Source organism: Streptomyces sp. NPDC005181, assembly GCF_040608395.1.
Classification (GTDB): domain Bacteria; phylum Actinomycetota; class Actinomycetes; order Streptomycetales; family Streptomycetaceae; genus Streptomyces.
In genome coordinates this window covers 1-57671 of sequence record NZ_JBEXID010000027.1, presented here as the reverse complement: position 1 = coordinate 57671, position 57671 = coordinate 1, and the positions used below count along the sequence as shown (strand labels likewise).

The following is a 57671-nucleotide window of genomic DNA, read 5'->3' as shown; positions in this document are numbered from 1 at the left end:
GCCGTGATCTGGGCGAGCCTGAAGTCACCGATCGCCGCTCAGGAACAGATCGCTCTCCAGCTCGGTCTGCCGCCCACCGCCGTCACGGTCCATGTCACGGAGGGCGGCGGCTCGTTCGGTCGCAAACTCTTCCATGACGGCGCCCGTGAGGCCGCCGAGATCTCCCGGGCCATGGGCAAGCCGGTGAGGCTGATGTGGCACCGGACCGATGACTTCCGCCAAGGCCGCACGCATCCGATGTCCACCTCGCGGGTGCGGGCCACGTACGCGCTCGGCGAGGTCCTGACGTACGAGCAGCGGCACACGTCCGTGGCCACCGACTTCGGCCATGGCCTGGGCGAGATCATCACCTCCGAGGCGGCCCAACTGCCGGTCGGTGACCTGACGTTCTCCGAGACCATCTTCGCGCTGACGCAGCAGAGTCCGTACCACTTCGGGGTCACCACCCAGCTTCTCGCCGAGACCGACAAGCGCTTCAACACCGGCTCCATGCGCAACATCTACTCGCCCAACGTCCGCTGCGCGCAGGAGCTCGTCGTGGATGAACTGGCGAAGCGGATGGGCAAGGACGCCCACGCGTTCCGGCGTCAGTGCCTCAAGGACGAGCGGGCCAGGGCCGTCCTCGACAAGGTCGCAGAGGTGGGCCGGTGGGGCCGTTCCATGCCTGCCGGCACGGCGCAGGGGATCGCGGTGCACCCTGAATACCACGGTGTCGTCGCTGTCCTCGCCGAGATCGACTGCCGGCCGGAGACGACCGGGCGGAAGGTTCGCGACGCCTGCACCGGCCCTCGTGTCACCAAGGTCGTCTGCGCTGTCGACGTCGGCCTCGCCGTCAATCCGCGTGGCCTGGAGGCCCAGATGATGGGCGGCATCATCGACGGCATCGCCATCACTCTCACCGCGGGCCTCCACCTCCAGAACGGGCATTTCCTGGAGGGGAGTTGGGACAACTACTTCTACACCCGGCAGTGGAACACCCCGCCCGAGCTGGAGATCGTCGTCATGCCACCGACCACCGGCAAGCCGGGTGGTGCGGGGGAGCTCGCGGTCGCCGGCGCGATGGCGGCCGTGGCCTGCGCCTACGGCCGGGCCACGGGCACCATGCCCACGACCTTTCCCATCAACCACGGCGAGCCCCTCGGCTTCGAGCCGCTGCCCACGATCCCGCCGATCCCCGCCTCGCCGACCGACGGCCTCGACCGCACCTTCTAGACGACCAGGAGCTCCCGTGCCGCAACACACCTTCATCCTCAACGGCAAACCGGTGACCGTCGACATCGAGGACGACGTCCGGCTGCTCTGGGTGCTCCGCGACGTCCTGGGCGTCACCGGACCGAAGTACGGCTGTGGGCTCGGCGTCTGCCAGGCGTGCACCAGCCACATCAACGGCAAGGCGTTCAACCCCTGCAGCGTCCCGGTCAAGGATCTGGGCCCCGCCGACGAGGTGACCACCATCGAGGGCCTGCCCGCCACGGTCGACCGGGACCTGCACCCGATGCAGGAGGCATGGCTGGAGTACGACGTGGCGCAGTGCGGCTACTGCCAGCCCGGCCAGATCATGACCGCCGTGGCCAAGGTCCGGCGTGCCCGGGAGGAGAGACGCGAGATCGACGAAGCCGACCTCGACGAGATACGCAACATCTGCCGCTGCGGCACCTACAACCGCATCCGCGAGGCCATCACGGCAGGCGCGCAGAAGTTCTGAACCGGCTGCGGGACAGGAAGGGACACGAGAGACGGAGCGAGCGCAACGCGTGTCGCAAGGAGAGGCGACGGCGGGGGGCCGTTGCCCGGATCGTGAAGCCGGGCTCGCAGGGATACGCGCTGTCCCTCGGTGGCTACTCCCCGGTGCGCCCGTCCACCGACTCCCGGAGGAGGTCGGCATGCCCGTTGTGGCGCGCGTACTCCTCGATCAGATGGACCAGGATCCATCGCAGGCTGGGCGCGCGACCGTCGGGCCAGGTACGCCGGGCCAGTCGCTCCAGGCCGCCGTCGGCCAGGGCCTGCGTGACCAGCGTGCGGGAGCGGGCCACGGTGTCCTGCCAGAGCGTATGAAGCTGCTCGGGAGTGTCCTCGGCGGCTGAGTGCCAGTCCCAGTCGGGGTCGGCCTTCCAGTCCACCGTGTCCCACGGCGGCTCCGGGTCCCGCCCGTGCAGCCAACGGGAGCACCAGTAGTCCTCGACGAAAGCCAGGTGCTTGAGCATCCCGCCAAGGGTCAGCGATGACGCGCCGACGGTCGACCTGAGGCCGGCCGTGTCCAGTCCGGCGCACTTCCACGTCAGGGTCGCGCGGTGGAACTCCAGGAAACCCAGGAGGGTACCGGTCTCGTCGGCCGCAAGGGGAGGTTCCGGGCGACCCTGTTCGTCCATGTCGGGCATGGGCGGTGAGCCTACTGGCAGCGCCTGTGGCGGGCCAGGGACTTGGGTGCAGTCGGCCGGATCTGCAGCCACGGCCCGGGGCCGCCGCGGGAGAGGATACATAAGCAATTTAATTAAATTGGCGATACGTTTTCCTCATGATGCCGAGGAGCTCTGAGGACGACAGTCTCGACGTCGACGACTTCGCCACCGTCGTGGAGAAGTTCGCAGGGATCTTCATCCGACTTCCGTCGGTCGAGAAGCTGAGTTTCACGACGCTGTCGGTGCTGCACACGCTGGCGAACCGACGCCGATCCACGTCAGCGACGCCGTGCTCGACGACCTCACGTCGCGACTGCGTCTCATACGAGCTGCGGCAGCGGCGGCCGCATCCGCAACTGCGTGCGCCGGGAGGGCGGTCCCACACGGCGTGAGGTATTCCGGAATTATGCACTCGCAGCGGCTCCTGCACTCGCTCCACGTGACCCGGCGGCACTCGAAGGCCCTCGTGACGATGCCTTTCGCCCTGATCGCCGCCGTCACCGTGGTGGACGTCAGCGCACCGCCGGACGTTCACCTGGGTCCGTTTCTCGTGGCAGCGCCCGCTGTGACGTCGTCATTCGCGGGCCCCCGCATGACCGCCTTCGTGGGCGCGGTTGCCGTGCTGGCTCAGTCCGTGGTGGCCATCGCCCGCACCAGCATCAACGACCTCAATCACACCTACCAGATCATTGCCCTCTGTCTGATCTCTGCCTTTGTCACGTTGTTTGCCCATCTGAGGGAACGGCACGAGCAGGAGATGACGCAGCTCCGCTCGGTGGCGGAGACGGCACAGCACGTGCTGATGCAGCCCTTGCCCGGTCGCGTCGGTCCCCTGCGCATCGCCTCGGTCTACCTGGCCGCAGAGGCGGAGGCGCAGCTGGGCGGTGATCTTTACGCGCTCGCCCGCACCGCAGACGGCACCCGCGTGATCGTCGGCGATGCGCGCGGCAAGGGACTCGACGCGATCGGTGAAGCCGCCGGTGTACTGGGCGCATTCCGGGCTCTGGCACACAAGGAAGCACGGCTGCCCGACCTGGTGGGGCACCTGGAGGACGGGGTGACCGTGGACCGCAACTGCACGATCAAGGGGGCGGACGATTACAGTGCGGAAGCCTTTGTCACTGCGGCCGTGCTCGACATCCCCGATGCCGGTTGTGAACTTCGCCTTGTCAGCTGCGGTCACCCACCGCCGTTGCTGCTCCGTGCGGGCGAGGTGCTTTCCCTCGAAGTACGTGAGCCCGCTCCGCCTCTCGGGCTTGCGCAGTTGCTCGCCCCCGCATTCACCGCGGAGACGTTCGCCTTCGGCACCGGCGATGTCCTGCTCCTGTACACCGATGGCGTCATCGAGTCCCGTGACCGGTCAGGACGCTTCTACCCGCTGGTCGAGCGGGTTGCGTCCCGACGCGGGGACGGTGCGGAATCCCTGCTGGAGTACGTGCGTGCCGACCTCCTCCGGCACGCAGGCGGGTGCCTGGGTGACGATGCGGCCATGGTCGCAATCGAACGACTCCCGGATGCCGCATAGCGTCCCGGCGGTGGTCACGTCGACAGGGAACGCCCGAAGAGAAGGTCGAAACCCACCGGTAGCTGCAGCAGGACGCTGCGGGTGAGCACGGCGCCGACGTCCCACTTCGCGGTCTTCTCGGTGGCTCCCTCGATCCAGGCCGCGGTGGCGCGCACGAACCGTTCGGGGGAGAGGGGCTCGGCGGCCTGCAGCGGACTGAGGAGGATGAGGGCATAGGTCTCCGGGAAACGGGCGGCGAGCTCGGCCCGCTCCTCGCCCACCAGGTGCGCGCCCAGGAGCGCCGGCACGACGCGGGCTGCCCGTTCCGCTTCCTGCTGGGTTTCGTAGTTGCCGCGTTCCTGGACGCGGTCAAGGAACGCTTCCGTTCGCAGGGTCACCGCAGCTGTCCCCTTTTCGAAACGCGGAGGACGGGGCCGAGGGGGAGGGGGAGATCCGCTCCGTCCTCCGCTGCCTGTGCGGGCGGAATCCGGCTCAGCCGCTGATCTCCTTGCGCGCTGTCTCTCCACCAATCGTGATCTTGCGGGGCTCGGCGCGTCCGGCGATCGGCACGCGCAGGGTCGGAACTCCCGCGTCGTATTCGGTGAAACCTGTCAATGCGCTTCACCTGATTCCCGTTGTCACACGTCATCCAAACGATGACAAGCAAAATGTCGTCAAAAGGATGACAATGCCGCGACCGGGAGTCCTCAGTCGCGCAGCGTGACCGTGAAGCTGCGGCCGTACGCGTGGCGGGTGTGGACGTCGACGCGGGTTCCTCCGCGGACCGGGCTCACGCGTACCCCGTCGTCCGACGACACCTTCCGCAGCGACCTGCCCCGGAGCAGGACACTGACTGTGTCCCGGCCCATCGTCGGGTCGGACACGGCGACGGTGGTCGGGCCCCGGTACCCGCGGCTCTGCACGATCAGTGAGGCCGGTCCTTCGATGCGCAGGCCCGCGACCTCGTGCCGGCCGGGCGTGAACGTATGGGCCGCCCTCAGACCGAGACCGGTGTGGGATATGGCCTGCAGGTGCGGGGTGTTGGCCAGGACCTTCAGCGGACCGTTCGGGTACGACGCCAACTGCTTCCCGCCCGCGTTCGGCACCAACGCGTAGGCCATGCAAACGGGTTCCGCTCCGGGAGCCTGGTCGACCGTGATGCCGAGGACGGCGCGCGTGACGGCGATGTCCGGGTTCGAGGTGCGGACGACCCGGCGGCTGCGGGTGACCTCGTCCAGGGAGACCCGGACCTGCGGGGTGTCGAGGAAGACGTAGCCGACCGCAGTGCGTTGCGTGGTGTTGACGTAGCGCAGCCAGTGCAGGTCACCGGTGCCCGCGCCGGTCCACGGACGGCCGTCGCGGAGCATTCCGGTGAGAGAGACCTGGTCGCCCGGTGAGGCGGTGCGGGCATCGACGGTCGTGGTCACGGCCCGCCCGGCAGGATCGCCGACCCCCGCGGCAAGCACCACGATCTCCTCGTCGAGCAGGAACCACGATTTCGTCGCTGCCGCATTGCGGTAGACCACGAAATCCTCCGGCAGAAGGTGCTTGTCGCGGTCGGCGACATCGCTGGACTGCACCATGGCGGCCGCGGCGTACGCCCCCAGAACGGCGCCGCCGGAGAGCTGATCGGTGCCACGGGGGAAGTAGACGTACGTGTTCTGCGACTCGGACGACGAGGTGAAGTTCAGCGGGTGGCCGGGGTTGTCGTAGTACGGCTTCCCGTACAGGTCGGGGACGGTCCGCCGTTGCTCCACCGGCGCGGTGACGCCGGCGAGACCGTACGGCGAGACCGTGGCGAAGTAGTCGACGCCGTACGCCTGCGACTGGTCCTGCCCGGAGAGGTAGAGGTAGTACGCCCCGTCGCCCTGGAACCACGGCATGAGGTTCTCGCCGTTCATGTACTCGTACTTGCTGATCCGGTCCGAGCTGCGGGCGAGCGCGAAGGCGTAACCGGGCCTGCGGTGCACATTCCTGTCCATGGCGTTGAAGGCGACGCTGCGCGAGGCGGCATTGAGGTCCTCGGCCGGTACGGAGGCGTCGCCGATGATGTCGGCGTAACGCACGACGCTGACCGGGGAGACGAAGCGCCCCGGGTCGAGCGTGCCGCGCGAGGCCGACCGGATGTGCTTGACATAGCTCTTGAGAGCGGCGGCATCGGCGCCGCTCGCGAGCGAGGAGAGGTCGACCACGGCCTCGACGACCACGGCGACATCGGTGTAGCCGCTGTCCGTCCGTGACACCGCCCGCCCCTTGACGATCTCCATCATCCAGCCCTCGAAGATCAGCGGCGCGAAGCCGTTCTGCACCCAGCTCCGCACCGTCGGTACGAGTACCTCGCCGTGCGCGAAACCCGTACCGTCGAGGATCTTGAGGGTCTGTACGACGCGGGTCAGCAGGCCCTTTCCGTACGAGCCGGTGTAGGCGACGGAGGCGTGCTGGATGAAGGATCCGTCGGCGTAATCCCCGTCCGTGACACCGTGGTTGAGGTGGTACGGGTCGATGGTGGCGAATACCGTCAACTGGTCGGTGAGGGCCTTGCGGATGCGGGTCTCGTCGCCGAGGAGCGCGCCCTGAAGGATGCGGTTGGTCGTGATGTCGGCGAGGTTGGCGCCGGTGTGGAAGCGCGAATCGAGATTCACGTCGCCGCCGATGCCGTTGCGGAGGTAGGCGTCCATCGAGGCGACGTAGGTCTGTACGAGGTCGGGGCGGTAGGCCCGCACTTCGTCTGCCAGGAGCACGAGGGTCTTGCTGATGTACTGCGCGAGACCGATTTCCCAGTAGAACCAGTTGCCGTAGTACCCCTTGGACTGGTCGCCGTAGTAGTGGTCGTGCAGCCAGCCGAGGCCGTCGAGCACGCGGCGCTGCGCGAGGGTGTCGCCGTACAGGTCCGACGGAGTGCCGCCCGGGGGTGTGCAGGTGGCAAGAGCGATCTCGTACAGGTGCTGGAAGGCGGTGTTGAGGCCGGCCTCGTTACTGCCGAGGACCAGACCGGCGAACAGCTCGCCCGGGCCCGCCGCGTCCATCGCCTTGAGATTCGCCCGCGCCGCCTTCTCCACGGCGGCGAGCTTGGCAGCCGTCTCGGGGCGGGAGTTGGACTCGGTGGTCCCGGCGAAGACCGCGACCGTGTTGGCCAGCAGGCGGGTGCTGCCCGCGGCGACGTCGTCGGCGGCCGCCGGCCGGATGGGGATCACCGTCAGGAGACCGGCGGCCGACAGCGCGGCCAGAAGACGTCTGCGGGTGATCTCCATGTGGCGTCCTCCGCCCGTGGGTTGGCGATCCGGCGGGCGGAGTCAACCAGAAGGCCTGATCGGCGACAAGGGGACACGACCGTCTGCCGGCAACCGCTGTCCACGAGCGCCGGGCCGAAGGGAATGACCGGGCAGCGGCCGTACCCTTCGGTGCGGTGCTCCCGCCGATACGCTGCACCCGGAGTTCAAGAACCGGAGGAGTGCCGTTGAGTACCGAGACCGACGTCCTCGTGCTGGGGGGTGCCGGCGTGGACACCATCGTGTACGTCCCCCAGCTGCCTCTTCCGTACGCCGACAGCTACATGGTGCCTGCCATCGAAACGCGGGCGGGACAGACCGGCGACTTCGTGGCGCTCGGGGTACACGCTCTGGGGTTGCGCACGCATCACATCGACATGATCGGCGATGACGACGCGGGCAACCTGATCCGCGCGCTGCACCGCGACCGGGGCATCGCGCTCACCGAGGTCCCCCTGCCCGCAGGCACCAAGCGCGCGGTGAATCTCGTCGGCCCCGACGGGCGGCGGCTCTCGTTGTACGACAACAGCCGCTCCCAGGAGTCGGACCGGCTGCCCCCGGAAACGGTGGGCGCCCTCGCGGCGGTCAGCCGCCACGCCCATGTCTCCATCACCTATCCCTGCGCGTTCGCCCTGCCCACGCTGCGTGAGGCAGGTGTGACCGTCTCGACCGACCTGCACAACTGGGACGGCGCCGAGGCGTACCACGAAGCATTCGCCTATGAGGCCGACCTGGTCTTCCTGTCCACTGCCGCCCTGGTGGACCCGGAGAAGACCATGCGGCAGATCGCCGAACGCGGCCGAGCCCGAGCGGTCGTCGCCACAGCGGGAGCCGAGGGGGCGTATCAACTGCTCGACGGCGAGCTGACCCACATTCCGGCGGTCACACCGCCCGCGCCGGTGGTGGACTCCAACGGCGCCGGCGACGCGTTCGTGGCGGGGTATCTGTTCGGCCGGCTGTCAGGCGAGTCGCCACAGCGGTGCGGCCTCTACGGCGCGATCGCCGGAGCCCATGCCTGCACCGTGCCGGCGACAGGGACCGATCTCATCGGCCGGGCCGCACTCCTCTCCCTCGCCGCGGCGGAAGGAAGCCCGACCGGCTGACGCCATGACGCGCCGGTGGCTATTGCAGTTGACGGCCCGACAATGTGCGCGGTCTCCTGCTGCGATGACTGATCTACGCATCGAGCAGGTGACCGGCGATGCCGTGCTTCTTGACTGGCAGTACGTCCATAACGCGATCATCCCCACGGCCGCCCTGTCTCTCGACGAGGTACGTGAGCGCGTCGAACGCAACCGGCTGGAGGTTGCGTATCTGGGCGACGTCCTTGTCGGCTGCTCGACCCTGCGCCCGCCCACGGGCGAAGCACCGGTGGCCACGGTGATCGCCAGAGTGCTCCCGGCTCATCGGCGACAGGGGTTCGGCGGAGCACTCTACGCACGAGGGCTGTCGCAGGCGCGAAAGCTCGGAGCCGACGTCATTGAGACAGTGGTGCTGGAGTCGAATCCGGACGGGCTGCGGTTCGCGCAGGCGCACGGATTTGTCGAAGTCGAGAGATACCTGCTGCCGGGTGACAGCGTGCGCTTCATCGACTTGAGACTGGCCTGAGCCCGGCGCCGACCAACACCCGGCCCTCAGGACTCCGGGCCCGACGGCACGATCGGGAGCGGGCCCGTCGCTGACCCGCAGTCAGGTCGGCTACGGGTACAGGCGGACCGGGAACGCCCCTCCGCAAGCGGTACTGGCTGCCGAGCGAGGGCCGGCCGGAATGGTTGCCTCGCGCTCAGCGCCAAGGCGATCAAGACCATCGATGGGATCGGCATCGAGGTGGCAGTGGCCCGTATCCGGGCACGCGGAGTGAAAGTCTGAAGGCCAAGGCTTCGGGAGTTGGAGCGTCAGCCGCGCACTGCCAGTGCCACCCGGATGTGCAACCGGGAGAGTGTGGACGGACGTCCGCGCGGCCACCTGCCGAAGTTCCGGCTTTCGCGCGTACGTGTGCGGGAACAGGCACACGCCGTCTTCCTCCCGGGGGTGACCAAGTCGTCCTGGTGACAGCTGACCTGTCCTGCGCCATCGGCCCGCATCCCCTGGAACGGGGCGGCCGGCGGTGCGGGGCGGGTCTACGGACCTTCGGGGGCGGGGACCACGTGCATCGCCGCTTCCTCGGCCGAGGCTGCCGCGCCGTCGATGCCGATGTCGAACGCGATCATGTCTTTCTCGTCGTCTTCGTGAGCGCCCTCGTCGGGCGCGACGAGCCGACCGGCGCGCAGACCGCCGACCTCGTCGTCACGGACCTCGCCGTCGGTGTCCAGCACATCCCCGATCTCGTCTCCGTCGGGCACGAGGAGATCCGGCTCCTCCTCGCTGAGGCGCTGGTCGAGGGTTTCCCCTTCGTGCTGCTCGGCCGCCGTGACACCGTGGTGTTCCACGGCCCACGGCCGCTCGGGAGGCGAATAGCCTGCATCGAGCGGATCCGCACCGGCTCGGTCGTCGAGAGTGTCCTCCACGTCGAGCAGGCCGGCGTCGTCCTGCACCTCCGAGCCGTCCGGCTGGTAGACCTCGTCGCCCATCGTGGTGTCGATGTCCATGTCACCTCCAATGTCAGGAGTGAACCGTCGGGGCGACGTCCCATTCGCGTCATGCCCTCGTTCTCATCATGTGCGGTGTCGGCCGTCGGGACGAGCGGAGGCGCACCGGCGCCCGGCGTGGATGCGGTGGCCAGGGCCTTCGCCGGTGGCGCGGCGTGAGCAGCGGGGTGCGGTGCGTATCGGAGTGTCGCGCGAGTCGGTTCTCGTACCCGGACCGAGCTCGACCGGGGGCGGACGCCCGGTGCGTGGCGTGGCCCGGTCGGACGAGTGATCATCACTGCCCGAAGTGCGTACAGCCTCCATGAAGATCTCGCCGAGCGGCCACCGGCGGCCCGTGATACGGAGGGCGTAGGAGGTGACACATGACCGGCCAACCGCTCCGGGACCGGCTCGCACTCGGGACTGCGCTGGTGGGGCCGCTGCTGGTCGCGCTGGCACTCGTGCCGTTCCGTACGGACCTGTCGAGGACCAATGCCGCCCTCGTCCTCGTCGTGGTCGTCGTCGCGGTGGCCGCGTTCGGCAACCGGGTCGCGGGCGCGGTGGCGGCGCTGTCCGCCGCTGTCTGGTTCGACTTCTTCCTCACCCGGCCGTATCAGCGGTTCACCATCAATGGCAGCGACGACATCCATCGAGACGGCTGTGCTGCTCCTGATCGTCGGTCTGATCGTTTCGCAGCTGGCCGCCCGGGTACGGCGGCTCGAGGTGATCGCCGTGACCGATGCGGGCCATCTCGCCCGTATCCATGACACCGCCGAGCTGGCGCAGGGCACGACCTCCGCCGACGCAGTCGTCGCCCATGTGCGGGGTGAACTCGTGGAGCTGCTGCAGTTGCGGGGCTGCCGGTTCGAGTACGGAACCCTGCTGGGGCGGCCACCGCGGCTGGAGCAGGACGGCAGGGTGTCCGTCGGCCGCAGGCGCTGGGACGTCGAGCGCTGCGGGTGGCCCGAGGGCGAGATCGAGTTGCGGGCCAGTGGGCAGGGCCACTACGTCGGCAGGTACATGCTCGACCCCATGCCGGGAAGCGTACCGACGCTGCAGGCCCGCCTGGTGGCCGTGACGCTGGCCGACCAGGCGGGCGCCGCACTCGACACGGCGGGTCGGCCGGCGGCCGGCTGAGACGGCCCGGGCCGGCCGCCGCCGAACGGGGCGGACGGCCGGCCCGGTCAGCCGACGTGGATGCCGGGCCGGCGTGCCGGGTCCGGCTCCGCCCGGCGCAGCACCTCGCGGGTGACCGGCGCGACCTCGCCCTCGCCGAACACGAGGAAGCGCAGCAGATGGCTGACCGGATGGCCCTCGGTCCAGTTGAAGTAGGCGTGCGGGACCTCGCCGGTGCGGTTGCGCAGCTCCATCAGCACAGCGGCGATGGTGTTGGGCACCACCGCGCTCTCCATGCGCAGCCGGCGTACCCCGTGCTTCTCGTCTCCGTGCACGGCCACCGCGGCGGTGAAGTCCGAGGAGTCCTGGATGAAGTCCTTCAGGAAAGGACGCCGACAGCATGAGCGCGCGGCCGTTGGCCGCGCCGCCGCTCTTGAACTCGTCCTGCGGGATCAGGATCGTGGTGGCGAGGCTGGACAGCAGCAGGAAGCAACTCATGATCACGGCGGCGGTGGTGAGCAGCTTGCGGGTGCCGCGGATCCGGCCCGCGGGCTTCGCGTAGGTGTCCGTCGCGTCCCCGCGCACCTGGGGCATCACGGCGACACCGGTCTCGAATCCGGACATGCCCAGCGCGAGTTTCGGGAAGACGAGCAGCGCGACACCGATCATGGCCAGCGGTGAGGAGTGCTCGAGGGCCATGGCGTCCGTCCAGTCGCCGATCCTGACCGGGTGGGTGAGGATCTGCCAGGCGGAGGAGGCCAGGACGACGTTGAGGAACAGGTACGTCGCGACGAGCACGTACGACGAGGAGCGAGTATCCAGCACATCGTCACGCGCCTGACGGCCGGGGGCGAGCGCGACCGGCGGTTCTGAGGCCGCCGACGCGTCAGTATCCCGTCAGTGGACCCCCGATGACCGTCAGTATCGCGTCAAGGGAGGACGGATCCCCTGGTCACTGGGCATAGCGTCGCAGTCATGCCCCGGCCCGCCTCCCCGCACCAGGGCCCCATGACTCGCCCAGGCTCATCGAGGAGGAATCCATGGCAGGGCACGCAGCACGGTCTGCGTACTCATCGGCCGGTGCCGCGACCGGCCGCCGATGACACGGGTGCTGGTGGTGGAGGACGATCCCCAGCTCGTACGGGCTCTCGTGATCAACATGCAGGCGCGCGCATATGAAGTGGACACCGCGCCCGACGGGACGACCGCCCTCGGTCTCGCCGCCGAACGCCGGCCGGACGTGATCCTGCTCGACCTGGGGCTGCCCGACATGGACGGTGTCGAGGTGATCAGAGACGTACGCCGCTGGGCCCGGTTTCCGATCATTGTGCTCTCGGCCCGGCGCGGGTCCCAGGAGATGATCGTGGCGCTCGATGCCGGCGCCGACGACTACATCACCAAGCCATTCAGCATGGACGAGCTGCTGGCCCGGCTCCGGGCCGCCGTCCGCCGGACCGGATCAGCACCGCACCTGGGCGAGCGGGAGGCCGTTACGACCGCCGACTTCACCGTCGACCTGGTTGCCAGGAAAGCCGTCCGCGGCGACCGCGACGTGCGGCTGACCCCGACCGAATGGCATCTGCTGGAGTTCCTGATCAGCAACCCGGGGCGGCTCATCACCCAGCGGCAGCTGCTCGAGGAGGTCTGGGGCCTGACCTACAGCAACAAGACCAACTATCTGCGGGTCTACATGGCCCAGTTGAGGCGAAAACTCGAATCGGACCCCTCCCATCCCCGGTACCTGATCACGGAGCCGGGCATGGGGTACCGCTTCGAGCCCTAGGAATCGGGCGGGACACATGGGACGCGGGAAGCTTCGGATCTACCTCGGCGCCGCTCCGGGCGTGGGCAAGACCTACGCGATGCTCTCGGAGGGCCATCGGCGGGTCGAGCGCGGTACGGACTGCGTCGTCGCGTTCGTCGAGCACCACAGCAGGCCGCGCACCGAAGTGATGCTGCACGGACTGGAGCAGATGCCGCGCAAGGAGGTGGACTACCGCGGCGCCGTCTTCACCGAGATGGACGTCGACGCCGTCCTCGCCCGTCGGCCTGCCGTGGCCCTCGTCGACGAGCTGGCCCACACCAACATCCCGGGCTCGCGCAACGCCAAGCGCTGGCAGGACATCGAGGAGCTCCTCCAGGCCGGCATCGACGTCGTCTCGAACGTCAACATCCAGCATCTGGAGTCGCTGGGCGACGTCGTCGAGTCGATAACGGGAGTGCGGCAGCGCGAGACCGTCCCCGACGAATTCGTCCGGCACGCCGACCAGATCGAGCTGGTCGACATGTCACCCCAGGCGCTGCGCCGCAGGATGGCGCACGGCAACATCTACAAGGCCGACAAGGTCGACGCGGCACTCTCCAACTACTTCCGCCCCGGGAACCTCACCGCCCTGCGTGAGCTGGCGTTGCTGTGGACCGCGGACCGGGTCGACGAATACCTCCAGGAGTACCGGTCCGAACACCGGGTCTCGAAGATCTGGGGCTCGCGCGAACGCATCGTCGTCGGCCTCACCGGCGGCCCGGAGGGCCGCACCCTGATCCGCCGCGCGGCCCGGCTGGCGGAGAAGGGCGCGGGTGGCGAACTGATGGCCGTGTACATCGCCCGCAGCGACGGCCTCACCTCAGCGTCGCCGAAGGAACTCACCGTCCAGCGCACCCTTGTCGAGGACCTGGGCGGCACCTTCCACCACGTCATAGGGGAGAAGGTCCCGTCCGCGCTGCTGGAGTTCGCGCGCGGCGTCAACGCGACCCAGGTGGTTCTCGGGGTGTCCCGCCGCAAGCCCTGGCAGTACGTGTTCGGGCCCGGCGTCAGCGGTACGGTCGCCCGGGACTCCGGCCCCGACCTCGACGTGCACCTGGTCACCCACGACGCCATGGGCAAGGGCCGCGGACTGCCCATGACCAGGAGCAGCCGGCTCGGCCGCTCCCGGATCATCTGGGGCTGGCTGACCGGGGTGGCCGGACCGGCCCTGCTCACCGTTCTCCTCAACAGCCTCGCTCCCGAGGTGGGCCTGGCCAACGACATGCTGCTGTATCTGTCGCTGACAGTCAGCGCCGCACTGCTCGGCGGACTCCGGCCCGCGCTCGCCTCCGCGGTCTTCGGCTCCCTCCTGCTCAACTGGTACTTCACCCCGCCCGTCCACACCCTGACCGTCGCCGATCCGCAGAACATCGTGGCCATCGCGATCTTTGTCGGCGTGGCCGTCTCCGTCGCCTCCGTCGTGGACCTCGCGGCCCGCCGTACCCATCAGGCGGCCCGGTTGCGCGCCGAGTCCGAGATCCTCTCCTTCCTGGCGGGCAGCATCCTGCGGGGCGAAACGACGCTGGACGCCCTGCTGGAACGGGTCAGGGAGACGTTCTCGATGGAGTCCGTGGCGCTGCTGGAGCGGGAGAACGAGGTCGCCCCATGGACCTGTGCGGGCAGCGTCGGCCCGAGGCCGGTCGGTCGTCCCGAACAGGCCCATGTGGACATGCCCGTGGGCGACGACATGGCGCTCGCGCTCTCCGGCCGGGTGCTGCCCGCCGAGGACCGGAGGGTGCTGGCGGCGTTCGCCGCGCAGGCAGCTGTTGTCCTCGACCGCCAACGCCTCCAGGACGAAGCCCAGCGGGCCCGCGGACTGGCCGAGGGCAACCGCATCCGTACCGCCCTGCTCGCCGCCGTCAGCCACGACCTGCGGACCCCCCTCGCGGGCATCAAGGCATCCGTCACCTCGCTGCGCTCCGACGACGTCGAATGGTCGGAGCAGGACCGGGCCGAACTCCTCGAAGGCATCGAAGCGGGTGCCGACCGCCTGGATCACCTCGTCGGCAACCTCCTCGACATGTCGCGGCTGCAGACCGGCACCGTCACCCCGCTGATCCGCGAGATCGACCTCGACGAAGTGGTGCCGATGGCCCTGGTCGGAGTAGCCGAGGGCAGCGCGGCGCTCGACATCCCGGAGGATCTGCCGATGGTCGCCGTCGACAAGGGGCTCCTGGAACGGGCGGTCGCCAACGTCGTGGAGAACGCCGTCAAGTACAGCCCCGCGGGCAGACCGGTGCTGGTGTCGGCCAGCGCCATGGCCGACCGGGTGGAACTGCGGGTCGTGGACCTCGGCCCCGGGATACCGGACGAGGCCAAGGGCCGAGTCTTCGAGCCGTTCCAGCGCTACGGTGACGCCCCGCGCGGCGCGGGGGTGGGCCTCGGCCTCGCGGTGGCCCGGGGCTTCACCGAGGCGATGGGCGGCACGCTGACCGCCGAGGACACGCCCGGGGGCGGGCTCACCATGGTGCTGACGCTGCGAACGGCGTCGGAGCGGGTGGGAGAACGGCCGGACCTTCCGGCCACCTCGACCTCGTAGCCGCGGTGTTCCCCCGCCGTCCCGCCGGGAGCTGGTCGAGCGGGCCCACGGCACCACGAAGCTGTGGGTGAGCCTGTACCCCGACCGTCGCGTCGGCAGGCACCCTGGACAACGTCGTGCCCGCCGAGGCGACCGTTGTCGTCGACGTCCGTGTCGAGACAGCCGACGAGAAGGAGCGCATCGAATCCGCGTTCGCGGCTCTCGCCCCGCACCTCGACGGGGCGGAGATCTCGGTCCAGGGAGTCATCGGCCGGCCCCCGATGCCGGAGTCGGCCTCGGCCGAGCTCTTCGCGGTGGCGAAGCTGCTGCTTCCCGACCTCGAAGGCAAGGCGGTCGGCGGCGGAAGCGACGGCAACTTCACGGCCGCTCTTGGGGTGCCGACACTCGACGGCCTGGGAGCGGTCGGCGGCGGTGCGCACGCCGACCACGAATACCTGGTGATCGACGCCATGGCCGAGCGGGCGAACCTCGTCGCCGGCCTGGTGAACGCGATCCGGAGCTCGTAGGAGAGCGAGCCTTCCCGTTTGTGGGGCCCGGCAGTCACTGCCGGGCCCCACGTCATGCGTTCACCTCACCAGGTCCTGGCCGGACCGCCCCTCAGGGGAAGGACACCACCGTCGACGGAACGGTCGAGGTGCCGGACGTCGGCGAACCGGTGCTGTTGATCACGTGCTCGTACTGTCCCTGGCCGCCCAGGGACACCACCAGCAGATCGTGGAACTTCACCCCGGGCTTCACCGGGGCCTGGAAGCCGTGGTCCTGACGGATCGTCGGGTCCACATTGAAGTAGCAGTAGCTGCCCATGCCCCAGCCCTCGTGGTTGTTGACCGAGTCAGCGACCTTGTAGGCGGCGTACCCCTTGATGGTGCCGTTCTGGACGGCGGCCTGGTTCGGTACGTCATACGCCTTCTCGTTCTGGAAGAAGATCGTCCTGCCGTTTTCGCCGGTCCACTCCACGTCGTACTTGTTGAAGTGCTCGACGAAGAGGCCCGTGGCGAGGACGTCGTCACCGTTGACCCGGAGCCCGTAGTCGGCCCGGTTGGTCTCCCAGCCGACCCCGTCGCCGTGGTCCGCGCGCCAGATCCAGGTGTGGTCGACGATGGTGTCGTCATTGTTGATGACCATGCTGGTGGTGGCCTTGCCGGCGCCCGCGCCGCCGATCCGGATGAACACGTCCTGAACGGTGGTCGGATTCGCCGAGTGGTCGGCCGAGGCGCCCTCGGGGCCCACCTGGAGCAGCACCGAGGAGTTCTGCGGACCGGCGTCGATCAGGAGACCGGCGAGCTTCACACCGTCCACGTCGCCGACCTTGATCGCTGTCACGCCGTTGTCCGGGATGATCGTCGCGAGCCCCAGTCCGAGGACGACCGTGTTGGCCCGGTCGATGTTGATGGTCTGGTCCACGTGGTACACGCCGGGCGTGAACAGCAGGTGCAGGCCCTGCTGCACCGCGGCGTTGATGGTCTGAGCGGTGGCGCCGGGCTTGACGACGTAGAACTGGCTCAGCGGGATGGACTCGCCCTGCGGCGTACCGCTCCACGAGACGCCGCGTGCGTTGGTGCGCTTGGCCGGGACGAAGACCTTGTATTCGGAGCCGTCCAGGTAGAGGAACGGCTTCTCACGGGAGACCGGGGTGCTGTCGAGCGTGGTGTACGGAGGGTCGGGGAAGCTCTGCGCGGGTGCGCCCTCGACTCCGGAGAACGTCATGTTCCAGACGCCGTTGGTCCAGCCCCCGACCGAGCTGTCGCGGGTGTACCACTGCTGCTGGGAGTACGGGCCGACCTGGCCGTCGATCTCGCTGTCGGCGATGTAGCCGCCGCTGGCCCAGCCGTAGCCGTCAGGTGCCAGATTGAGCCCGCCCTTGACGTGCATCCGCCGGAACGGCGCGGCCTGAGACACGGCCCAACGGTCCGTACCGTTCACCGGGTTGAGTGCCAGATTCTCCGCCGAACGCCAGAAGTTCTGCGTGGCGTTCCCGTTGAACCAGCCGGCGTCGACAGTTACGTCACCGTTGAAGGTCGTGTCGTCCGGCTTGAGGCCGAGCCCAGCGATGGAGGTGTAGAAGCCGAGCTGCGCGTTGATGTTGTTGTACGTGCCCGGCTTGAACAGCAGCGCATAGCGGCCGCTGCCGAACTGCGCGGACTCCTGCTGCTTGAAGATCTCGTCGACCTTGGCCTGGATGCCGGGCGTCGACGGGTCGAAGACCAGTACATGGGGTCCGAGGTCGCCGCCGCCGGGAATCTGCGGGCCGCCCTGGTCGCCGGTGGTGCCGAACACCTGGAACTCCCAGAGCGAGTAGCCGTACGGGGTGGCCCGGGCGGTGCCGGTCAGCCGGACGTAGCGAGCGGTGCCGGAAACGTTCAGGGTCTCTGTGCCGCCGGGGCCGGTGGTGGTGGAGTAGGCGGTGGTCCACGTGTTGTTGTCCGTGGAGAACTCGATCCGGTAGCCGTTGGCGTAGGCCGCCTCCCACTTCAGCACGATCTGGGAGACCGAGGCGGAGGCGCCCAGATCGACCTTGATCCACTGCGGGTCGGAGAAGGCGCTGGACCATCGGGTGCCGTCGTTGCCGTCCACGGCGGAGGTGGCGGGGGTGCCGGCGTTCTCCTCGCTGGAGGACGTCACGGTTCTGCCCTGGGAGAGCAGCGACGGCGCCGCGCTCGCGGTGGCCGCGGGGACGAACGTCAACAGCGAGATGACGAGACCGGCGACGACGGCGAGCACACCGGTACGTCGTCTGTCCGATGAAAGGGCAGGCCTGCGGAGTACGGGGGGTGCGTCCATGGGGGTTTGTCTCCTGAGTCGTGGTGCGGGTGCACGACGCGCAGCCTGAGAGCGCTCTCAGGCTGCGGAAGATACTTCTCTCTTGATTCGGACACGTCAATAGGTGTGCAACAGGCGCTGAGTCAGGGCCTGTTGAGAACAAAAGTTGAACGAACGGTGTGCGCCGATGGCCACGCCGATTCGCCCTTACCGGCGGCGGCGCAGGAGAGCCGACGGGGTGTCGGCTTCAGGGGGTGTTGCCGGACGGCCGTGGCGACAGCCGGACCGTCCGCAGCGGCTCGCGCGGCGGGCGGGCCCGCCACTCGCGCGGGTAGCCGATCGACACCTCCTCGAACCGCACCCCGTCGTAATGGGTCACCCGCGGGATGTGCAGATGCCCGTAGATCACGGCCGCGGCACGGAAGCGGCGGTGCCAGTCCCGGGTGAGCTCCGTCCCGCACCACTGCGCGAATTCCGGGTACCGCAGCACGTCCGTCGGTTCACGCACCAGCGGGTAGTGGTTCACCAGGACCGTGCGGTGGTCCTCGGGGATGCCGGCCAGCCGCAGCTCGGTCTCCCGTACCCGCGCCCGGCACCAGTCGTCGCGCGTCGGATACGGGTCGGGGTGGAGGAAGTGCTCGTCGGCGCAGACGATCCCGGCCCTGTGGGCGAGGGCCAGGGACTCGTCCCGGGTGGTCGCGCCGGGGGCGAGGAACGTGTAGTCGTACAGCAGGAAGAGGGGTGCGACGGTCACCGGCCCGTCCGCGTCCTGCCATACCGGATAGGGGTCCTCGGGGGTGAGGACGCCCAGGCTTCGGCAGAGGTCCACCAGGTGGAGGTAGCGCGCCTCGCCCCGCAGCCGCACGGGGTCGCTCGGGTGGGTCCACAGCTCGTGGTTACCGGGGACCCAGACCACCTTCGCGAAACGCTCGCTGAGCAGGGTCAGTGCCCGCTCGATATCGGCGACCTTCTCGCCGACGTCACCTGCGACGATGAGCCAGTCGGCGTCGGTGCCGGGGCGCAGGGACGAGAGGATGTCACGGTTGTCGGCGTACGCGACGTGCAGGTCGCTGACGGCCAGCAGGTGTCCGTTCAGGGCAAGAACTCCTCGCTCCGTGGGCATCGCCCGGCACATCACTTTACCGGCATGCCGTGCGAGGCGGCCAATGGCCTTTCGGCGAACCGGTGTTCGGCCGGAGCGGGCGTTCGGGTGGGTCATGCGCTCTGCCGTCCCCGGCGGCCCATGCGTACCGGCGTAGCATGATCCCCATGCAACAGCGCACACTCGGCAGGACCGGACGGGACGTGTCCGTCGTCGGACAGGGCACCTGGCAGCTCGGCGGCGACTGGGGCGAGGTGCAGGAGGCGGACGCCTTCGGCGTCCTGGACGCGGCGGTCGAGTCGGGCGTCACCTTCTTCGACACGGCGGACGTGTACGGGGACGGCCGCAGCGAACAGCTCATCGGCCGCTATCTGAAGGGCCGCCCGGACGCCGGTGTGTTCGTCGCCACCAAGATGGGGCGGCGCGCCGACCAGATTCCCGAGAACTACGTCCTCGACAACTTCCGTGCCTGGAACGACCGCTCGCGGGCCAACCTCGGCGTCGACACGCTCGACCTCGTGCAGCTGCACTGCCCGCCCACCGTCGTCTACTCCTCGGACGAGGTCTACGACGCGCTCGACGCCCTCGTCGCCGAGCAGCGGATCGCCGCCTACGCGGTGAGCGTCGAGACGTGCGCCGAGGCGCTCACCGCCCTTGCCCGCCCCGGCGTCGCGAGCGTCCAGATCATCCTCAACCCGTTCCGTCTCAAGCCGCTCGACGAAGTGCTCCCGGCTGCCCGGGCGGCGGGTGTGGGCATCATCGCGCGGGTCCCGCTCGCCTCCGGACTGCTCTCCGGGAAGTACACCAAGGACACCGTCTTCGCCCCCGAGGACCACCGCTCGTACAACCGCCACGGCGAGGCCTTCGACCAGGGTGAGACCTTCTCCGGCATCGAGTACGGGACCGGGGTGGCCGCGGCCGCCGAGTTCGCCGAACTCGCACCGGAAGGCGCGACACCGGCCCAGACCGCGCTGCGCTGGATCATCCAGCAGCCCGGGGTCACCAGCGTCATCCCCGGCGCACGCTCCGTGGAGCAGGCCCGTGCCAACGCGGCGGCCGCAGCGCTGCCGCCGCTGCCGCAGAGCACCCTGGACGCGGTACGGGACCTCTACGACCGCCGGATCCGCGCGGAGATCCACCACCGCTGGTAGGCCGAAGGCGTGGCTGACCGGGGCCGGCCCGGTCAGCCGGTGAGATCGACCCGTACGGTCAGCAGGTTCGTGCCGACCGCCCGGACCGCGGCGCTGTTGAGGCGCGGCAACGTCTTGAGCCGTGCCCGGGCGTCGTCCTGCGGAACCAGGTGGGCGGTCCCGGCATGCCAGCGTCCCTTGATCCGGACCCTGACCCGCGGGTCGGCCTGGATGTTGCGTACGTACTGCGACTTCTCGCCGTACTCCGAGACCAGCCAGAACTCGTTGCCGACGCGACGTCCGCCGACCGGCGTCCGGCGGGGGAGTCCGGAGGTGCGTCCCGTGGTTTCCAGAAGTGTCTGATGCGGCAGCTGCCGGACCATCGGATTGCCGATCCGCCGCTGGAACGCTGTGACGGCCCGGAACTTCATCTCGTGATACCGCGACATGCGTGACTCTCCCCGTCGGTGCCGGTGACGCTCGCCGGAGGCCAATCTAGTCGAGAAGCCGGGCGGGGCACGGGAGCCGGTGGCGCCACGGGGTCAGCCCAGAGCCGTGCCACGCGCGACCAGCAGCGCAATGTCGGCCCCGGCCAGGCCGAGCGTGGCCAGGAAGGGCAGACGGCTGTCGGGGGAGGTGCCCAGAGGGAGGCACAGGACGACGGCCAGCGTCCCGGTCACCGCGAGACCGGTCCAGCCCATGGCGTCCGGCGGTCCGGGCGGGCCGAGAACGAGGACGCCCGAGGCCGCCAGCAGCGTGAGTGCCGCGACGGTACGGGACCGGCGCCGGCCCAGACGCTGGGGCAGGCCCCGGACGCCCGCGGCCAGGTCGGCATCGATGTCCGGGAGGACGTTGGTGAAGTGCGCACCCACCCCGAGGAGGGCGCCCGCGGCCACCACCCAGACGGCGGGCCAGGGGCGTCCCGGCAGCGCGAGGGTGAGGAAAGCGGGCAGAAGTCCGAAGGCCACCGCGTAGGGCAGCCATGACCACCGCGTCCGTTTCACGCCGAGGTTGTACGACCATGCGGCGGCCACCCCGATCAGATGTGCGGCGCCCGCCGCCGCGCCGTTCGCGAGGGACAGGGGAGCGCACAGTACGAGCGCAACACACGCCGCGGCCGCCACGGTACGCACATGCACCTCGCCCGCCACGAGTGGCTTGTCACGCCGGTGCGCCGCCGTGTCCCGCGCGAGGTCGATACGGTCGTTGCTCCAGCCGACGGAGAGCTGTCCGGTGAGCACGGCCAGGGCGACCAGGCAGCTGCCGAACGCGTCGCGCCCCGCCGCGACGGCCAGGGCGGTGATCAGGGCGGTCACGGCCAGCGCGGGGGCCGGGTGGGCCGACAGGAGGAGCGCCGCGGCACCACGGCCGAGGCCGGGGGCACCCACCCGCACTGCCGACCGAAAAGTCTGATTCATGATGTTCGATCAAAACATCTCTCCCGCACCTATGGTGACGGGATGACGCGCATCATCGCGATCCATGGTGTGCTCCCGCGGCACCGTTACGAGCAGTCCGAGATCACCGACGCCTTCGCCGACATGTGCCTGCCACCGGGCGCCGACCGCGGCGTGCTGGAACGCCTGCACCGGTCCGCCACCGTACGCGGCCGCCATCTGGCTCTGCCGCTGGAGCGGTACGCCGCGCTGAGTGGCTTCGGCGAGGCCAACGACGCGTTCATCGATGTCGCCCTGGAGCTCGGGGAACAGGCCGTACGCGGCGCCCTGGACCGGTCGGGCCTGGACCCGGGCGACATCGACCTGGTCATCTCCACCTCCGTCACCGGCATCGCCGCACCCTCCCTGGAGGCGCGGCTCGCCGGACGGATCGGGTTGCGGCCCGATGTGAAACGCGTACCGATCTTCGGGCTCGGCTGCGTGGCCGGGGCCGCCGGCCTCGCCCGGCTCCATGACTACCTCGAAGGCCACCCCGGTCAGGTCGCGCTGCTGCTCTCCGTCGAACTCTGTTCGCTGACCCTGCAACGTACCGACACATCCGTGCCGAACCTGGTGGCGGGCGCACTGTTCGGTGACGGCGCGGCTGCGGTCCTCGCGGTCGGCCGGGACCACCCGCACCGTCAGGAACAGCCCGGGCCCGTGGTGGTCGCGACCCGCAGCAGCCTCTACCCCGGCACCGAGCGCACGCTGGGCTGGGACATCGGCGACCAGGGTTTCCGGATCGTCCTCGGTGCCGACCTCCCGAATCTGGTACGCGAGACCCTGGGCGACGAGGTGGAGTCCTTCCTCGCCGACCACGACCTCAAGACGCAGGACGTGACGGCCTGGGTCTGTCACCCGGGCGGCCCCCAGGTACTCGAAGCCGTACGCGAGACACTGGACCTGCCCGCCCGTGCACTGGAACTGACCTGGCGCTCGCTGGCCGAGATCGGCAATCTGTCCTCCGCCTCCGTCCTGCATGTCCTCCGGGACACCCTGGCGCTGAGCGCACCACCGCCGGGAACGCCCGGGCTCCTCCTCGCGATGGGGCCCGGCTTCTGCACCGAACTCGTCCTGCTCCGCTGGTAGCCGCCCCGTGATCCCTTACACCGTCCTCGTCCTTCTGGTTGCCGTCGAGCGCCTCGCCGAACTCGTCACCGCCCGGCGCAACGCCGCCTGGAGCCGACGCCACGGCGCAGCGGAGTACGGGCAGGGCCACTACCCCGTCATGGTCGCCCTCCACACCGGCCTGCTGGCCGGCTGCCTGGGTGAGACCTGGCTCGGGGGCCGCCCCTTCCTGCCCGCACTCGGCTGGCCGATGCTCGCTCTGGCCCTGGGCGCTCAGGGTCTGCGCTGGTGGTGCATCACCGCGCTGGGGCCGCGCTGGAACACGCGCGTCATCGTGGTGCCGGACCTGCCGCTCGTCACCGCCGGACCGTACCGATGGCTGAGCCACCCCAACTACGTCGCCGTGATCGTCGAGGGCGTCGCCCTGCCACTCGTCCACACCAACTGGCTCACCGCGACCGCCTTCACCCTGCTCAACCTGCCGCTCCTCGCGACCCGCGTACGGTGCGAGAACTCCGCCCTGGCCGGGGCCGCCCCGGCGGCGCCGTGATCGACCTGCTGGTCGTCGGCGGCGGACCCGCCGGCCTCGCCACCGCGATCCACGCCGCCGAGGCCGGTCTCGAAGCAGTGGTCGCCGAACCGCGCCCCACCCCGATCGACAAGGCCTGCGGCGAGGGGCTCATGCCGGGCGCCGTGCGCGCCCTGGCCGGACTCGGCGTCAGCGTCGCCGGTCACCCGCTGCGCGGGATCCGCTACCTCGACGACCGCCACCGGGCAGAAGCCGTCTTCGCACCCGGCCCCGGTCGCGGTGTCCGCCGCACCGAACTGCACACCGCCCTGGCCCGTCGCGCCGCGGAACTCGGCGTGCGGGTGATCCCCGTGCGGTCGGGCAGCGTCCGGCAGAACGCCGACAGCGTGTGCGCGGCGGGCGTCACCGCCCGCTACCTGGCCGCCGCCGACGGCCTGCACTCACCGATCAGACGCCAGTTCGGCCTGGACCTGCCCGACCCGCACCCCCCGAGGTTCGGGCTGCGCCGCCACTTCGCGATCGAGCCCTGGACGGACTGCGTCGAGGTGCACTGGTCACCACGGGCCGAGGCCTATGTCACGCCGCTGGGCCCACGCCTGGTCGGCGTCGCCGTTCTGACCACGGAACGCGGCCCGTTCGACGGCCACTTGGCCCGCTTTCCCCTCCTGGCCCGTCATCTGCCCGCGAGCGCCACCACTCCGGTGCGCGGAGCAGGACCGCTGCGCCAGCGGGTCGGCGCCCGTGTGGCAGGGCGGGTCCTGCTGGTGGGGGACGCCGCCGGATACATCGATGCCCTGACCGGTGAAGGAGTCTCGCTGGCCCTCGCCGGAGCAGCTCAACTGGTGCGCTGCGTCCGGGACGACCGCCCGCAGGCGTACGAACTGGCGTGGCGCAAGGTCTCCCGGCGACACCGCCTGCTCACCGAATTGCTGCTCCGGGCCCGGCAGCACCCGCGACTGGCCCGCCGCATCGTCCCGACCGCGACCCGGCTCCCCGCGGCCTTCACCAGCCTGGTCAACCAGCTGGCCTGAGCGCGGCCCGGCCGTCTCCACGCCCACCGGGCAGCCCGTCGCGACGGGTTACGCCAGGGGCTGCGCGATCAGCGCTGGTGCCACCGGCCGGCGCCGCCGCGTCAACCAGCCGACCAACGTACAGACGGCACCCGCGAGGGCAAGAAGCACACCGAGCAACACGCCCAGTCCCAGCACCGGCGCGGTGGCGTCGTCGAGCACCCGGCCCCGCACGGCCGTCACGGGTACGGTCCCGGAATCCTCGCTCGCGAAGTAGCGCGAGTCGTTGGAGTTCGCACGGTGGTCGCCGAGAAGGAACATCCGCCCGGCCGGTACCTTCACGTCGTACGGTCCGTGCCCGCCGTCGACCTCTCCGTCCTTCAGATAGGGCTCCTTGAGAGGGGCCTCGTTGACGGTCAGGCGTGTGCCGTCGAAAACCACATGGTCGCCCCCCAGACCGATGATGCGCTTCAGCACCGGCCGGCCCTCGAACCGGTCCGGAACGCCGAAGAGCACCACATCGCCCCGCCGTACCTGCGCGCCGGACGCCTTCGCGATGACAATCCGGTCGCCCGGAGCGTAGGTGGGCTCCATCGACCCGCCGGAGGGGGTGACCGTCGTGTAGTCGCTGCGGACGGTCCAGAGCGCGCCCGCTGCCAGCACCACCCCCAGGACGGCAAGAACAGCCCCCGTGAGCAACAACCCACGCCCAGCGCGCCGCATCCGCTGATCTCCCCTCATTGACCCTCGCCCCACCCTTGTGGCTGCAGCGACACCGTAGAGGGTCCCTCGCGGCGGGACGGCAGAGGGACCGGGTGGAGAGGCGGCCGGGTCGGGATCCCCGTCACTCCAAGCCGGAGACCTGGAAAACCGTTCGGGCCGTTCGCCGGTCGATACGCTCTCCGAGCTGCCGCATTGCCGTCGCCCCGCAGAGCAGCGTCCCGCGCTCCACACTGGGGCGGGCGTCCTGGTCCAGCCGGTGCCACAGTGCCGGGTTGGCGATGAACACCCGTGGGTCGACCTCGACCCGGCAGCCATCGGCGTCGCGGAGCACCAGACATTGCGAGACGCCGTCGGACCAGCGGACGGAGACCAGCCGGTCCGTACGCACCGTACGGGCGCGCAGCAGGCCTCGCGAGGAGAACCACCCGACGCCCGCGCAGACCCGTGGTGGCGCCAGGACCACGCACAGCGCCGTGGCGAGGACCGACCACAGCAGGACGCGCAGCCAGGTGAGCCGGCCGGCGGCCGCGTCGACTGCCAGCAGGAGCCCCAGGAGCGAGGCGGCGCAGCCGACCGCGAAGCGCACGTCCCCGGCCCAGTCCTCGTCGTGCGCCGTCATGCCCGGGGGAGGCAGGGCGCGGCCGCGACGGCCGGAGTGGGCGTCGGGCACTGTGCGGGTGATGCGTCGTTCCATGGCGCTGAGGCTAAGGAAGGCGAGTCGGCCGGTCGTCGTGTCTTGACGGAGTGCTGACGCCAGGGCCGCATGTCCTGACGCATGCCTGACGGGCTCCCCGGCAGCCGGCGTCAAGAGCGCGTGAAGACCCAGCCGGTCGGCGCCAAAGGCGCGCCAGGATCGAGCGCAACCGGCCAGGGGTGGGTGCAACCTGATCGGACCTGTACAGAAGGAGCCTGTTTCACGTCCGCTGTGTCGACCGAGGCCGCCCCGAGCGGTGCACGGCCCGGCGCCGAGGAACCTTCCGATAGCGGCGCGCAGCACAAACTCACCGCCGTCACCGGGCTTGCCGCGCTCTCGCTCGACGCGATGGCCTCGGTGGCGTACGGCCCCGAGGCCATCGTCCTGGTCCTCGCCGCCGCCGGGGCGCACGGGCTCGGCTTCACCCTCCCGGTCACGGTCGCGATCGCCGTACTCCTGGCGGTGCTGGTCGCCTCGTACCGTCAGGTGATCGCCGCCTTCCCGGACGGCGGTGGCAGCTATGCGGTTGCCAAGGCCCATCTGGGTGCCCGCACGAGCCTGGTCGCGGCCGCCTCCCTGGTCCTGGGCTACGTACTCAACGTCGCCGTCGCGGTGACCGCCGGGGTGGCAGCGCTCACCTCCGCCTTCCCCGAGCTGTACGGCGACCGGGTGTGGCTGTGCCTCCTCGTCCTCGTCCTTGTCACGGGGGTGAACCTGCGCGGGATCGTCGTCTCGGCGCGCGCGTTCGTCGTGCCGACCGTCGTCTTCGTCGGCTCGGTTGAAGGCGGCGCGGGAGGATGCGCTCGATCGCGGTGAGCCCGTCCATGCCCGGCATACGCAGGTCCATGAGCACGACGTCCGGCCGGCTCCGCTCGACCGCCGCTGTGCCGGCCGCGCCGTCGTGCGCCTCGCCGACGACCGGTCGCCATCTCGATGTAACGATGGATGTCCGGTGCGTACGCAGATGAGGGCGCCGGCCTCGGCCGCGCGTGACGACGGCGGCCGGGCGTGACGACGGCGGCCCCGTCCGCCGATCGCGTCCGCGCCCGACGGCCGGGATGCCTGGCGCGCCCTCTCAGCGCATCTGACGCCGGACCAGCTCGTGGAGCCGGCCGCTCGTGTCCGCGAGAAGTTCGGCGGGCGGTCCCTGTTGGACGATGCGGCCGTCCGACATGACGATCACCCGGTCGGCGTCCAGGACCGTGGAGAGCCGATGGGCGATCACGATGCGCGTGGCGTTCAGCGAGCGGGTGCTTTCGATCACGATGCGCTGGGTCTCGTTGTCGAGCGCACTGGTGGCCTCGTCGAAGAACAGGATGCGCGGACGCCGCACCAGCGCCTGAGCGATCATCAGGCGCTGGCGCTGGCCGCCGGAGACGGAGCCGCCACCGGCGATCATGGTGTGCAGGCCCATCGGCATACGCTTGATGTCCTCGGCCAGTCCTGCCATCTCGGCGGCCTCCCACGCCTCTTCCTGGGTGAAGACCTCGGCGCCGCAGATGCAGTCCAGGATCGATCCGGTGAAGGGCTGGGCGTTCTGCAGGACGACCCCGCAGCTGCGGCGCACGGCCGCCTGGTCGAGGGCGGCCAGGTCCTGGCCGTCGTAGAGCACACTGCCCGACACCGGCCTGTCGAAGCCGATGAGCAGCCTCAGCAGCGTCGACTTGCCGCAGCCGCTGGGGCCGACGATCGCCACGAACTCGCCGGGGCGCACCTGCAGGGACACGTCGTCGAGGACCAGCGGACCGTCATCGGTGTAGCGGAAGGAAAGATTCCGCGCCTCGATCTCCCCGGACAGGACGCCCGGCTGGGTGCTGGCCCCGCGCACCTCGGGGGCCTCGTCGAGCACCGGCTTGATCTGCTCGAACATGGGCAGCACGGCCGCAGCGGAGACGAACGCACCCGTGAGCTGGGTGATCGACGTCAGCAGCATGGTCACCGACGTGCTGAAGGTCAAGAACGCCCCGGCCGACATCGTCCCGCGAGCCGGACCCGCCAGCAGAACGAACATGACCAGTGAACACAGCGGCAGATACACGGCGTTGAGGACAGCCGTCAGATTCTTGATCCGTCCCGCACGTTGCTGCAGCTCGCGGCTGCGGGCGAACTCCCGGGCCCACGACGCGTACGCAAAGCTCTCCGCCGCGGCGACCCGAAGTTTGGGCAGTCCGCGCAGCGTCTGGAACGCCTGGTTGTTGAGCTTGTTGCCGAGCTCGACCAGTCGGCGCTGCCACCGCAGTTCCCACATCCCCATGGTGAGGAACACCGCGGCTATGACGATCAGCATCGCGATCGCCGTCAACGCCAGCGGGACGCTGAAACAGAACAGGAGGACGAGGTTCATCGCCCCGACCGTGCCCGCCTGCACAGCGACCGGACCGATGCCGGACAGCACCCGGCGGATGGCGCTGATGCCCATCGCCGCGCTCGCCAGCTCTCCCGTGGAACGCTCGGTGAAGAACTTGGTCGGCAGCCGCAACAGCCGGTCCCACACCGCGGGTTGGAGGGTGCTCTCGATGCGTCCCTCCATGCGCAGGATGGTGAGATTCTGCATCAGCATGAAGGCGGCCGAGACGATGCTCGTGACGATGACGGCCAGCGAGACCTGCACGATGAGGCTGTTCTCGGCGTTGGGCACGTAGACGCCGAGGACCTGTCCCGTCGCGATCGGCACCAGCGCGCCGAGGGCGACCGTCACCACTCCCGCCAGCGCCAGGTTGCGCACGTCGGCCCGGGTACCGCGCAGACTGAAGCGCAGCAGCTGCCACTTGCTCATGGGCCGCTCCGGCAGCGGACGGTAGAACATGACCGCGCGCTGTTCGAACTCCTCCGCATTGGCTGCTCCGACGCGGGTGCGCCTGCCGGTCACCGGGTTCACCGCGTCGTACCCGCCGCGGTGCCACAGCAGGGCGACCGGCGCTCCGCTCGCGACCCGGTGGCCCACCAGGGGCCCGGTGTTCTCCCGCCACCAGCGGCGGTCGAGCCGGACCGGGCGCGTACGGATCCGCGAGCCGACCGCGACACGCTCGACCGGATCGATCCGGTCGCTCACCACACCGCTCATCGACGCCTCCGAGAGCGTGATCCCGGCCGCCTCGGCCACGAGCCGGCAAGCGGCGTACGTCGCGTCGTCGCTTGCGCCGGCCGCACGCGAAGCGGCTCTCCGGGAACGCCCGATGGAGGAGAGCAGCGTCCGGTCGGCCTCGTCGCGGACGGCTTCGCCCGCCTTGATGCCGGCAGCCGTGCGGTCCTCGTGCGCGAGCTCCAGCCGTTCGATCCAGCGGTCCAGCGCGGACAGCAGGCGGTACTGCTGGTTCACCATGGCCTGCCACATTGCGCCGTCGACGAGCAGATCGCCCGCCGCCTCCGCGCTGTACGCGGCGCCGTACTGCATGCTGCCGGGGGATACGGGCAGCCACAGGATGTCGTCGTCGGCCACTGTCTCGTCGACTGTCGTCCGGCCGTCCAGCGGTGCTTCGAAGAGCACCCGCCGACTGCGCCCGACGCCGAGTGCCACGGCGTGCTCCAAGAGGCTCAGAGCCGTGTCCCCGGTGTCGTACCAACTGCGGTACTGACCGTCGTACGCCGCGGCATCCGCGTACTCCGGCCGGTACAGCTCACGCAGCGGGATGCGGCGCAGCACGCACTCCTGCAGGGGCCTGCCGATCAGCGTGTGCCGCGGTCCCCCGACGGGTCCCAGCAGCAGCGTCCCTGGTTCCAGCCGGCCGAGGAAATGCCAGTGGCCCTGTTCCGCCGCGTCGACCGCGAACAGGTCCAGGGCGCCGCCCACGACGAGCCACAGTACCTGTGGCCCCTCCAGCGAAAGCCTGCGCAGACCCTGGCAGTCGACCTGTTCGCCGAGCCCTCCCAGGGCGCCGATGACGGGGTCGTGCTCTGCGGCGGACGAGTCCGGGCCCGTGCCCGCGAGAGGGTGAACGGATGCCACCTCAGTGCTCCTTGACCAGCTCGGCGTACGGACCTCCGGCAGCGACCAGGTCCTCGTGCCGGCCCCGTTCCACTACGGAGCCGTGGTCGAGGACCACGATCTCGTCGCTGTCACGGACCGTGCTCAGCCGGTGCGCGATCACGACACAGGCGCAGCCGCGCCGCCGTAGATTGTCGATGATGATCTGCTCGGTCTCCGCGTCCAGGGCGCTGGTCACCTCGTCGAGAACGAGGATGCTCGGCCGCCGAACGAGCGCCCGGGCGATCTCCAGACGCTGCCGCTGCCCTCCGGAGAAGTTGCGGCCGTCCTGCTCCACCCGACTGTGAATTCCGCCGGGGCGCCGGGCGACGACCTCGTACAGGGCGGCGTCCTCCAGGGCGGCGACGACGGCGTCGTCCGAGACCGACGGGTCCCACAGCGCCACATTGTCCCGCACGGTGCCCTCGAAGAGGAAGATGTCCTGGTCGACGAAGGAGACCGAGGCGGCCAGCGCACTGCGGGAAATGTCCTCCAGACGTTGTCCGTCCACCCGGATCGTGCCCTCCCACGGGCTGTAGAGCCCCGAGATCAGCCGGGAGACCGTCGACTTGCCGCTGCCGGAGCCACCGACCAGCGCCACCTGCTGTCCCGGCCCCACGGACAGCGAGAAGCCGGTGAGCAGCGGTTTGTCGAGCGGGCTGTAGCCGAAGGTGATGTCTTCCAGCGTCACATGGCCCTTGAGCCTGCGCGTGCTCGCGACCGGTTCGCGGCGCGAGTACAGCGAGTCGACCGGGAAGTTCTCGACGTCCTTGAGGCGGGCCACATCGGCGGCGAAGTCCTGCACCCGGCCCGCCACCGAGTTGAGCCGCGCGACCGGAGCGGTGAACCGGGTCACCAGCGCCTGGAATGCGACGAGCAGACCGATCGAAAGGTGGCCGTCGACGGCACGCAGCCCTCCGATCCACAGAATCAGGGCGCTGTTGAGCGTCGCGAGCGCGGGGGCGACGACACCCAGCCAGGCGCTCGGCACACCGAGGCGCTGCTGCTCCTCCAGTGTGGTCGCGTGCTGCCCCACCCAGCGGCGGAAGTATCCGTTCTCGCCGCCGGTGGCCTTCATCGTCTCGATCAACTGCAGCCCGGTGTACGAGGTGTTGGTCAGCCTGGCGCTGTCGGCCCGCAACTTCTGGGCGCCGGTGGCCCGCAGACGCACGACGATGCGCATCGCCACCACGTTGAGCAGCGCGAGCCCCACGCCGATGACCGTCAACTGCGGGTCGTACGTCCACAGCAGGACTGCATAGAGCAGTACGACGACTCCGTCCACGCCGACGGCCGTGAGGTCGCGGGCCAGGGTCTCGGCGACGACGTCGTTGGACTGCAGACGCTGGACGAGATCGGCCGGGCTGCGCTGGGCGAAGAAGGTGACCGGCAGCCTGAGCAGATGTCGGAAGAAGCGGGCACTGCTGAGCGTGGAGGAGATGATGCGACCGCGCAGCAGGTTCGCCTGCTGCAGCCAGGTCAGCACGACGGTGAGCGCCACCATGGTGCCCATCGCCGCGAACAGGACACCCAGCAAAGAGGTCTGATCACCGATCAGGAACATATCGATGTACGCACGGCTCAGTGCCGGCAGCGTCGCGCCGACGGCCACGAGCAGCAGGCTGGCGAGCAGCGCGGCCAGCATCGTGCCCGAGGTGCCGCGCAGCCGCGCCGGCAGGGCGCCCATGATCCCGGGCTTCCTGCCTCCGCGGCGGAACCCGTCCCCGGGCTCGAAGACCAGGACGACGCCGGTGAAGCTGGTGTCGAAATCCTCGGCCGTCACGAAACGACGGCCCTTGTCCGGGTCGTTGATGTGCACGCCACGCCGGCCGAAGCGGCGGCCCATGCCGTCGTACACGACGTAGTGATTGAACTCCCAGAAGAGGATGGCCGGTGCCTGCACCTCCGCGAGGGCCGCAGGTTCCATCTGCATGCCCTTTGCCTGCAGTCCGTAACTGCGCGCCGCCTTCAGCACGTTGCTGGCCCGGGATCCGTCGCGCGAGACGCCGCAGGCGATGCGCAGCTCCTCCAGCGGAACATGGCGGCCGTAGTGACCCAGCACCATGGCCAGCGAGGCGGCACCGCACTCCAGTGCTTCCATCTGGAGAACGGTGGGGCTGCGTACGGTTCTGGCCTTCTTGCCCTTCGGCGCCGGTCGTGGACCCGAACGGCGCCTGCTGCCCGCTGCGTTGTCCGGGCGGTGCCGGCCGCGGCCGGGAGGCGGGAGCTGCGGTGCGGAGGCAGAGGCATGCGGTGCGGTCACGGGAGCAGCCAATCGATCGGACGCTGGTCGGCCAGGTGGATGGCGCCGGTGGCCAGGGTCATGGAGTCGATCGCGTACGGAGGACCCTGGGCCGACGACCACCGGTAGCCGGACTCCGTGGCGGACGACCGGTCGAGCCGCACCAGGACCGCCACCGGCCTGCCGTGCTGCGAGAACTGCTCGCCCAGCTGGCCGTCGCCGAGAAAGCCGCTGATCTGTCGGGGCGTCTGGGACGTCCTGCCGACTGCGGTCACATGACCGCGCAGTACGCCGTACTTCTGGGCCGGCACCGACTGGGCGGTGAGATCCACGGAGGCGCCCACCGGAATGGACGGCCCGCTGTCGCCCGGCACATAGAGCATCACCATCAGGGGATCGTCGGCGCCACGGGTCTTCTCCACACTCGCCACATCCGCACCGGTGGTGACCACCGCGCCGATCGTGGCAGTCAGAGCTGTCACCCGCCCCGCGGCGATCGTGCGGACGACCCGGTCGCCCTGCTCGGTGCGGACCTTGAGCAGCGGCGCGTCGGCGGGCAGGGTCTCGCCTTCCTCGGCGAGCACGGCGGTGACTTGGCCCGCGACCGGGCTCTGCAGGACGTAACTGCCCTGTGCGTGCGTAATGATGCCGGGCGCCCGGAGCGTGGAGGAGACGGATCCGGTCACCGCCCAGAAGCCCGCGGCGGCCATGACGAGCACAGTGATGCCGAGGGCGAGCCGGCCTTGCGGGCGCGCAAAACGTACCGGCAGGTCGAGTTCCTCCGGCGACTGCAGCTTGGAAAGGGCCTGTTGGCGGAACTGCACGGAACTCTTCCCTTGCTGTCAGGTGTGAGCAGTGAGCCCCGGAACCGTGAGGTTCCGGGGCTCACGCGCCGTCTCAGAGACCGGCGATGAGACCGGTGGCCAGGCCGCTGACGGCACCGGTGTTCACGCCGGTGGTCGAGGTGGCGAGACCGGTGACCGAGCCCACGACGCCGGAGACCGGGGCCACGGCGTCGACGGTGCCCGTGACGTTGCCGAGCAGGCCGCCGACGAGACCGCCGGACACGTTGTCGAGGTCGTTGTCGGAAATCTCGAGGGTCTCGACCTGGGGGGTGTGGTTCATGATGGTGGCTGCCTTTCAGCTTGACAATTCAGCGGTAACCCCTTGGTGTGGCTGCCGCATTGGCCAGGATCAAAGCACGTTGACGCCATGCGCAGCTAATCGAACCGGGGCTGATCAGGGGTTCTTCATGCAATGAATTAGCGCTGCGTGCAGATGTGTTCATGAGTCGACGGCGGCTTCTTCACAAGCTTCACTGTCTGAATTCCCTTTGTCTAAAAGTCCATTTACTTCAACTGGGACACTCCTGTTCAAAGCCCCCCTGCGGCTGGTCCGGACCAAGGTGTCCAGGTGTGCGGGGGTGACCGGTCTGGGCATGAGGTGTGCAGGTTTACGGAAGGTGCGCGGAGAGACGAATCAGCAGGTAGGAGCGCTGCTTCGGGTGCTTCCCGATCGATGCGGGGTGGTACGACCGCATTCGGTGTGCCCTCGGTGCCGCGTCACCCGGCGCGTCCCTGCCCCCGTACGTCGCGAGAAGTCCGGCGTCGCGCCGTATCCGACGGTCTGGCGCGGCCGGAGCACTCCGGGTCGTCCGGACGTCCCTGCCGCAACCGGGAAGGGCGACAGCCTCCTGAGCCGGCGGCGCGACCGCGCTCCTCCTCGTGGTGGCGGCCCGGACCCACCACCGCCCCACAGGGCGTTGATTCACCAGGTGTCGATGAACGGGCGGCGCTTGCCCGCGTCCCAGGCCTCCCGAGCCGACCACCCGTCCAGTGCCGAAAGGATCCAGGACCTGGACTGCGCCGGGTCGATCACCGCGTCGATCTCGAGCGCCGCCGCGGCATTGACCGCCTTGCCGTGCTCGTACAGCTCGGCGACCCGCGCCTCGAACGCCAGCTCCCGCTCCGCCGGGTCCTCGATCGCGGCCAGTTCCTTGCGATAGCCGAGCCGTACGGCACCCTCCAGGCCCATGCCGCCCAGCTCGCCGCTCGGCCACGCCACCGTGGCCAGCGGCGCGCGCGTGGAGCCGCCCATCATGGCCATCGCGCCGAGACCGTAGGCCTTGCGCAGAATCAGACAGACCAGCGGTACGCGGAGGTTCGCTCCGGTCACGAAGAGCCGGGAGAAGTGCCGGACGGTCGCGGTCCGTTCGGCAGCGGGGCCGACCATGAAACCGGGTGTGTCGCAGAGCGAGACCACGGGCAGGGCGAAGGCGTCGCACAGTTGGAGGAACCTGGCCGCCTTGTCGGCCCCCTCACGGTCGATCGCGCCGCCCAGATGCTCCGGGTTGTTGGCGATCAGACCCATCGGCCGGCCCTCGATCCGGACCAGCGCCGTGATGATGCCGGTGCCGAACCCGGACCGCAGTTCCAGCACCGAGCCGGTGTCCGCCACCCCGTCCACCGCGGCCCGCACACCGTACGCGCGCCGCCGGTTCTCCGGCACGGTGTGACGCAGGATGCGCGGGTCCGGGGCCTCCCAATCGCTCTGCGGGGACCAGCCAGTCGTACGCGGCCTGCGCCGTGAACTCGCTCGGCCCACCGCGGAAGAGCAGCTCCGCCGCCGTGAACTCCGGATCGGCGGCCGTCGACGCCACGTGGGGGACCGCGATGCAGCGCATGCCCGCCGCATGCGCCGCCGCCGCTCCCGGCGCCGCGTCCTCCAGCACCACACAGTCGCCGGGCGCGGCGCCCAGCCGTCGCGCGGCCTACAGGAAGACATCCGGCTCCGGTTTCCCGTGCGTCACCTCGTCGGCGGAGACGTACGCCGTGAGGTACGCGCCGAGTCCCGTGTCCGCGAGCACGGCCTCGATCGCTGCCCGCGACGAACTCGACGCCACGACCATGGCAATGCCCTCCTGATGCAGCCGCTCGACGAACTTCCGCATTTCGGGGAACACCTCGGTCGAGGAACGCGCCAGCTCCAGACAGACGGCGTCCTGGGCAGCCAGCAGTTCGTCGACGGACGCCTCGATCCCGTACTCGGCCCGCAGCGCCGTCAGTGTCTCGCGGGTGCTGATACCGATGAACCGGGTGTGGTGCTCCCAGGTGAAGCCCGGTGCGCCGTACCGGGCGAGGACCCGGCGCCCCGCCTCGTAATAGTTCGGCTCGCTGTCCACGAGGGTGCCGTCGAGATCGAAGACCACCGAGGGGACCGAGGTACGCCGAGTACTCATGGCACCCAGCATGGCAAGCCGGTGATCAGCCCGTCGGGCCGGCCGCGGCCCGGCCCACCGATTCGACCAGCGGCAGCAATCGGTGCGGCACCCGCTCGCGCAGGGCCACCTCGGTACGGGTCCTGACCACACCGGGCAGCTGGATCACCTGCTGGATCACATCCTCCAGGTGCCCGTTGTCACGGGCCACGACCCGTGTCAGCAGGTCCCCGCCGCCGGTGGTCGAGAAGGCCTCGACGATCTCCGGGACGGCGGCGAGGGCCTCGCCCACCTCGTCCAGATGCCCCTGGGTGACCTCCAGATGGACGAAGGCGAGGACCGGGTGGCCGAGCGCGGCGGGGGAGAGGACCGGGCCCGTACCGGTGATCACGCCGTTGCGCTCCAGCCGGTCGATACGGGCCTGGAGGGTGCCCCGGGCGAGGGAGAGGATCCGCGCGTACTCACGCACGCTGGTCCGCGGCTGCTCGATGAGCAGCCGCAGGATGCGGGTGTCCAATGCGTCCACCGCCATGGTCCGATGGCCCCTTCCCGGTCGGTCGGTACGGGCTCCGACTGTACCCATGGCACACCGTCGCACCATCCGGTCGTGCCGCCCGCCTCAGAGGAGGGTGTGCTCGGGGAGTGTGTCCTCGGGGAGGGTGACCAGCCAGCGGGTGTCCTTGCGGGGGCGGAGGTAGAAGGCCCAGTAGAGGGTGGCCGCCGCCGTGATGCCGCCGGTCCACAGCAGGTACTGGGCCTCCTGCTGGCTGAGGATGTAGACGAGTACGGCGATCAGCGCCACCGGCATCGCCGGCCAGAGCGGCATCCGCCAGGCGGGCAGGTCCTTGTGGGAGGCGCGGCGGGATGCCAGCGCGGCGACCGCGACCAGCAGGTACATGCCCGTGACGGAGACGCCGGTCACGCCGTACAGGGTGTCGAGGTTGACGAAGCACAACGCCGCGCCCGGGACCCCGACCGCCAGCGTGGCGACCCACGGCGAACCGAAGCGGCCGAGGCGGGCGAGGGCGTTGTTGACCGGCTCGGGCCACGCCTTGTCCCGCGCCGAGGCGAACAGCACCCGGGAGTTCTGGATGACCATCACGATGCCCGCGTTGATGATCGCGAGTGCGACGCACAGGCTCACGAACGTACCGACCGCCGAGTTGCTCCAGACGGTGACCATCCGGCCGATGTCGCCCGAGGTGAGCGCCGCGAGGTCGGGCGCGCCCATGGTGATCGCCACCACCGGCACGAGGATGACGGCGGTCGAGATGGCGAGGGTGGCGAGGACCGTACGGGCGACGTTGCGCCGCGGGTCCTCCAGCTCCTCGGAGAGATAGACAGCGGTGGAGAAGCCCTGGGTGATGAAGAGCGCGATGGCCAGACCCGAGACCACCAGCATCGCGGTGACCGGCCGGGACGCCCCGCCGTCGCTCGCGACCACACCGTGCACCAGGCTGCCGGCGCCGCGCTCGGTGTGGGCGAAGCCGAGCACCGCCACCACGGCCGCCGCGATCACTTCGAGCACCAGGAAGACACCGGTGATCCAGGCGTTGGCACGCAGGTCCAGCAGACCGGCGAGGGTGGCGAGCAGCATCACCCCGGCGCCGGCGGCCTCCGCCGGTACATGGACCAGCGGAGCGAGATAGTCCGCCGTACCCATGGCGATCACCGGCGGCACGATCATCACGACCAGCAGCGACAGCACGAACACCAGCCAGCCGGCGAGCCGTCCGGTCAGGGTGCTGACCATGGCGTACTCGCCGCCCGCGCTGGGGATCAGCGTGCCCAGTTCCGAATAGCAGAACGCCACGGCGATACAGAGCAGCGAGCCGATCGCGATGGTGAGAGCGGTGGCTGTCCCGAGGTCGCCGAACAGGTCGGGCACGACCACGAAGAGGGTGGAGGCGGGCGTCACGCAGGACAGGGTGAGCAGGGTTCCGCCGACGACGCCGATGGAACGCTTGAGGGTGCGCGGGCCGTCCTGGCCCCTTGGATCGGTCTCCGCGGGTGGGGTGCCGGAGGTGACGGGCTGGCTGAGCATGTCGGTCATGGAGCGGTTCCGATCGACTGGGTGTGACGGGTGACGCGGGAGCGCTATCGCCTCCGTGGCTTGCTGCGCTGTTGGTTTCGTCTGCTCCCGACGCGTTATGGAAACCTGTGGGATCCGTCACGTCAACCGTCCATTGCCTTCGGAATTCGTCGTCTTCCGATCTGTCCTTGGCGGTATTCGTAGATTGGCGCTGTGTTGATGCTGTGTTGACGACTGATGAAATCGGCGCCGCGTTCGCATGGGTGACCTTCGAATGTGAGGCATTCTGGCGAGGTTGCCTGCGATACGTGAGTTGAGTGTGGGGCGCGCGGGCGCGATGATCAGCGGTCCGGCCGCGACGGGAATCGCAGAGTGTTACCGGTCACGTTGCGTGGTTTTTGCCTTGGGGAGGCGCGAGGCGTGTCGCGGCCCGGTCTGACGGCATCGCCCCGACTGCGCGCGGCAACGGCTCGGCGGGCAGCGATGGTGTCACCGCCCCGGCATGGTCCATTGGCGTACCGGTGGCACACCAGGAGGTCGGAATTATGTGCCATTGGCACAGGTGGATCGGCCTGACTTGAGCCAGATGGTGTTCGGATGCTGTCATGAACCCAGTCGATGGCGCTGCGGATCCCGCGGCGCCTTTTTCATGCCAGGACTTAGTGGGGAGAGCCAAGCGGTGCTGAAGCGGATGTTGGTGGCTCCGGACCCGGGGCGGCTGCGGCTGCGCAACGCGACGCGGGCCGTCGTCGGTATCGGCCTTGCCGTGACCTTCTCGGGCCTCGCCTCTCACTCGCTTCCCGCGGCCGTCGCCGGCGGCCTCGCCGCGCTGCTCGCTCTCTTCACGGTCACCGACGCCAGGGTCAGGGACCAGGCGCTCACCACCTCGCTGCTGCCCCTCGTCGGCTTTCCGGTGCTGGCGCTGGCGACGGCGCTGCACGACTACCCGCTCGCGCGCGATCTGGCGTTCCTCGCCATCGTGTGTTCAGGGGTGTACGCGCGCCGCTGGGGGCCGCGCGGCCATGCCCTGGGGATCTTCGTGTTCATGGCGTTCTTCATGGCGCAGTTCCTGCACGCGGTACCGGGTCAGCTGCCCGAGCTGTACGCCGCCGTCGCGCTCTCCCTCGTCACGTCATCGACCGTCCGCTTCGTTCTCTGGTGCTACGAACGGCGACTGCCGGTGCCCGTCGTGCCCGCGCTGGACGGCGGCAGCGGTCTGACCCGTGCGACCACGCGCCAGGCGATCCAGGCGACCGCCGCCGCTGCCTTCGCACTCGGCGTCGGACAGCTTCTTTCCATGGACCGCTGGTACTGGGCGGTCGGCACCGTCTGGTGGATCTTCGTGAACACCGCCTCGCGGGGCGAGACGCTGGTCCGCGGCTTCCGCCGGGTCCTCGGCACGGTGGTCGGCATCGCCGCCGGCCTGCTGATCGCCGTCCCGCTGCACGGAGACACGGCCCTCACCGCCGTCCTCGTCACGGTCTGCGTCTTCGGGATCTTCTACACCGCCGCTGTCTCCTACAGCTGGATGGTCTTCTTCGTGACCGTGATGGCCGGACTGCTCTACGGGCTGCTCGGTGTACTGAACCCTGGGCTCCTCGTCCTGCGGCTCACGGAGACCGGGGCGGGGGCTCTCGGGGCGGCCCTCGCCGTCGTCCTCGTGCTGCCCGTCACTCTCCACGCGACCACCGATGCCTGGATCCAGCGGGCGCTGCGCTGCGTGCACGCGTGCACCGCCGAGGCCGCCGCGCGCCTCGCCGGCTCCCCGACCGCCGACCCTGCCCCGCGCGTGACCGAACTGGAGGCGCTGCTCGGCCGGGTCAGGCTCTCCCTCGCCCCTCTGGTGCACCCCCTCAACCCGCTGCGGGCCCGTAAGGCGCGCGCCCGGCAGGTCCTCGTACTGCTCGACCTCTGCGCCCGCGAGGTGCGCGGCCTCGCCGCAGTCGCCGCCGACCCGGACGCCTCGCACGACGCCCGGCTCGACGCCGCCTGCCGTCGGGTCGAGGCCGCGGTGCTGGCTCTGGCACAGCCCCGCCCGGTCCGTACGGAACTGCGTGCCGCGCCCGCGCACGCGCCGCACCACCACCCCGGCGCCGAGGCCGCCCTCACGCATCTGCACGCCCTGGAAGGGGCCCTCGCGGAGCTGGCCGCGCCCCTGCACACCTCGCCGCGGTCCCCGCTCGTCCCCGCATGACCTGCGGCTGCGCGGAGGCGGTCTACGGCATGGCGGCCCTGGTCTAGACCGCGGGGTGCGCGCTGCTACCGTCGCCCCGGAAGATCGCAACGGCCCGGACCGTCGTGATCAGTCGGCGGAGAGGGGCAGCAGCGGTGAGCAGCATCGGTGCCGGACGGGCATTCATCGGGTCGTTCACGTCGGCGGGCGGGCGGGGAGTCACCGTCGCCGCCGTGGACCGGGAGACCGGGGCGCTGACCGTCCTCGGCGCGACGGACTCCGTCCCCGATCCTTCGTATCTCGTCCTGGGGCCCGGCCCCGGATCCGGCTCCACCGCCCTCTATGCGGTCAGTGAGACCGAGACCGGCGCAGCCGCAGCTCTGGACATCACCGGCGATGTGCCACAGCCCCTCGGTGAGCTACGGCCGGTGGAGGGCAACGGCCCCACGCATCTGGCGGTCGCCGGCGGCCACCTGATCACCGCCAACTACGGCTCGGGCAGCGTCACCGCCCTCCCGGTCCGCGCCGACGGATCGCTGGGCGCCGCTGCCTCCGTACTCCAGCACGAGGGCAGTGGTCCGCGCACCGACCGCCAGCACGCCCCGCACGCCCACCAGGTGCAGCCCGACCCGTCGGGCAACTGGTTGCTGAGCGTGGACCTCGGGACCGACTCCATACGGATCTGCGCCCTCGACCCGGGCAACGGGACGCTGCGGCTGCACGGCGAGACCGCGCTGCGGCCGGGCACCGGACCGCGCCATCTGGCCTTCCATCCCGGGGGCGCGCACGCCTACGTCCTGAACGAGCTCGAACCGACCGCCACCGTCTGCCGCTGGGACGCGGCCACCGGAGTCCTCGAACCGCTCGGCGAGACGGTCGTCGTGCCCGAGGACGTGGTCGCCGACCCCGAGGCCGTCGTCTACCCGTCCGCGGTGGTCGTCTCGCACGACGGACGGTTCCTCTGGGCCGCCAACCGGGGGCACGACAGCATTGCCGTCCTCGCCCTCGACGCATCGGGCGAGAAGGCCTCCCTGGTCACGAACGTGGGCTGCGGTGGCCACTGGCCGCGCGACCTGGCCCTCGACCCCACCGGCCAGTGGCTGTACGCGGCCAATGAGCGGTCCGGGAACGTCAGCTGGTTCGCCGTCGACGCGACGACCGGCATCCCGCGCCACAGAGGCTCCCTGACGGCTCCAGCGGCCTCCTGCGTCGTTTTCGACTGACCGCCGGGACGGATCGCCCGACCGCACCGCGCGCAGCACATGTCACAGAGCACGCCTTCACACCGCACACAGCGGGGCCCGTACCGGTCGAATCCTCCGGTACGGGCCCCGCTGCTCTGTGCCGGCCAGGTCAGTGGGCCTGGGCCCCGTGCGGCGTACCCGGGGCGATGCCCAGCGCCGTCATGTACATCGACAGCACGAGTTTGCCGATCGCCGGGTACGCGCCGAGCGGCTCGGCTGTCGCGCAGCCCGCCTCCTTCGCGGCGGCGTCCAGCAGCCCCTCCGCGATCTCGGGACCCACCAGGTACGGCGCCACGGCCAGCTGCATCGAACCGGAGCCCTTCAGCTGCTCGGCGATCGACGCGACCGAACCCTCGACATCGAGGGCCGCGGCCATCACCGGCACCGCAAGCCGCGCGGCCAGCAGCATGCCGGTGATCCCGGCGGCCTGCACGGCCTCCTCGCCACCCACGGTGGCCAGCACGATGCCGTCGGCGGCCGTGGCCACGGTGAACAGCCTGGCGCGGTCGGCACGGGCCAGACCGGCCTCGGAGAGGCGTACGTGCAGCGCCTCGGCGAGCAGCGGGTGCGGACCGAGCACATCGGTCAGCTCGACCTGCGCGCGGCTGTCCATGACGGCTTGGCGTATCCGCCGGATCAGGGCACTGTCCGGTCCCGCGAGCAGCGGCACCACGACGGCGGCCGGACCCTCGGGCTCGGCGACCTCACGGCCCGCGGCCTTCGCCTGCTCGAAGCGCGCGATGCGCTCGGCGGCAGCGTCCGCGAGAACGGAGACGAGCGTGGGGTATTCGGCGTCGTCGCCGTCGAGATAACCGATCCGCACATTGAGACCGGGCAGCTCGGAACGGGCAATGCTGATGACCTCTTCGGCAAGGCTGCGGGTAGCCGACGAGGGGGTACCGGGAACGGCAAGAACGAGGGCAGCAGCGCCCTCAGGCGCGACCACGAGCTCCGGGCGGCGGTGCCGTCCGGACTGGCGAGGTCGCGGCATTCGTACAGGCAGGCCGGAAGCGGGCCCAGTGGGGGTGCTCATGGCGCCGCATGCTACTGGTTTTGGGTACCCCGCTGTTCGGGGAGGGCCCAGTCGGGCGTTATCTGTCCGCTTTTATCCGATGAATGGCTTACCGGCCAACTGCCCTGCTCTGTCGGTCCTTACAGTCGCTCCTGTCCAGGCCCGTAGGCGGGTACGCACAGCATCGTCGGGTGCAGCGGCAGCCGCAGATCACCGGTGGCCAGCGCCTCGGCGATGCGTAGCGAACCGATCAGCGGATCACCCGAACCGGGGACCGTCCGTGCCCGCGGAAGTTGCCGGGCGAGCTCTTCGCGCAGCGGTACGAGGAGCGGGTCGCCCATCCGGAACAAGCCACCCGTCAGGGCCACTTCGCACGGCTCGTCGTCCGCCGTGCGCTGCGGGCACACCGCCGCGGCCGCCTCCGCGATGTGTCCGGCGGCGTCCCGCAGGATGCCCGCGGCGACCGGATCGTCGCCGGCGCACGAGGCGACCTCGGGGGCGAACGAGGCCAGCAGCGCGGGCCGGTCGGTACGCGGATAGAGCAGGCCGGGCAGGTCCGCCGCCGGACCGAACACCGCTTCCAGCCGGGCCAGCAGCGCGGCCGATCCGCCGCGCCGCCCGTCATGTGCGCGCATCGCCGCATCGAGGCCGGCCCGGCCGATCCAGGCACCGCCGCCGCTGTCGCCCAGCAGATGGCCCCAGCCGTCGGCCCGGCGCCAGTTCGTCAGATCCGTGCCCAGCGCGATCATGCCCGTGCCGCCCGCGACGACTGCCCCCGGCCGCTGTCCGACCGCTCCGGCGTACGCGGTCACGGCATCGGCGGCGAGTGCCAGCAGGCGTACCCCGAGCGCGCTCTCCAGGGCCGCCGGAAGCTCGGCGCGCAGCTGGTCTCCCAGCGTCGCCATGCCTGCGGCGCCGATCGCCACGGCGGCGATGGTGGCGCCCTCGGCGGTCCGCTCCTGCTCACCGGCCTGGGCGCGCAGCTCCCGGGTGGCGGGAAGCAGCTGTTCCAGCAGGTGTCCGGCATCGATCCCGGCCGGTCCGGTACGCACCGGTGCGGCGCAGACCACGGTGGCCACCGGCTTCTCGGACCCGACGACGCGGAGCGCCACCCGCAACCCTGAACCGCCCGAGTCCACCCCGAGGACGTACGGCCCCGCGGCGGCGGTCACGGCAGCTGCCAGTCGACCGGCTGCGCTCCCTGGCGCTCCAGCAGTTCATTGGCCCGGCTGAACGGCCGCGAGCCGAAGAACCCGCGGTCCGCGGACATGGGGGAGGGGTGCGAGGACTCGATCGCCGGGAAGTCGCCCAGCAGCGGCCGCAGATTGCGGGCATCACGCCCCCACAGGATCGACACCAGCGGTGTGCCCCGCGCCACCAGCGCCCGGATCGCCTGCTCGGTCACTTCCTCCCAGCCCTTGCCGCGGTGCGCCGCGGGCCGACGGGGCGCCGTGGTCAGCGCCCTGTTGAGCAGCAGCACCCCCTGCCGGGTCCAGGGCGTCAGGTCGCCGTTGGACGGTCTGGGCAGTCCCAGATCCGTGTGCAGTTCCCGGTAGATGTTCTCCAGGCTGCCCGGCAGCGGCCGGACGTCGGGCGCGACCGAGAAGCTCAGCCCCACGGCATGGCCCGGCGTCGGGTAGGGGTCCTGACCGACGATCAGGACCCGCACCTCGTCGAAGGGCTGCTGGAACGCCCGCAGCACATGAGGTCCCGCGGGCAGGTAGGTGCGCCCCGCGGCGATCTCCGCGCGCAGGAAGTCGCCCATCGCGGCGATGCGTTCGGCCACGGGTTCCAGGGCCTGAGCCCAGCCCGGCTCGATGATCTCTTTCAACGGTCTTGCTGCCACGGGCCGCACTCTACTGCTCATACGACCGGACCGATCAACCGCCGATGGCTGCCTCGCCGCACCGCTGCCCGGTGCGAGCCGGCCGGGATGCGGATGTGGGCATGACCGCTCTCGGCCGGACATCCGCGGATGCGGTGCTGGAGGGTACGCGCGAGGTGCTGCCGCTGCAGCAGGTCCGGTTCAACCGCCGACGACCGCCGCCCGTACGCAGAGCACGTCCGGCAGATGCGAGGCGAGCTGCTCCCAGCTGTCCCCGTCGTCCCTGCTCGCGTACACCTCGCCGTTGCGATTGCCGAAGTAGACCCCGGCCGGGTCGGCGTTGTCCGTACAGAGGGCGTCACGCAGCACCGTGCCGTAATGCGTCTCCTCGGGCAGCCCGGCGGACAGCGGCTCCCAGCTGTTGCCGGCGTCGCTCGTGCGGAACACCCGGCAGCGGTGCTCAGCCGGGACGCGGTCGGCGTCGGCATTGATCGGGAAGATGTACGCCGTCTCCGCCCGGTGCGGGTGGGCCGCGGCGGCAAAGCCGAAGTCGGACGGCAGTCCCGCGCCGATGTCCGTCCAGCTGTCCCCGGAGTCGTCGCTGCGGAACACACCCCAGTGATTCTGCAGATAGAGCCGGTCCGGATCGACCGCGTCCCGGGCGACCTTGTGGACGCACTGGCCGAACTCCGGGTTCGGATCCGGCAGGAAGACCGCCGAGACCCCCTTGTTCGACGGGGCCCAGCTCGCACCGCCGTCCTTGGTGCGGAACACCCCGGCCGTGGAGACCGCGACGGTCACGTCCCGCGCATTCCTCGGATCGGTCAGGATCGTGTGGAGCCCCTCGCCGCCCCCGCCCGGCACCCACTTCGAACGCGTCGGATGCTCCCACAGTGGCCGGACCAGCTCGAACGACTCCCCGCGGTCCTCCGAACGGAAGAGCGCGGCCGGCTCCGTCCCCGCGTACACGACGTCGGGCGCCTCGGTCCCCGCCGGGTGCAGCTGCCAGACCCGCTCCAGCGAGGCGCCGGTGAACGGCGGGAATTTCACCGCCGGTTGCTGAGGCTCGACCCAGGTCGCGCCCAGGTCGTCGGAGTGGAACACCGACGGCCCCCAGTGTGCACTGTCCCCGCCGACCAGCAGCCGGGGCACCGGACCGCGGGTGTCGATGGCGATCGAGTAGATCGCCTGCGCATTGAAGTGCGGAGAGCCGAACTCCCAGGCGCCACCCCGCCTTCGGCCGATGAAAAGTCCTTTACGGGTTCCCACAGTGAGTAGTACGTCGGGCATGGCCGACTCCTCCCGAAACGCCTTTGTCGCGGACAGGGGCCAGTCTGCACCCGGCCACTGACAGTGGCGTGCAGAGACGATGTTTGTGCAGGTCGGACGGGGGTGGCGGGCGAAGGGCGGGTCTCCGGCAGCAGGGATGTGACCGTACCCGCGCGGGCCGTCTTGACCCCTGTCCGGAGCGGGCCGTAGCGTGCGGCAGAAAGCGCTTGCTCGGCCGTCGATCCGGACCCAGGAGCACCCGTGGTGACCTTCGAAGGACTGCCCGGCGCCGTTGCCGTCTCCCACCTCCGGGTCTACGACTGGCCCACCGAGGACGGACTGCGCGGTGGTACGCCGCACCTCCATCTCACCTGTTCCGAGGGGTATGTGGTGGTCGGTGGCGCCGGCTCCGTGCAGACCCTCACCGCGTCCGGCTTCCGTCAGACGCCCCTGGCCGCCGGGTCCCTGGTGTGGTTCACCCCCGGCACGATCCACCGCCTCGTCAACGACGACGCCCTGCGCATCGTCGTCCTCATGCAGAACAGCGGACTGCCCGAGGCCGGGGATGCCGTTCTCACGCTGCCGCCCCGCTACCTGACGGACGCCGACACCTACTGCGCGGCCGTCGCACTCCCCGCCGACGCAGTCGAGCCGGAGCAGGAACGGGCCGCCCGCACCCGCCGCGATCTCGCCGTCGAGGGCTTTCTCGCGCTGCGCCGCGCCACCGAGGCCGGCGACCCCGAGCCGCTCGCCGCATTCCACCGCGCGGCCGCCGTGCTCGTACAGCATCGGACGGACGACTGGCGGGCGCGCTGGCAACAGGGCGCCGCCGCCGCATCCCGGGCAACCGGTGAACAGCTGGACTCCCTGGCGCAGGGGCACAGTGGCCATCTCGCCGATGCCCGTGTGTACGCCGAACAGCCTTCGGCGTACGGAAAGTTCGGGATGTGCGGCCGTCTCGATGTCTACAGCGGCTGATTCCACAGCGGGCGGCGGCGCGGACCGTGCTCACCGGGTGCGACCCGCAGCTGGTGGGCGCACTGCCGTGCTCCACGGCCCCCGGTGCTCCTGGCGGTGCGCTCAGAGTCCCAAGGCGTCGGTGGCCCACTCGAATGCGGGTGCTCCGCCCGCGCCCGGCGTCTGTTCGGACCAGATGACCTTGCCCGCTGCGGTGGAGCGGGTGCCCCAGCGGTCGGCGAACTGGGCGACGAGATACAGGCCGCGGCCGCCCTCGTCCGTCGTCGACGCGTAGCGCAGATGCGGTGCGGTGCTGCCGGCGTCGGACACTTCGCAGATCAGGGAGCGGTTGTGCAGTATCCGGACCCGGATGGGGGCGCCGCCGTAGCGGATGGCGTTGGTGACCAGCTCACTGAGGATCAGCTCAGTGGCGAAGACTTCTTCCTCCAGCCCCCGGTCGGTGAGCCACTGGGAGACGTCCTTACGTACCCCGGCGACGGCCGAGGGGTCGGGCTCGACGTCCCATTCGCCGACACGGGAGGGGGCGAGGATGTGCGTGGCCGCTACCAGGACGGCGGCGTCGTCACCCGGAGGGGTGGGCAGGAGCGCTGTGATCAGGTCGTCGCAGGTCTCCTCCGGAGTCCGGTGCTGTCCGGCCAGCGTGTCGCGCATCGTGTCGAGTCCGGTGACGAAGGCCCGCTCGCGCGACTGGACGAGACCGTCGGTGTACAGCACCAGACGGCTCCCCTCCGGCAGTGGCAACTCCACTGCCTCGAAAGGCAGTCCGCCGATGCCCAGAGGCAGTCCTGCGGGGACGTCGGGAAACTGCACCGTGCCGTCGGGCAGCACCAGGACGGGACCGGGATGGCCGGCCCGGGCAGCGGAGCAGGCGCCGGCCACCGGGTCGTAGACGGCGTACAGGCAGGTCGCCCCTGCGATCTCCGTGCGCCCCCCGTCCGGATTCTCCTCCTGGTCGATGCGCGCCACCAGTTCGTCGACGCGCGCGAGCAGTTCGTCGGCCGGGAGGTCCAACGTGGCGAAATTGTGGACCGCGGTGCGCAGGCGGCCCATCGTCGCGGCGGCGTGCAGACCGTGTCCGACGACGTCACCGACGACCAGCGCGACGCGGGCACTGGGCAGCGGAATGACGTCGAACCAGTCGCCGCCCACCCCCGCCTGAGCCGGCAGATAGCGGTAAGCGACGTCGAGAGCGTCCTGTTCGGGCAGGCCGCTGCGCAGCAGGCTGCGCTGCAGCGTCACCGCCATCTCGTGCTCGCGGGTGTAGCGGCGGGCGTTGTCGACACAGACGGCTGCCCGGGCGACCAGTTCCTCGGCGAACGTCAGATCGTCCTCGTCGAACGGGTCCGGATTCTCCGAGCGCCAGAAATTCACCATGCCCAGGACCGCACCGCGTGCGTGCAGCGGAATGGAGAGCAGGGAGTGGACCCCGTACGCGATGAATCAGGCCCAGGGCTGCCGGGCTGGTGGGAACGAACCCGATGATCCGTCCGATCGGATAGAAGGGATGGTCGGTACGCACGCCTGCCGAAGCCGTACGGCGCATGTCCAGCACGGTGCCGAGCGGCACCGACGGTTCCTCACCGTGCAGCACGGGTTCGGCGAGGTCGACCGAGGCGAAGTCGGCGAAACGGGGGACCACCACTTCCGCCAGTTCCTCCGCGGTCCGGGTCACATCCAGGGTCGTACCGATGCGCACACCGGCCGCGTGCAGCAGAAGCAGCCGCTCCCGTACCTCTGCGGCCCGGCCGGCAAGGGCGGCCAGTTCCGTCGTGTCCCGCAGGGTGGCGACCGTCCCGGCAGGCCCGCCGTGTTCTTCGGTGGGCCGCAGATTGACGGCCAGCAGCCGGTCGTCGGCCATGCTCACCTCGTCGGAGGCGACCCGGCCGGAGGCGAGCAGTTCCGTGAGGAGGGGAGGCAGGCCGACGTCTGTCACCAGATGCCCCTCGGCGTCCGCAGGCAGGCGCAGCAGCCGCCGGGCCTCGTCGTTGGCCAACAGCAGCCGTCCGTCGCCGTCGATGATGAGCACACCTTCACGTACGGAGTGCAGCACCGCGGCGTGATGCTCGTACAGTCGCGTCATCTCGGCGGGGCCGAGGCCGCGCGTCTGCCGCCGCAGACGTCGGCTGACCAGCGCCGCTCCGCCGGAGGTGAGGGCAAGTGCGGCCACCGCGGCGCCCACGAGCACCGGCAGGTCGCGGTCGGCCATTTTGTCCACGTTCGTGACCGTGATGCCCACGGACACCAGGCCGGCGGTCGAGCCGTCGGCCCTTGGTACGGGCACCACCGAGTTCACGGCCGGCCCCCGGCTCCCCCTGAAGGTTTGGGTGAAGCCGTGCCCGAGAAGCGCCTCCTTGTACGGGCCGAGAATGTGCTTGCCGATCAGTGCGGGATCGGGGTGGGTATAGCGGATTCCGCGTGTGCTGGACACGACGACGTACTCGACGCGGGTGATTTTCCGGACTTCTTCCGCGAGCGGCTGCAGCACGGCGGTGGGATCCCGGCTGTCCAGCGCCGTCACGATGCCCGGGGAGTGAGCGAACGTATCGGCTACGGCGTACGAACGGTTTCGGGCTTCGTGAATGGCGGCGCGCCGGCCCTGCACCACGAGCGCGACCGCCGCCGCGGCGACGAGCAGAACCACGAGCGCCAGCTCCAGAAGCAGCACCTGCCCGGCCACGGTGCGCACGCCGAGCAAGGTGCGGGAGCGCCCAGGGCGCGATGGCCGGAGCCTTGCCATATATCTGCCAAAGCCGCCCATAGCTTATTTTTACCAGCTATGTCCATACAAAAAATCGAATGAGTATCGCTGGTATGAGCAACGGGCAGCGCGGCTTCCCGGGGCGGGGCCGTCACTGCGCCCGCGGCCCGGTCGGCGGGCGCCCCGCTGTCGCCCTACCGAGGCCGTCGTCCGCATCGCCCGCGACCTGCTGCCCGCCCCGGACGGCCGATCGCCACTGTTGTGAAACCGCTGGGAATCCGGCCGCAGGCCGGACAAGGCGTCAACGGCAGGGAGCCGCCGTGCTGCTGCGCACCACCAGGTTGGTCGCGAGGTCGACCCGGGTGGTCGCAGGCTGCTGGCCCCGGCTGAGATCGAGAACCAGCCGGGCCGCGGTCTCGGCCATCTCCGTGAGCGGCTGGCGCACCGTGGTGAGCGGCGGCCCGATCCACCGGGTGAGCGGCAGATCGTCGAAACCGACGACGCTGAGGTCCTCCGGGATACGCAGGCCCAGCTGGCGAGCGGCCTCGTAGACGCCGAGTGCCTGCAGGTCGTTGCCCGCGAAGATGGCGGTGGGCGGCTCAGGCAGCTGCAGGAGTTCCAGCCCTGCGGCGTAGCCGTCTTCGTGCGAGAACTCGCCCTCCCGGACCAGATCGGAATCGAGGGGCAGTCCCGCGGTCTCCATCGCGGCCCGGTAGCCGTCGACCCGGGCCCGGCTGCACATCATCCGGGACGGGCCGCTGACGACACCGATCCGCCGGTGCCCGAGACCGGCCAGATGGCGGGTGGCGGCCAGCCCGCCCTGCCAGTTCGTCGTCCCGACCGACGGCACGTCGTCACCCGGGTCGCCCGCCGGATCGACCACCGCGAACGGGATGTTGCGGCTGGTCAGCTGGGCGCGCTGGGCCGCGGTCAGATCCGAGAGCACCAGGATCACGCCCACCGGCCGACGGGCCAGCACGCCATCCACCCAGGTCTGGCCCGGTGTCAGCCGGCCGGCGCTCTCGGAGAGCACCAGGCTCAGCCCCTCCTCCCGGGCGACGTTCTCGACGCCCCGGACGACCTCCATGGCCCAGCTGCTGTCGAGCTCGTGGAAAACCAGATCGATCAGTTGCGACTGTGCCGTGGACCCCCGCCTGCGGCGGTAGCCGTGGAGCAGCAGCAACTCCTCCACCCTGGTACGCGTACCGGGGGCGACGTCGGCTCGGCCGTTCAGCACTTTCGAAACTGTCGGAGCCGAGACTCCGGCCGCGCGAGCGATCTCCGCCAACGTGGCGGTGCTCTGCGACGGCACGTCGGCAGACGCCTTCTCCTGTGGTGACTGGACCTTTGCAGGGCTCATGCACGAATCGTAGCTTCACGGCGCTCGGATCGGGGAAGGGGCCAGGGTTCGGAAAATCCTTCCCCCAACCTCTTGACGTGCCCGAAACACGACCGTACGGTTCCGGCAACATTCGAAAGAGACCCCGAAACATTCGACAGAGGTGCGGTCATGCGGTCGGGCATTTTCACTCAGGGCACGCGTACGGCGAGATGGACCGCAGCGGGTGCGGCCATGGTAATGGCCGGTCTGCTGGCGGGTTGCGGTACCAGCGGGGGCAGCGGTGGCGACGGCGGAACCATCACCGCATACGTCTACGGCGATGACGCGGTCAAGGTTCAGCAGGCCGCGGTCACGAAGTTCAACAAGACCTCCAAGGTCAAGGTCAAGCTGGTGTCGGTCCCCGGCACCGACTACGTCAACAAGCTCCGCAGCGCGATGGGCTCGCCCAGCGCTCCGGACGTGTTCTTCAATTGGGGTGGCGGCTCGATCAAGCCGTACGTCGACGCGAAGCAGCTCGTCGACCTCACCTCGACCGTGAAGAACGACGCCACGCTCAAGGACGGATTCCTTCCGTCGATCATGACGGCGGGCAGTCTCGACGGGAAGATCTACGGGGTGCCGATGCGCGGCATGCAGCCCGTGATGCTCTTCTACAACAAGACGCTCTTCGCCGAGAACAAGCTGGAGGCTCCCAAGGCCTGGGACGACCTGCAGAACGCCATCACCACCTTCAAGGCCAAGGGCATCACGCCCTTCGCTCTCGGCGGCGCCGACAAGTGGCCCGAGCTGATGTGGATGGAGTACCTGCTCGACCGGATCGGCGGCCCCGAGGTCTTCCAGAAGATCCAGAACGGCGACACCTCCGGCTGGGGCGACCCGGCGGTGCTGAAGGCGGCCCAGACCGTCAAGCAGCTCGTCGACCAGGGTGCCTTCGGCAAGAACTTCAACTCCGTCGACTACGGCAACGGTGGCGCGCCCACGCTCCTCAACAAGGGCAAGGCCGCCATGCACCTCATGGGTTCGTGGGAGTACTCGACCCAGCTGGGCAAGGCGCCCGAGTTCGCCAAGAAGGACCTCGGCTGGACGGCCTTCCCGACCGTGGCCGGCGGCGTCGGCGACGCGGCGGACGTGGTGGGCAACCCGACCAACTACTGGTCGATCAACGCGCGCACCAAGCACAAGGACGCCGCGATCGCCTTCCTGAAGACGATGGCCTCGCAGGAGTACGCCAAGGCCCTGGTCGACAACGGCGACATCCCCACCACCTCCAACGCGGCCTCGATGCTCAGCACGTCGCCCAACCCGCAGTTCGCCAACGACCAGTACAGCATGGTCCAGAAGGCACCCAGCTTCACGCTCTCGTGGGACCAGGCACTGGAGTCCCAGTACGCCACCCCGCTGCTCACCGAGCTCAGCAAGCTGTTCGCCGGCAAGTCCGCCCCTGAGCAGTTCGTCGCAGCGATGAAGGCCGTCAAGTAAGCATGTCCCACCACACTCCGCACGTGAAGACGCGTGGGGGCAGGAAGACAGCCGTCGGCAACGTCGGCCGTCCTCCGGTCAGCTGGGCTCTGCCCGGCATCCTCTTCTTCGCTGTCTTCGCGATCGTCCCGCTGGCGATCGCCGTCTATCTCTCCTTCTGCCGGTGGGACGGGCTGAACTCCCCGACCCCGGCAGGCCTGGACAACTGGACCCGGCTGTTCCAGGACCCGGAATTCCGCCAGGCCGCCTGGCTGAGCCTTCTGCTGACCACCATCAGCTGGGCCTTCCAGACCCCCGTGGCACTGCTCCTCGGTGTCTGGGCAGCGGGCCGGCAGCGCAGCAGGGCCGTGCTCTCCGCGGTCTTCTTCATTCCGCTGCTGCTCTCCACCACCGCAATCGCCATGCTCTTCCACGCCCTGCTGGATCCCAACTTCGGCGTGATCAAGGAGATCGGACCCTGGTTCGGGATCGACCCGAACATCATGGGATCGTCCACCGGCGCCCTGCTCACCGTGGCGTTCGTCGGCGGCTGGCAGTTCATGCCGTTCCACACCCTGATCTATCAGGGCGGTGCCCGGCAGGTCCCCGAGGTGCTGTACCAGGCGGCCGAAATGGACGGCGCCGGTATGTTCCGGCAGTTCTTCCACATCACGCTGCCGCAGTTGCGCCACACCATCACGACCTCGTCGGTCCTGATGATCGTCGGCTCGCTGACGTACTTCGACACCGTGCTGATCATGACCAAGGGCGGTCCCGGAACGGACACCACGGTCCTGCCGTATCTGATGTACCGGACCGGTTTCCAGACCTACGACCTCGGCTATGCCGCGGCGATCGCCACGGCCCTGGTCGTGGTGGCCACTGCCCTGTCGCTGGTCCTGGTCCGCTTCAGCGGCTTCGGAAACATGCGGTCCACCCGGGAAGGTATGTGACGAGATGTCAATCGACACCCGCCCCGAGGCGCCGGCCATGTCACCCGCGGTCCGACGCCATGTGGCCGCCGCCCGCCGCCGCAAGCGCTGGGGCAACCCACTGGCCGGTCTGGGCTCGCTGGTCTGGCTCGTCATCGTGGTCGTACCGCTCTACACGCTGATCTCCTCGTCGCTGATGCACCAGGACGAGGCGCTCAACGGGGACCCGCTGGCCTTCCCCACGCATCCGACGCTCGAGAACTACAACACCGTGCTGAACAGCGGCTTCTCCACGATGCTGGTCAACACGGCAATTGTCGCCGCGTCCACCGTGGCCATCGTGCTGCTGCTCGCGGTGCCGGTCGCCTATGTGGCGGTGCGTACCCGCAGCCGGCTCTCCTCGCTCGCCTTCCGGACCTTCCTGCTCGGTGTGGCGATCCCGGCGCAGGCGGTGATCGTGCCGCTGTATCTGCTCATCGGCAAGATGGGGCTGTACGACACCCTGCCCGCGATCATCCTGCCGACCGCCGCCTTCGCGATGCCGGTGGCGGTCCTGGTGCTCAGCGGCACCATGCGCGATGTCTCCGAGGAGATGTACGAGGCGATGGCGCTCGACGGCGCCTCGCCCCTGCGGATGCTGTGGCAGCTGGCGATCCCCATGTCCAGGGCCGGCATCAGCACGGTGGCCATCTACACGGCGCTCCAGGCGTGGAACGGCTTCCTCTTCCCGCTGATCCTGACGCAGTCGGAGGAGAACCGGGTCCTGACCCTCGGCCTCTTCAACTTCATGACCCAGTTCGGAGTCAACATCCCCGCCGTTCTGGCCGCAATCGTCCTCTCCGTCGTACCCATCTTCGCCGTGTACCTCGTGGCACGGAAGGCGCTGATCAACGGGCTGATGGGGGTGGGCGGCAAGTAGCACACCCACGCCGCCCAGCACTACCGCACTCATGAGAGGAACCCCTGCCCCCATGGCAATCCCCCCTGCCCCGCATGCCCACCAGGCCGCCCGGCCCACCGCCGTCGACGGCCCGTGGCGCGACCCTTCACTCACCCCCGAGACGCGGGTGGCCGACCTCGTCGCCCGGATGACGCTGGAGGAGAAGGCCGCGCAGTTGTACGGAGTCTGGGTGGGTGCCGACGCCGACGGCGACGGGGTCGCACCGCACCAGAACGACATGGTCGACCCGGTCGACTGGGACGAACTCACCACCCGCGGCCTCGGCCAGCTGACCAGGCCGTTCGGTACCGCCCCGGTGGACCCCGGCGTCGGGGCCGTCTCACTGGCCCGCGCCCAGGAGCGGATCGTGGAGGCCGGACGGTTCGGTATCCCGGCGCTCGCCCACGAGGAGTGCCTCGCAGGGTTCACCGCCTGGGGCGCCACCGCCTACCCCGTCCCGCTGTCCTGGGGAGCCGCCTGGAACCCTGATCTGGTCACCGAGATGGCCCACCGCATCGGCCGCGACATGCGGTCGGTGGGTGTCCACCAGGGGCTGGCACCCGTCCTCGACGTGGTGCGCGACCTGCGTTGGGGCCGGGTGGAGGAGACCATCGGTGAGGACCCGTACCTGGTCGCCACCATCGGCACCGCGTACGTCCGCGGCCTGGAGTCCGCCGGGATCGTCGCCACGCTCAAGCACTTCGCCGGATACGCCGCCTCGGCGGGCGCCCGCAACCTCTCTCCGGTCCGGGCCGGTGCGCGCGAGATGGCCGATGTCATCCTCCCGCCCTTCGAGATGGCGCTGCGGGAAGGGGGCGCCCGCTCGGTGATGCACTCGTACGCCGAGATCGACGGCGTCCCCGCGGCGGCCGACCCGGCGCTGCTGACCGAACTGCTCAGGGACACCTGGGGGTTCGACGGCACCGTCGTCGCCGACTACTTCGGCATCGGCTTCCTGGAGACCCTGCACAAGGTCGCCGCGGACCGCGCCGACGCCGCGCGCCTCGCGCTGACCGCCGGGGTCGACGTGGAGCTTCCCACCGTCCGCAGTTACGGCGATGCGCTCGTCGCCGCCGTACAGGACGGCTCCGTGGCCGAGGACCTCGTCGACCGGGCGCTGAACCGGGTCCTGCTGCAGAAGTGCGAACTCGGACTGCTCGACCCGGAGTGGTCGCCGCTGCCGGCCGCACTGATCGGGGCGGACCCCGAGCAGGCGCGTGCCACGGTGGACCTCGACCCGCCGGAGAACCGGGCACTCGCCCGGCAGCTGGCCGAGCAGGCCGTCGTGCTGCTCGCCAACCCCGGCGATGCGCTGCCGTTGCGTGGCGACGGCCGGATCGCGGTCGTCGGGCCGCGTGCCGACGACGCCCTGGCCATGCTCGGCTGCTACTCCTTCCCCAGCCATGTCGGGGTCTCGCACCCCGAGGTGCCGATGGGAATCGACATTCCGACCGTTCTCGAAGCGCTGCGGGGGGAATTCCCCGGCGCGGACATCGGCTCGGCGGCCGGCTGCGACGTGGACGGCACGGACACCTCCGGCATCGAGACCGCGGCCGAACTCGCCCGCCACGCCGATGTGTGCGTCGCCGTGCTCGGCGACCGGGCCGGGCTGTTCGGCCGCGGCACCTCCGGTGAGGGCTGCGACGCCGCCGACCTCGCCCTGCCCGGTGTCCAGGGCGAGCTGCTCGATGCACTGCTGGCCACGGGAGCCCCGGTGATCCTGGTGCTGCTGACGGGCCGTCCGTACGCGCTGGGCCGCTGGGCGGACCGGACGGCTGCCACCGTGCAGGCGTTCTTCCCCGGCGAGGAGGGCGGTCCGGCGCTGGCCGGTGTGCTCTCCGGCCGGGTGAACCCCTCCGGCCGGCTCCCGGTCGGTGTGCCGCAGGGCCCCGGTGGCCAGCCGTGGACGTATCTGCAACCGCCGCTGGGGCTGGCGAGCGGGGTCAGCAACCTGGACCCGACGCCGCTCTACCCCTTCGGACACGGCCTGTCGTACACCTCGTTCGAGTGGGAGGCCGGCGCCGCAGCCCCGGCCGAGCTCCCCACCGACGGCTCCACCGACATCGAACTCACCGTCCGCAACAGCGGTGACCGCGAAGGCGCCGAGGTGGTGCAGCTCTACGTGCACGACCCGGTCGCCCAGACCACCCGCCCGGAGTCGCGGCTGATCGGGTACGCCCGGGTGCAGCTCGCCGCCGGGCAGGCCCGACGTGTGCGGTTCCACTTCCATGCCGATCTGGTGTCCTTCACCGGTATCGGCGGCCGACGGATCGTCGAACCCGGCGATCTCGAACTGCGGCTCGCGACATCCAGCGCGGCCGACGACGTCAAGCAGACCGTGAAGCTGCGGCTCACCGGTCCCGAGCGCACGGTCGATCACCGGCGCCGGCTCGTCTGCGACACGTCGATCGAACTGATCTGAATCTGCCCCCTACTTGAGGGCCCGGGCCTCCCCGCTCCATCGCTCCATCTGCGGGGAGGATCTCGAAACTTTCGACGCGGTACATCCATCGAAGGGACATGTCATGCGCAAGGCAACTCAGGCTGCCGTCGTCGGCACCGCCGCCGCAGCCCTGCTGGTCTCCACGTTCACCGTCGCGGCCAGCGCCACCCCCGAGAACGCCGCCCACCACACCAAGCCGAAGAGCGAGGCCGCGGCCAAGACCCTCGGTGCTCTGGGCAAGCGCGTCGACCTGAGGATAGGAACGGCGGTCGACATGTCGGCGCTCGCCTCCGACGCGCCCTACCGGGCCAAGGCCGCGGGGGAGTTCTCCTCGGTCACCCCGGAGAACGTCATGAAGTGGGAGGCCGTCGAGCCGCAGCGCGGCACGTACGACTGGTCCGCCGCCGACGAGCTGGTGGACTTCGCCAAGGAGAACGGCCAGCTGGTCCGGGGCCACACCCTGGTCTGGCACAGCCAGCTGCCCGCCTGGCTGAACCATGGCGACTTCACGGCCGATGAGCTGCGAGAGATCCTGCACAAGCACATCACCGACCAGGTGACGCACTTCAAGGGCAAGATCTGGCAGTGGGACGTCGTCAACGAGGCCTTCAACGACGACGGCACCATGCGCAACAGCATCTGGCTGCAGAAGCTCGGCCCCGGCTACATCGCCGACGCCTTCCGCTGGGCGCACCAGGCCGACCCCAAGGCCAAGCTCTTCATCAACGACTACAACATCGAGGGCGTCAACGCGAAGAGCACCGCCCTCTACAACCTCGTCACGCAGCTCCGCAAGGAGCATGTGCCGGTTCACGGCGTCGGCATCCAGGGACACCTGGACGTCCAGTACAGCGCCCCGCACGACATTGCCACCAACATGAAGCGCTTCGACGACCTCGGTCTGGAGACCGCGATCACCGAGGCCGACGTCCGCATCCCGATGCCCGCCGACAACACCGAGCTGGAGGCGCAGGCGGAGGCCTACGACGTACTGCTGCGCGGCTGCCTGCTCACCGAGCACTGCACCGACTTCACGGTGTGGGGCTTCACCGACAAGTACTCCTGGGTTCCCGGCGTCTTCACGGGCGAGGGCGCGGCGAACATCCTCGACGAGAACTACAAGGCCAAGGCCGCGTACAACGCGATGAGCGACGACCTCACGCTGGCCGCGGGCAGGGACTGAAAGCGCACATGATCAACAGCACAGGGGAGGCAGCACAGTGACGGACGGCCTCCGGATCCATGCAGTGAAGATCACCCCGGTCGCCTTCCGTGACCCGGCGCTGCTCAACGCGGTCGGCGTGCACGAACCGTACGCACTGCGCGCGATCGTCGAGGTCGACACCGGCGAGGGCCTCATCGGTCTCGGTGAGACCTACGCCGACGAAGGACACCTGCGCCGGCTGCGGGCGGCCGCGGACGCCCTCATCGGAATGGACGTGTACGCGCTCGGCGCCATGCACCGCAAGGTCGCCGAAGTACTGTCCGGAGACAACGGAGCCGGCGGCTCCGGACTGACCGGGATGATCACCACCAGCAGCGCCGTGGACCGGGTGTTCTCCCCGTTCGAGGTCGCCTGCCTGGACCTCCAGGGCAAGGCGGCGGGCCGGCCGGTCAGCGACCTGCTCGGAGGAGCGGTACGGGACTCCGTACCGTTCAGCGCCTACCTCTTCTACAAGTGGGCCGCGCATCCGGGGCAGGAGCCCGACGACTGGGGCGCGGCGCTGGATCCGGAGGCCATCGTCGCCCAGGCGCGCCGGATATTCTCCGAGTACGGCTTCACCGCGATCAAGCTCAAGGGCGGCGTCCGGCCGCCCGAGGAGGAGATCGAAGCGGTCCTCGCGCTGCGAGAGGCCTTCCCGGCAGTGCCGCTGCGGTTCGACCCCAACGCGGCGTGGAGCGTGGAGACTTCGGTCGAGGCGGCCCGCCGACTCGAGGGTGTCCTCGAGTACTTGGAGGACCCGACGCCCGAACTGGGCGGTATGGCACAGGTTGCCAGGCAGACGCCGATCCCTCTGGCCACCAATATGTGCGTCGTCGCGTTCGAGCATCTGGCGCCGGCCGTCGAGCAGGGGTCGGTCCAGGTGGTGCTCTCCGACCACCACTACTGGGGCGGTCTGCACCGCTCCAAGCTGCTCTCCGGCATCTGCGACAACTGTGAGACTCGTGGGGTGCCGTCGGGGGCCGGAGCCTGACCCGTGCGACAACTGGCCTCAACTGCCTTGGAGTAGATCTGTCGGTTCCGGCCCCGG

Annotated in this window: 44 protein-coding genes and 10 pseudogenes (1 of these 54 running past the window's edge); 27 read left to right on the top strand and 27 right to left on the bottom strand. The window is 70.0% G+C overall.

Annotation, left to right across the window (positions count from 1 at the left end; translation table 11 throughout):
- Nucleotides 1-1212, top strand: partial view of a molybdopterin cofactor-binding domain-containing protein gene (locus ABZV38_RS19250; RefSeq protein ID WP_356328453.1) — the 3' portion only. Its footprint begins 1140 nt before the window's first position; only the last 1212 of its 2352 coding nucleotides appear in the window; its start codon lies off the left edge, out of view; its stop codon occupies nt 1210-1212.
- Between the two features lie 16 nt (nt 1213-1228).
- Nucleotides 1229-1705, top strand: coding sequence for a (2Fe-2S)-binding protein (locus ABZV38_RS19245; protein WP_356328451.1), 477 nt, complete (start codon nt 1229-1231; stop codon nt 1703-1705).
- 133 nt (nt 1706-1838) lie between these two features.
- Here ABZV38_RS19245 and ABZV38_RS19240 read toward each other — a convergent pair whose 3' ends face one another.
- A complete protein-coding gene (locus ABZV38_RS19240) occupies nt 1839-2378 on the bottom strand; it encodes a DinB family protein (protein WP_356328448.1) in 540 nt (179 codons plus the stop codon).
- A 137-nt stretch (nt 2379-2515) separates the two neighbouring features.
- Between ABZV38_RS19240 and ABZV38_RS19235 the strand changes: the two genes are divergently transcribed.
- Nucleotides 2516-2791 carry a hypothetical protein gene (locus ABZV38_RS19235; RefSeq protein WP_356328447.1) on the top strand — a complete coding sequence of 92 codons (276 nt, stop codon included), beginning with the start codon at nt 2516-2518 and terminating at the stop codon, nt 2789-2791.
- 14 nt (nt 2792-2805) lie between these two features.
- Nucleotides 2806-3924 carry a PP2C family protein-serine/threonine phosphatase gene (locus tag ABZV38_RS19230; protein ID WP_356328445.1) on the top strand — a complete coding sequence of 373 codons (1119 nt, stop codon included), beginning with the start codon at nt 2806-2808 and terminating at the stop codon, nt 3922-3924.
- Nucleotides 3925-3938: 14 nt separating this feature from the next.
- Here the strand turns inward: ABZV38_RS19230 and ABZV38_RS19225 are convergent, their stop codons facing one another.
- The 3 genes and pseudogenes from ABZV38_RS19225 to ABZV38_RS19215 form a co-directional block, all read right to left on the bottom strand.
- Complete coding sequence (locus ABZV38_RS19225; protein WP_356328443.1) at nt 3939-4301, bottom strand: DUF2267 domain-containing protein; 363 nt, start codon at nt 4299-4301, stop codon at nt 3939-3941.
- 94 nt (nt 4302-4395) lie between these two features.
- Nucleotides 4396-4503: pseudogene (locus ABZV38_RS19220) on the bottom strand (Hsp20/alpha crystallin family protein); the annotation flags it as partial.
- 107 nt (nt 4504-4610) lie between these two features.
- Nucleotides 4611-7154 (bottom strand): polysaccharide lyase family 8 super-sandwich domain-containing protein, encoded by a 2544-nt coding sequence (locus ABZV38_RS19215; protein ID WP_356328441.1) that lies wholly within the window; start codon nt 7152-7154, stop codon nt 4611-4613.
- A gap of 206 nt (nt 7155-7360) precedes the next feature.
- Between ABZV38_RS19215 and ABZV38_RS19210 the strand changes: the two genes are divergently transcribed.
- The 4 genes and pseudogenes from ABZV38_RS19210 to ABZV38_RS19195 all read left to right on the top strand — a co-directional run.
- On the top strand, nt 7361-8275 hold the full coding sequence (locus ABZV38_RS19210; protein ID WP_356328439.1) for an adenosine kinase: 915 nt from the start codon (nt 7361-7363) through the stop codon (nt 8273-8275).
- A 64-nt stretch (nt 8276-8339) separates the two neighbouring features.
- Entirely contained in the window at nt 8340-8780 is a 441-nt protein-coding gene (locus tag ABZV38_RS19205) for a GNAT family N-acetyltransferase (RefSeq protein ID WP_356328438.1), read from the top strand.
- A gap of 122 nt (nt 8781-8902) precedes the next feature.
- Nucleotides 8903-9041: pseudogene (locus ABZV38_RS19200) on the top strand (50S ribosomal protein L28); the annotation flags it as partial.
- Nucleotides 9042-9050: 9 nt separating this feature from the next.
- A pseudogene (locus tag ABZV38_RS19195) lies at nt 9051-9224 on the top strand (30S ribosomal protein S14); the annotation flags it as partial.
- Between the two features lie 68 nt (nt 9225-9292).
- Here ABZV38_RS19195 and ABZV38_RS19190 read toward each other — a convergent pair.
- Nucleotides 9293-9760 (bottom strand): DUF5709 domain-containing protein, encoded by a 468-nt coding sequence (locus ABZV38_RS19190; RefSeq protein WP_356328436.1) that lies wholly within the window; start codon nt 9758-9760, stop codon nt 9293-9295.
- Nucleotides 9761-10122: 362 nt separating this feature from the next.
- Between ABZV38_RS19190 and ABZV38_RS19185 the strand changes: the two genes are divergently transcribed.
- The gene (locus ABZV38_RS19185; RefSeq protein WP_356328435.1) at nt 10123-10506 is read left to right on the top strand and encodes a DUF4118 domain-containing protein; all 384 of its coding nucleotides are present in this window, start codon (nt 10123-10125) and stop codon (nt 10504-10506) included.
- Complete coding sequence (locus ABZV38_RS19180; RefSeq protein WP_356328433.1) at nt 10472-10876, top strand: hypothetical protein; 405 nt, start codon at nt 10472-10474, stop codon at nt 10874-10876. Before ABZV38_RS19185 ends, ABZV38_RS19180 begins: the two co-directional genes overlap by 35 nt.
- Before the next feature lie 47 nt (nt 10877-10923).
- Here ABZV38_RS19180 and ABZV38_RS19175 read toward each other — a convergent pair.
- Nucleotides 10924-11650: pseudogene (locus tag ABZV38_RS19175) on the bottom strand (hypothetical protein); the annotation flags it as partial.
- Nucleotides 11651-11954: 304 nt separating this feature from the next.
- On the opposite strand from ABZV38_RS19175, the gene ABZV38_RS19170 reads away from it, so the two are divergent.
- The 3 genes and pseudogenes from ABZV38_RS19170 to ABZV38_RS19160 form a co-directional block, all read left to right on the top strand.
- On the top strand, nt 11955-12638 hold the full coding sequence (locus ABZV38_RS19170; RefSeq protein WP_356328431.1) for a response regulator: 684 nt from the start codon (nt 11955-11957) through the stop codon (nt 12636-12638).
- A gap of 16 nt (nt 12639-12654) precedes the next feature.
- On the top strand, nt 12655-15198 hold the full coding sequence (locus ABZV38_RS19165; RefSeq protein ID WP_356328429.1) for a sensor histidine kinase KdpD: 2544 nt from the start codon (nt 12655-12657) through the stop codon (nt 15196-15198).
- A gap of 77 nt (nt 15199-15275) precedes the next feature.
- Nucleotides 15276-15704 (top strand): annotated as a pseudogene (locus tag ABZV38_RS19160) (M20/M25/M40 family metallo-hydrolase); the annotation flags it as partial.
- Between the two features lie 91 nt (nt 15705-15795).
- On the opposite strand, the gene ABZV38_RS19155 reads toward ABZV38_RS19160, so the two are convergent.
- Both ABZV38_RS19155 and ABZV38_RS19150 read right to left on the bottom strand, forming a co-directional pair.
- Nucleotides 15796-17979, bottom strand: a complete 2184-nt coding sequence (locus ABZV38_RS19155) for a discoidin domain-containing protein (protein ID WP_356328427.1) — start codon at nt 17977-17979, stop codon at nt 15796-15798.
- A gap of 226 nt (nt 17980-18205) precedes the next feature.
- Nucleotides 18206-19081 (bottom strand): metallophosphoesterase, encoded by an 876-nt coding sequence (locus tag ABZV38_RS19150; protein ID WP_356328426.1) that lies wholly within the window; start codon nt 19079-19081, stop codon nt 18206-18208.
- A gap of 137 nt (nt 19082-19218) precedes the next feature.
- Between ABZV38_RS19150 and ABZV38_RS19145 the strand changes: the two genes are divergently transcribed.
- Nucleotides 19219-20211 carry an aldo/keto reductase gene (locus ABZV38_RS19145; RefSeq protein ID WP_356328424.1) on the top strand — a complete coding sequence of 331 codons (993 nt, stop codon included), beginning with the start codon at nt 19219-19221 and terminating at the stop codon, nt 20209-20211.
- Between the two features lie 32 nt (nt 20212-20243).
- Here the strand turns inward: ABZV38_RS19145 and ABZV38_RS19140 are convergent, their stop codons facing one another.
- Nucleotides 20244-20639, bottom strand: a complete 396-nt coding sequence (locus tag ABZV38_RS19140; protein WP_356328423.1) for a nitroreductase family deazaflavin-dependent oxidoreductase — start codon at nt 20637-20639, stop codon at nt 20244-20246.
- Nucleotides 20640-20732: 93 nt separating this feature from the next.
- Nucleotides 20733-21608, bottom strand: coding sequence for a UbiA family prenyltransferase (locus ABZV38_RS19135; protein WP_356328421.1), 876 nt, complete (start codon nt 21606-21608; stop codon nt 20733-20735).
- A gap of 42 nt (nt 21609-21650) precedes the next feature.
- On the opposite strand from ABZV38_RS19135, the gene ABZV38_RS19130 reads away from it, so the two are divergent.
- The 3 genes from ABZV38_RS19130 to ABZV38_RS19120 are packed head-to-tail and all read left to right on the top strand — an operon-like array spanning nt 21651 to nt 24254.
- Nucleotides 21651-22715 (top strand): 3-oxoacyl-[acyl-carrier-protein] synthase III C-terminal domain-containing protein, encoded by a 1065-nt coding sequence (locus ABZV38_RS19130; protein ID WP_356328420.1) that lies wholly within the window; start codon nt 21651-21653, stop codon nt 22713-22715.
- Nucleotides 22716-22722: 7 nt separating this feature from the next.
- A complete protein-coding gene (locus ABZV38_RS19125) occupies nt 22723-23244 on the top strand; it encodes an isoprenylcysteine carboxylmethyltransferase family protein (protein ID WP_356328419.1) in 522 nt (173 codons plus the stop codon).
- Nucleotides 23241-24254, top strand: coding sequence for an NAD(P)/FAD-dependent oxidoreductase (locus ABZV38_RS19120; protein ID WP_356328499.1), 1014 nt, complete (start codon nt 23241-23243; stop codon nt 24252-24254). The genes ABZV38_RS19125 and ABZV38_RS19120 overlap by 4 nt, the downstream gene beginning before the upstream one ends.
- A gap of 48 nt (nt 24255-24302) precedes the next feature.
- Here the strand turns inward: ABZV38_RS19120 and lepB are convergent, their stop codons facing one another.
- Both lepB and ABZV38_RS19110 read right to left on the bottom strand, forming a co-directional pair.
- Nucleotides 24303-24956, bottom strand: a complete 654-nt coding sequence (gene lepB / locus ABZV38_RS19115) for a signal peptidase I (protein ID WP_356328418.1) — start codon at nt 24954-24956, stop codon at nt 24303-24305.
- Nucleotides 24957-25077: 121 nt separating this feature from the next.
- Nucleotides 25078-25650 carry a hypothetical protein gene (locus ABZV38_RS19110; protein ID WP_356328416.1) on the bottom strand — a complete coding sequence of 191 codons (573 nt, stop codon included), beginning with the start codon at nt 25648-25650 and terminating at the stop codon, nt 25078-25080.
- A 231-nt stretch (nt 25651-25881) separates the two neighbouring features.
- Here ABZV38_RS19110 and ABZV38_RS19105 point away from each other — a divergent pair.
- Nucleotides 25882-26430: pseudogene (locus tag ABZV38_RS19105) on the top strand (amino acid permease); the annotation flags it as partial.
- A 16-nt stretch (nt 26431-26446) separates the two neighbouring features.
- Here the strand turns inward: ABZV38_RS19105 and ABZV38_RS19100 are convergent.
- The 9 genes and pseudogenes from ABZV38_RS19100 to ABZV38_RS19060 all read right to left on the bottom strand — a co-directional run.
- Nucleotides 26447-26614: pseudogene (locus tag ABZV38_RS19100) on the bottom strand (response regulator); the annotation flags it as partial.
- 111 nt (nt 26615-26725) lie between these two features.
- Nucleotides 26726-29596: an NHLP bacteriocin export ABC transporter permease/ATPase subunit gene (locus ABZV38_RS19095; protein ID WP_356328413.1), complete on the bottom strand. Its 2871-nt coding sequence runs from the start codon at nt 29594-29596 to the stop codon at nt 26726-26728.
- 1 nt (nt 29597) lies between these two features.
- Nucleotides 29598-31877 carry an NHLP family bacteriocin export ABC transporter peptidase/permease/ATPase subunit gene (locus ABZV38_RS19090; RefSeq protein ID WP_356328411.1) on the bottom strand — a complete coding sequence of 760 codons (2280 nt, stop codon included), beginning with the start codon at nt 31875-31877 and terminating at the stop codon, nt 29598-29600.
- Complete coding sequence (locus ABZV38_RS19085) at nt 31874-32680, bottom strand: HlyD family efflux transporter periplasmic adaptor subunit (protein WP_356328409.1); 807 nt, start codon at nt 32678-32680, stop codon at nt 31874-31876. Before ABZV38_RS19085 ends, ABZV38_RS19090 begins: the two co-directional genes overlap by 4 nt.
- Before the next feature lie 73 nt (nt 32681-32753).
- Nucleotides 32754-32981 (bottom strand): type A2 lantipeptide, encoded by a 228-nt coding sequence (locus tag ABZV38_RS19080; RefSeq protein WP_267006546.1) that lies wholly within the window; start codon nt 32979-32981, stop codon nt 32754-32756.
- Between the two features lie 642 nt (nt 32982-33623).
- Nucleotides 33624-34460 (bottom strand): carboxyl transferase domain-containing protein, encoded by an 837-nt coding sequence (locus tag ABZV38_RS19075; RefSeq protein WP_356328497.1) that lies wholly within the window; start codon nt 34458-34460, stop codon nt 33624-33626.
- Nucleotides 34417-35094, bottom strand: a pseudogene (locus tag ABZV38_RS19070) (HAD-IA family hydrolase); the annotation flags it as partial. The pseudogene ABZV38_RS19070 and the gene ABZV38_RS19075, both read right to left, overlap by 44 nt.
- A gap of 25 nt (nt 35095-35119) precedes the next feature.
- Nucleotides 35120-35605 carry an Lrp/AsnC family transcriptional regulator gene (locus ABZV38_RS19065; protein WP_356328407.1) on the bottom strand — a complete coding sequence of 162 codons (486 nt, stop codon included), beginning with the start codon at nt 35603-35605 and terminating at the stop codon, nt 35120-35122.
- Between the two features lie 87 nt (nt 35606-35692).
- Nucleotides 35693-37126 (bottom strand): APC family permease, encoded by a 1434-nt coding sequence (locus ABZV38_RS19060; RefSeq protein WP_356328405.1) that lies wholly within the window; start codon nt 37124-37126, stop codon nt 35693-35695.
- Between the two features lie 658 nt (nt 37127-37784).
- On the opposite strand from ABZV38_RS19060, the gene ABZV38_RS19055 reads away from it, so the two are divergent.
- Both ABZV38_RS19055 and ABZV38_RS19050 read left to right on the top strand, forming a co-directional pair.
- Nucleotides 37785-39299 (top strand): FUSC family protein, encoded by a 1515-nt coding sequence (locus tag ABZV38_RS19055; protein WP_356328404.1) that lies wholly within the window; start codon nt 37785-37787, stop codon nt 39297-39299.
- A gap of 134 nt (nt 39300-39433) precedes the next feature.
- Nucleotides 39434-40501 carry a lactonase family protein gene (locus ABZV38_RS19050; protein ID WP_356328402.1) on the top strand — a complete coding sequence of 356 codons (1068 nt, stop codon included), beginning with the start codon at nt 39434-39436 and terminating at the stop codon, nt 40499-40501.
- 130 nt (nt 40502-40631) lie between these two features.
- Here the strand turns inward: ABZV38_RS19050 and ABZV38_RS19045 are convergent, their stop codons facing one another.
- The 4 genes from ABZV38_RS19045 to ABZV38_RS19030 all read right to left on the bottom strand — a co-directional run bounded on the left by ABZV38_RS19045 (nt 40632) and on the right by ABZV38_RS19030 (nt 44649).
- Nucleotides 40632-41555: a hypothetical protein gene (locus ABZV38_RS19045; protein ID WP_356328400.1), complete on the bottom strand. Its 924-nt coding sequence runs from the start codon at nt 41553-41555 to the stop codon at nt 40632-40634.
- A 119-nt stretch (nt 41556-41674) separates the two neighbouring features.
- Nucleotides 41675-42706, bottom strand: a complete 1032-nt coding sequence (locus ABZV38_RS19040) for a BadF/BadG/BcrA/BcrD ATPase family protein (protein ID WP_356328398.1) — start codon at nt 42704-42706, stop codon at nt 41675-41677.
- Nucleotides 42703-43380, bottom strand: a complete 678-nt coding sequence (locus ABZV38_RS19035) for a uracil-DNA glycosylase (protein WP_356328397.1) — start codon at nt 43378-43380, stop codon at nt 42703-42705. The genes ABZV38_RS19040 and ABZV38_RS19035 overlap by 4 nt, the downstream gene beginning before the upstream one ends.
- 180 nt (nt 43381-43560) lie before the next feature.
- Nucleotides 43561-44649: an exo-alpha-sialidase gene (locus ABZV38_RS19030; RefSeq protein WP_356328394.1), complete on the bottom strand. Its 1089-nt coding sequence runs from the start codon at nt 44647-44649 to the stop codon at nt 43561-43563.
- Between the two features lie 240 nt (nt 44650-44889).
- Between ABZV38_RS19030 and ABZV38_RS19025 the strand changes: the two genes are divergently transcribed.
- Nucleotides 44890-45606, top strand: a complete 717-nt coding sequence (locus tag ABZV38_RS19025; protein ID WP_356328392.1) for a cupin domain-containing protein — start codon at nt 44890-44892, stop codon at nt 45604-45606.
- A 102-nt stretch (nt 45607-45708) separates the two neighbouring features.
- Here the strand turns inward: ABZV38_RS19025 and ABZV38_RS19020 are convergent.
- Nucleotides 45709-48343 (bottom strand): annotated as a pseudogene (locus ABZV38_RS19020) (SpoIIE family protein phosphatase).
- Nucleotides 48344-48605: 262 nt separating this feature from the next.
- Nucleotides 48606-49664 (bottom strand): LacI family DNA-binding transcriptional regulator, encoded by a 1059-nt coding sequence (locus tag ABZV38_RS19015; RefSeq protein ID WP_356328390.1) that lies wholly within the window; start codon nt 49662-49664, stop codon nt 48606-48608.
- Nucleotides 49665-49877: 213 nt separating this feature from the next.
- Between ABZV38_RS19015 and ABZV38_RS19010 the strand changes: the two genes are divergently transcribed.
- The 6 genes and pseudogenes from ABZV38_RS19010 to ABZV38_RS18985 all read left to right on the top strand — a co-directional run.
- On the top strand, nt 49878-51125 hold the full coding sequence (locus ABZV38_RS19010) for an extracellular solute-binding protein (RefSeq protein ID WP_356328388.1): 1248 nt from the start codon (nt 49878-49880) through the stop codon (nt 51123-51125).
- A 2-nt stretch (nt 51126-51127) separates the two neighbouring features.
- A complete protein-coding gene (locus tag ABZV38_RS19005; RefSeq protein ID WP_356328387.1) occupies nt 51128-52057 on the top strand; it encodes a sugar ABC transporter permease in 930 nt (309 codons plus the stop codon).
- A gap of 37 nt (nt 52058-52094) precedes the next feature.
- A complete protein-coding gene (locus ABZV38_RS19000) occupies nt 52095-52955 on the top strand; it encodes a carbohydrate ABC transporter permease (RefSeq protein WP_356328495.1) in 861 nt (286 codons plus the stop codon).
- Nucleotides 52956-53007: 52 nt separating this feature from the next.
- Nucleotides 53008-55398 carry a glycoside hydrolase family 3 N-terminal domain-containing protein gene (locus ABZV38_RS18995; protein WP_356328385.1) on the top strand — a complete coding sequence of 797 codons (2391 nt, stop codon included), beginning with the start codon at nt 53008-53010 and terminating at the stop codon, nt 55396-55398.
- Nucleotides 55399-55501: 103 nt separating this feature from the next.
- Nucleotides 55502-56602: an endo-1,4-beta-xylanase gene (locus tag ABZV38_RS18990; RefSeq protein WP_356328383.1), complete on the top strand. Its 1101-nt coding sequence runs from the start codon at nt 55502-55504 to the stop codon at nt 56600-56602.
- Between the two features lie 37 nt (nt 56603-56639).
- Nucleotides 56640-57572 (top strand): annotated as a pseudogene (locus ABZV38_RS18985) (enolase C-terminal domain-like protein); the annotation flags it as partial.
- Nucleotides 57573-57671: the final 99 nt, after the last annotated feature.

What these genes read in the sequence shown, in the direction of transcription:
- ABZV38_RS19240 (WP_356328448.1), bottom strand. Translation starts at nt 2,378, where the DNA reads ATGCCCGACATGGACGAACAGGGTCGCCCGGAACCTCCCCTTGCGGCC.
- ABZV38_RS19235 (WP_356328447.1), top strand. Translation starts at nt 2,516, where the DNA reads ATGATGCCGAGGAGCTCTGAGGACGACAGTCTCGACGTCGACGACTTC.
- ABZV38_RS19230 (WP_356328445.1), top strand. Translation starts at nt 2,806, where the DNA reads ATGCACTCGCAGCGGCTCCTGCACTCGCTCCACGTGACCCGGCGGCAC.
- ABZV38_RS19215 (WP_356328441.1), bottom strand. Translation starts at nt 7,154, where the DNA reads ATGGAGATCACCCGCAGACGTCTTCTGGCCGCGCTGTCGGCCGCCGGT.
- ABZV38_RS19205 (WP_356328438.1), top strand. Translation starts at nt 8,340, where the DNA reads ATGACTGATCTACGCATCGAGCAGGTGACCGGCGATGCCGTGCTTCTT.
- ABZV38_RS19190 (WP_356328436.1), bottom strand. Translation starts at nt 9,760, where the DNA reads ATGGACATCGACACCACGATGGGCGACGAGGTCTACCAGCCGGACGGC.
- ABZV38_RS19185 (WP_356328435.1), top strand. Translation starts at nt 10,123, where the DNA reads ATGACCGGCCAACCGCTCCGGGACCGGCTCGCACTCGGGACTGCGCTG.
- ABZV38_RS19170 (WP_356328431.1), top strand. Translation starts at nt 11,955, where the DNA reads ATGACACGGGTGCTGGTGGTGGAGGACGATCCCCAGCTCGTACGGGCT.
- ABZV38_RS19165 (WP_356328429.1), top strand. Translation starts at nt 12,655, where the DNA reads ATGGGACGCGGGAAGCTTCGGATCTACCTCGGCGCCGCTCCGGGCGTG.
- ABZV38_RS19155 (WP_356328427.1), bottom strand. Translation starts at nt 17,979, where the DNA reads ATGGACGCACCCCCCGTACTCCGCAGGCCTGCCCTTTCATCGGACAGA.
- ABZV38_RS19150 (WP_356328426.1), bottom strand. Translation starts at nt 19,081, where the DNA reads ATGCCCACGGAGCGAGGAGTTCTTGCCCTGAACGGACACCTGCTGGCC.
- ABZV38_RS19145 (WP_356328424.1), top strand. Translation starts at nt 19,219, where the DNA reads ATGATCCCCATGCAACAGCGCACACTCGGCAGGACCGGACGGGACGTG.
- ABZV38_RS19140 (WP_356328423.1), bottom strand. Translation starts at nt 20,639, where the DNA reads ATGTCGCGGTATCACGAGATGAAGTTCCGGGCCGTCACAGCGTTCCAG.
- ABZV38_RS19135 (WP_356328421.1), bottom strand. Translation starts at nt 21,608, where the DNA reads ATGAATCAGACTTTTCGGTCGGCAGTGCGGGTGGGTGCCCCCGGCCTC.
- ABZV38_RS19130 (WP_356328420.1), top strand. Translation starts at nt 21,651, where the DNA reads ATGACGCGCATCATCGCGATCCATGGTGTGCTCCCGCGGCACCGTTAC.
- lepB (WP_356328418.1), bottom strand. Translation starts at nt 24,956, where the DNA reads ATGCGGCGCGCTGGGCGTGGGTTGTTGCTCACGGGGGCTGTTCTTGCC.
- ABZV38_RS19110 (WP_356328416.1), bottom strand. Translation starts at nt 25,650, where the DNA reads ATGGAACGACGCATCACCCGCACAGTGCCCGACGCCCACTCCGGCCGT.
- ABZV38_RS19080 (WP_267006546.1), bottom strand. Translation starts at nt 32,981, where the DNA reads ATGAACCACACCCCCCAGGTCGAGACCCTCGAGATTTCCGACAACGAC.
- ABZV38_RS19065 (WP_356328407.1), bottom strand. Translation starts at nt 35,605, where the DNA reads ATGGCGGTGGACGCATTGGACACCCGCATCCTGCGGCTGCTCATCGAG.
- ABZV38_RS19060 (WP_356328405.1), bottom strand. Translation starts at nt 37,126, where the DNA reads ATGACCGACATGCTCAGCCAGCCCGTCACCTCCGGCACCCCACCCGCG.
- ABZV38_RS19045 (WP_356328400.1), bottom strand. Translation starts at nt 41,555, where the DNA reads ATGAGCACCCCCACTGGGCCCGCTTCCGGCCTGCCTGTACGAATGCCG.
- ABZV38_RS19030 (WP_356328394.1), bottom strand. Translation starts at nt 44,649, where the DNA reads ATGCCCGACGTACTACTCACTGTGGGAACCCGTAAAGGACTTTTCATC.
- ABZV38_RS19015 (WP_356328390.1), bottom strand. Translation starts at nt 49,664, where the DNA reads ATGAGCCCTGCAAAGGTCCAGTCACCACAGGAGAAGGCGTCTGCCGAC.
- ABZV38_RS19010 (WP_356328388.1), top strand. Translation starts at nt 49,878, where the DNA reads ATGGTAATGGCCGGTCTGCTGGCGGGTTGCGGTACCAGCGGGGGCAGC.
- ABZV38_RS19005 (WP_356328387.1), top strand. Translation starts at nt 51,128, where the DNA reads ATGTCCCACCACACTCCGCACGTGAAGACGCGTGGGGGCAGGAAGACA.
- ABZV38_RS19000 (WP_356328495.1), top strand. Translation starts at nt 52,095, where the DNA reads ATGTCACCCGCGGTCCGACGCCATGTGGCCGCCGCCCGCCGCCGCAAG.
- ABZV38_RS18995 (WP_356328385.1), top strand. Translation starts at nt 53,008, where the DNA reads ATGGCAATCCCCCCTGCCCCGCATGCCCACCAGGCCGCCCGGCCCACC.
- ABZV38_RS18990 (WP_356328383.1), top strand. Translation starts at nt 55,502, where the DNA reads ATGCGCAAGGCAACTCAGGCTGCCGTCGTCGGCACCGCCGCCGCAGCC.